Consider the following 55,900-nt stretch of genomic DNA (forward strand, 5'->3'; position numbering starts at 1 on the left):
GACGACGGTCAAGACGAAGAAGCCGGCCGCGGCGGCGAAGCCGACGAAGAAGTCCACCACCAAGTCGACCACGACCAAGTCCGGGACGAAGTCGACGACCACCACCACGTCGAGCTACCCCTCCGACATCCTTGTCAACGCCACCCGGGTGCTGAAGGCGGGTCAGTCCATCAACGCGAAGAAGGCGCGGCTGCGTATGCAGACCGACGGCAACTTCGTGCTGTACGACGAGAACAACAAGGCCCGTTGGGCCACGATGACCTTTGGTTCGAACTACCACGCGGTCTTTCAGGCGGACGGCAACCTCGTCGTCTACACGTCGAGCAACCAGCCCGTCTGGGCCAGCCAGACCCCCGGCCACAACGGCGCCTACCTCAGGCTCCAGGGCGACGGCAACATGGTGATCTACTCCGGTTCGACCCCGATCTGGGCAAGCAACACCCAGCACTGACGCACTCGCCCCGAACTCCCTTCGGCCCGCGCCCTCTTGGGGGTGGCGGGCCGAAGGCGTGGGCTCAGCTCTCCGTAAGGGTGATGTCCTGGTCCTGCCGCGCGTGGAAGCGGGGCAGCGGCAGGCCGCCGCCGGAGGACAGTTCCATCACCGTGGCCTCGACCCGGGCCGCGCCGGGGGTGGCCGGGTCGGACGAGGGCTTGCCCGAGTTCTGCCAGGGGTGCTCCATGCCGTCGCAGACCGCGCGGGTGCCGCCGATGCCGTGCCGGACCGAGGGGTCGCCCTGGGAGACGGAGGAACTGACAAACACGGCACCGGAGTTGCCGAGACAGCGGTAGGTGCCGGAGAGGGTGACGGTGCCGTCCGGGGCGATGCTGCCCGTGGGGTCGACCGTCACCGTCTCGTAGGGGGCCGCGGTCACGGCGGGAGCGGCGGCCAGCAGAAGCAGCGCGGCACCGGCCGCCGAACCGAGGGCGGAACGCAGGGACATGGGAATACCTCCTGAAGTAGAAGGCTCCACTGGTACCGGTCCGACGCCCCAACTCCCGTGACCCTCACTCCTTCGGTGGCGAGTCCGCACCGAGCGTCGTGGAACCGTCCGAGTGTTGTCCGCGTGTTGTCACGCTTCACAGCGGGCGGTTCCGATGAGTTCGCGGCGGGAGGATGGTCTGTATATGCGATACGGGCGGCGACGGAGCCGCCGGAACGGATCGCATCCGACGTGGAGGTACGCCATGTGTTCCCACCAGTCCTCGTGCCCCGTGACCGACACCGACACGACCACCCCGCACATCGTCTCCGCCCACCCCGAGCAGGGCTGGACGCTGCTGTGCGACGGCGCGATCGTCTTCGACGACCTGGGCGCCGTGCTGCCCGACGGCCGGATCGTCGCCCCGCACCGGGTGCCGGCGGACCAACTCGCCGTCGCCGCCTGACCGTTCCCGCGTGATCGTCTTCGGGACGCGTCACCCACGGTGACCGGACGAACCGTAGAGGTTCAGCTTGCGCACCCGAGGTGACCAGCAGTGATGCTGACGACCTAAGATGATCAACGTGTCCGACCAGCCTGCTCCACGGTCTCTCATCGTCACGCTCTACGGCGCGTACGGCCGCTTCGTGCCCGGCCCTGTTCCGGTCGCGGAACTGATCCGGCTGCTGGCCGCGGCCGGCGTCGACGCGCCCTCGGTGCGCTCGTCGGTGTCCCGCCTGAAACGGCGCGGGCTGCTACTGCCCGCCCGTACGGCACAGGACGCCGCCGGCTACGAACTCTCGCCCGAGGCGCGGCAGTTGCTCGACGACGGCGACCGGCGTATCTACGCGACCACACCCTCGGCCGACGAGGGCTGGGTGCTCGCGGTGTTCTCCGTCCCCGAGTCCGAGCGCCAGAAGCGGCACATCCTGCGCTCCCGGCTGTCCGCCCTCGGATTCGGCACCGCCGCCCCCGGCGTGTGGATCGCGCCCGCCCGGCTGTACGAGGAGGCGCGGCACATCCTCGGGCGGCTGCGGCTCGACCCGTACGTGGACTTCTTCCGCGGCGAGCACCTCGGTTTCGCGGCGACCGCCGAGGCCGTCGCCCGCTGGTGGGACCTGCCCGCGATCGCCGACCGGCACCAGGCGTTCCTCGACCGGCACGCGCACGTGCTGCACGCCTGGGAGCGGCGCGCGGACACCCCGCCCGAGGACGCGTACCGCGACTACCTCCTCGCCCTGGACTCCTGGCGCCATCTCCCCTACGCCGACCCCGGACTGCCCGCGAGCCTGCTCCCCCGGGACTGGCCGGGCGCCCGCTCGGCGGAGGTGTTCCGGGCGCTGCACGAGCGGCTGCGGGACGCCGGGGCGGTGTTCGCGGGGGTGCGCCCGCAGGCGCCGTAGAAGCTGATTGTGAACAGTTCATGGCAAAGGTGCGTGACCTCTTGCGCACCATCAGTCACTCAGCCAAACCTCAGCGTCCTTAGCAGGTCCTCTCAGAGTTCTTACCTAGCCTTCGACGACGTCGCTCGTCGGGTAAGGAAGAGGACTGTTGCGCATGACCACCACGGCAAGGGCTCAGGGAGCCACCGTCTGGCTCACCGGACTGCCGAGCGCGGGTAAGACGACGATCGCCAGACATCTCGGGGAACGGCTCAAGGCCGAGGGGCATCGCGTGGAGGTCCTCGACGGCGACGAGGTGCGCCGCTTCCTCTCGGCCGGCCTCGGCTTCTCCCGCGAGGACCGCAACACCAATGTGCAGCGCATCGGCCTGGTCTCCGAGGTGCTCGCGCGCAACGGCGTCCTCTCCGTCGTCCCGGTCATCGCGCCGTACGCCGACAGCCGCGAGGCCGTCCGCAAACGCCACGAGGCGAGCGGGACGCCGTACATCGAGGTCCATGTCGCGACGCCCGTGGAGGTGTGCAGCGAGCGCGACGTGAAGGGGCTCTACGCCCGTCAGGCCGCGGGCGCGCTGACCGGCCTGACCGGTGTCGACGACCCGTACGAGCCGCCCACCGACCCGGCGCTCACGCTGCCGACACAGACGCAGAGCCCGCAGGAGTCGGCCGACGCCGTGTACGCGGTGCTGTCCGAGCGGGGGCTGGTGTGACCTTCGCTCTTTCTCACCTGGACGCTCTGGAGTCCGAGGCGGTGCACGTCTTCCGTGAGGTTGCGGGTGAGTTCGAGCGGCCGGTGATTCTCTTCTCCGGCGGCAAGGACTCCATCGTCATGCTGCACCTCGCGTTGAAAGCCTTCGCGCCGGCGGCTGTTCCCTTCTCGCTGCTGCATGTGGACACCGGACACAACTTCCCCGAAGTCCTTGAGTACCGGGACCGTGTGGTGGCCGCACATGGGCTGCGCCTCCATGTGGCCTCCGTACAGGACTACATCGACCGCGGTGTGCTGCGCGAACGTCCCGACGGGACGCGCAACCCGCTCCAGACCGTGCCGTTGACGGAGACGATCCGGTCCGAGCGCTTCGACGCCGTGTTCGGTGGGGGCCGTAGGGACGAGGAGAAGGCCCGGGCCAAGGAGCGGGTCTTCTCGCTGCGGGACGAGTTCTCGCAGTGGGACCCGCGCAGGCAGCGGCCCGAGCTCTGGAACCTCTACAACGGGCGGCACGCGCCCGGCGAACATGTCCGCGTCTTCCCGCTCTCCAACTGGACCGAGCTGGACGTCTGGCAGTACATCGACCGCGAGGGCATCGACCTTCCGCAGATCTACTTCGCCCATTACCGCGAGGTGTTCGCGCGCGGCGGCATGTGGCTGACCGCCGGTGAGTGGGGCGGCCCGAAGGCGGACGAGACCGTCGAGAAGCGGCAGGTCCGGTACCGGACCGTCGGGGACATGTCCTGCACCGGGGCGGTCGACTCGGACGCGGTGACGCTGGAGCAGGTCATCACCGAGATCGCCGCCTCCCGGGTCACCGAGCGGGGCGCCACGCGTGCCGACGACAAGTTGTCCGAGGCCGCGATGGAAGACCGTAAGCGCGAGGGGTACTTCTAGCCATGAGCACGACCACCATCGACACGCTGCGGTTCGCGACGGCCGGGTCGGTAGACGACGGCAAGTCCACGCTCGTGGGGCGGCTGTTGCACGACTCCAAGTCGGTGCTGACCGATCAACTCGAAGCCGTACAGCGGGTGTCGGCCGACCGTGGCCAGGACGCGCCCGACCTCGCGCTCCTCACGGACGGGCTGCGCGCCGAGCGCGAGCAGGGCATCACCATCGATGTCGCCTACCGCTACTTCGCCACGCCCCGGCGGCGGTTCATCCTCGCCGACACCCCGGGGCATGTGCAGTACACCCGCAACATGGTCACCGGTGCCTCCACCGCCGAGTTGGCGATCGTGCTGATCGACGCGCGCAACGGTGTCGTGGAACAGACCCTGCGGCATGCCGCCGTGGCCGGGCTGCTGCGGGTGCCGCATGTGGTGCTGGCCGTCAACAAGATGGACCTCGTCGGGTACGAGCAGGGGGTGTTCGAGCGGATCGTCGAGGAATTCGCGGGCCACGCTGCCGAGTTGGGGCTGCCGTCCTTCACGCCGATCCCGGTCTCGGCGCTGGTCGGCGACAACGTCGTGGACCGTTCGGCGCGCATGGACTGGTACGAGGGTCCGGCTCTGCTGGAGTTCCTGGAGGACGTCCCGGTCGGCGCGGACCCGTCGGACGCACCGGCCCGATTCCCGGTGCAGTACGTCATCCGTGACGGTGAGGTCCGTTGGTACGCGGGGCAGTTGGTGTCCGGCTCGCTGCGGGTCGGTGACCTCGTGACGGTCCATCCGTCCGGTGTGACCTCCGAGATCACCGGGATCTCCGTGCTCGGCACCGAGACCGGGGCGGCGTACGCGCCGCAGTCGGTGAGCCTGCGCCTCGCCGACCAGCGGGACGTGTCACGCGGCGACATGATCACCGCCGGGGTCGACGCGCCCGCGCTCACCCAGGACGTCCGGGCCGCCGTGTGCCATCTCGCCGACCGCCCGCTGCGGGTCGGCGACCGGGTGCTGCTGCGCCACACGACCCGCACGGTCAAGGCGATCGTCAAAGATCTCGGCGGGGCGGCCGAGCTGGCCGCGAACGATCTGGGCCGGATCACCCTGCGCACCGCCGAGCCGCTCGCGCTCGACGACTACGCGGTGTCCCGGCGCACGGGCGCGTTCCTGGTGATCGACCCCGCGGACGGCGCGACGCTCACGGCGGGCATGGCCGACCTGACCTGATCCACACCTTCGAGATCTCCACGCCCTCGGGCCCCGTTTCGGACGGGGTCCGAGGGCGTTCCTGTGCCATGTCGAAATGACCTGTCGCGGTCGCATCCGTCACGAGACGTCAATAGCGCGGTAACAACGGGAGCAGCAGTGCGGAAGTGACCGTTGAACGGGGTATGCCGCTCGGTACCGGGACGAAGGTCCCGCGCGGTGCCCGCCGAGAGACCCTGACAAAGGGCGCCGTACCATTCATATAGTTGAAAGCAGGACAGCCTGCTCCATGAACGGACCCGCCTTGCAAGAACGCCCTTCCGCCTCCGCCTCCTGGCGCATCGCACTGCCGCACACGGCCGCGGCCGTGCCGGTGGCCCGCGCACTGGTCCGTACGGCTCTGTCCGATGTGAAGTACACGGCCGACAGCGACACCGCGGAGCTGCTGACGGCGGAGCTGGTCGCGAACGCTGTGGAGCACACCGCCGGTGACGCCCCCATAGAGCTCGTGGTCGAGCTGCTGCCCACCGGCTGCCAGGTCGAGGTGCACGATCCCGACCCGGAGCCGCCCGGAAGCCTCACGAAGCCCGTCCCCGAGGAGCCCGACCCCTGGCAGGAGCACGGGCGCGGCCTGCTGCTGATCCGCGCTCTCAGCTCGTCCTGCGGCCACCGCCCCACCGAGTCGGGCAAGGCGGTGTGGTTCCGGCTGCCCGTCGTACCGCGGCAGTGGCGTCCGGCGGGATAGCCGTCGGCCGATGAAAGGCCTGATCAGGCCAGGGTCGCGACCAGCACGGCCTTGATCGTGTGCAGTCGGTTCTCCGCCTGGTCGAAGACGACCGAGTGGGCGGACTCGAAGACCTCGTCCGTGACCTCCAGCGAGTCGAGGCCGTGGGTCTCGTATATCTCGCGGCCGACCTTGGTGCCGAGGTCGTGGAAGGCCGGCAGGCAGTGCAGGAACTTGACGTCCGGGTTGCCGGTGGCCCGCAGGACGTTCATGGTCACGGCGTACGGCGCGAGGGCCGTGATCCGCTCGTCCCAGACCTGTTTGGGCTCGCCCATGGAGACCCACACGTCGGTGACGACGAAGTCGGCGCCCGTCACCCCCTCCTCGATCCCCTCGGTGAGCGTGATGCGCGCGCCGCTGCGCTCGGCCAGCCCGCGGGCGACGGTGACGATCTCCTCGGCGGGCCAGTACGACTTCGGGGCGACGATCCGTACGTCCATGCCGAGCAGCGCGCCGGTGACCAGGTAGGAGTTGCCCATGTTGAAGCGGGCGTCGCCGAGGTAGGCGAAGGCGATCCGCTTCAGCGGCCTGTCGCTGTGCTCGGTCATCGTGAGCACGTCGGCGAGCATCTGGGTGGGGTGCCAGTCGTCGGTGAGCCCGTTGAAGACCGGCACGCCCGCGTAGGCGCCCAGCTCCTCCACGGCGGCCTGACTGTCCCCCCGGTACTCGATGCCGTCGTACATACGGCCGAGCACCCGCGCGGTGTCCTTCACGGACTCCTTGTGCCCGATCTGCGAGCCGGACGGGTCCAGGTAGGTCGTCGAGGCCCCCTGGTCGGCCGCGGCGACCTCGAACGCGCAGCGGGTGCGCGTCGAGGTCTTCTCGAAGATCAGCGCGATGTTCTTGCCCGACAGGTACCGCGTCTCGCCCCCGGCCTTCTTGGCGGCCTTCAGCTCGGCGGCCAGCTCGATCAGGCCGCGGAACTCCTCCTCGGAGAAGTCCAGCTCCTTGAGGAAGTGGCGGCCGGCGAGGGCGGTCGGGACTGTCGCCATGGGGGCGCTCCAGAGATGCGGGTACAGGGGAACGGGTGCGTGCTTCAGGGGATTACTTTGGAATTCTATACGATACGCAGAATTTCTATACGACAGCCCGTCCGCCGTCCGCTATACGGCGTCCCGCTCGACCGGGCAGCTCATGCAGCGCGGCCCGCCCCGGCCCCGGCCCAGTTCACTGCCCGGGATCTCGATCACCTCGATGCCCTGCTTGCGCAGATAGGTGTTGGTGGTGGCGTTCCGTTCGTAGGCGACGACGACGCCGGGCTCGACGGCGAGGACGTTGCAGCCGTCGTCCCACTGCTCGCGCGCGGCGGCGTGCACGTCCTGGGTGGCGGTCAGCACCCGGATCCCGTCCAGCCCGAGGGCGGCGGCGATCGCGTGGTGCATGTGCTCCGGCGGATGGTCGGTGACCTTCAACTCCTTGTCGCCGACGCCCGGTTCGATGGTGTACGACCGGAGCATGCCGAGCCCCGCGTACTGGGTGAAGGTGTCGCCGTCGACCATCGTCATCACCGTGTCGAGGTGCATGAAGGCGCGCTGCTTGGGGATGTCGAGCGCCACGATCGTCTGCGCGGAGCCCTCGGCGAACAGCTTGTGCGCGAGCATCTCGACGGCCTGCGGGGTGGTGCGCTCGCTCATGCCGATGAGCACCGCGCCGTTGCCGATGACGAGTACGTCCCCGCCCTCGATGGTGGACGGGTAGTCGGCCTGCCCCTCGGACCAGACGTGGAACTTCTCGGTGCGGAAGAGCGGGTGGTGGCGGTAGATCGCCTCGAAGTGGACGGTCTCGCGCTGCCGGGCCGGCCAGCGCATGGCGTTGACGGCGACGCCGTCGTAGATCCAGGCGGAGGTGTCGCGGGTGAAGAGGTGGTTGGGGAGGGGGGCGAGGAGGAAGTCGTCGAGGTCCATGACATGGAAGCGGACGGAGGTCGGCTCCGGGTGGGCCTCCAGGAACTCCCGCTTGGTCATGCCGCCGACGAGCGCCTCGGCCAGTTCGGGTGCGGGCAGGGCCTCGAAGGCGGCACGGAGGTGGTCGGTGGCGAGGGGGCCGTACTCCTTCTCGTCGAAGACGCGGTCCAGGACGAGCGCGCGGGCCGCCGGGATCGCCAGGGACTCGGCGAGCAGGTCGCCGAAGAGGTGGACGGCGACGCCCCGGTCGCGCAGTACGTCCGCGAAGCCGTCGTGCTCGGCGCGCGCCCGGCGCACCCAGAGCACGTCGTCGAAGAGGAGGGCGTCCTTGTTGCCGGGGGTGAGCCTTTTGAGCTCGAGATCCGGCCGGTGCAGGATGACGCGGCGGAGCCGCCCGGTCTCGGAGTCGACATGGAGTGCCATGTCTCCATCCTGACCATCCGGGGCCGGGTTCACCCCCTTACTTCACATACCGCCACCGCTTCAGGCACCGCCACTTGTTTTCGTCCTCTTGACGACAACCCGGTTCCGCGATTATCGTCTTACTGACGAGATCGATGCGGGATCCGAGGGGAACTGAGGGACTGATGGCCGACATCACCCGGCGCCTGGGCTGGCGCCATCTGCGCGGGGCTCCGACGGCGCACATCCGGCACCACCGCTCGGGCAAGCTGCTGCACGACGGGCCCGGACTCAGCTTCTGGTTCCGCGCGTTGACCGCCGCACTCTCCGAAGTGCCGGTCGACGACCGGGAGTTGGCCATGACCTTCCATGCCCGTACGTCCGACTTCCAGGACGTGGCGGTCCAGGCGACCGTCACCTACCGGATCAGCGACCCGGCCCTGGCCTCCGCACGGCTCGACTTCTCCGTGGACCCGGACACGGGCGTGTGGCGAGGGGCGCCTCTTGAGCAGTTGGGCACCCTGCTGACCGAGACGGCTCAACAGCACGCGCTGGCCGTGCTCGCCCGAACTCCCCTCGCGGCGGCGCTGGTCGACGGCGTGACGGCGGTACGGGAGCGGATCGCGGCCGGACTCGGCGCCGAACCCCGCCTCCCCGCCACCGGCATCGAGGTCGTCGCCGTCCGCGTGATGGCGATCCGGCCCGAGCCCGAGGTGGAACGGGCGCTGCGCACCCCGGCCCGCGAGCAGATCCAGCAGGAGGCGGACAAGGCCACCTACGAACGCCGGGCGGTGGCCGTCGAACGGGAGCGGGCGATCGCCGAGAACGAACTCGACAGCCAGATCGAACTCGCCCGCCGCGAGGAGCAGTTGGTCGACCAGCGCGGCACGAACACGCGCCGCGAGGCCGAGGAGCACGCGGCGGCGGACGGCGTACGGGCGGAGGCGGAGGCGACGCGTACGGTACGGCTCGCCGACGCCGAGGCGGCGCGGTCCGTACGGCTCGCCCGTGCCGAGGCCGAGGGCGCGCGCGAGGTGGGTGACGCGCGGGCGCATGCCCAGGCGGCGTGGCTGCGGGTGCACTCCGACGTCGATGTCGCGACCCTGCACGCGCTCACCGGGACGCGGCTCGCGGAGAACCTGCCGAACATCGACAGCGTGACGATCTCGCCGGACGTGCTGACCGGGCTGCTCGCCCGGCTCGGTGCCGGCGGCGGCGAGGCCGGCGCGTGAGTCTCGCCCCCCGGGCCGTCCTCGTCCATCGGACCACGGAGTACGAGGAGTTGGTCGCCCGGCACGGGACGCACGGCCAGGCAGCGTACTTCCTGCGTTCGCGGGGCCGGGACATCGAGGAGGTCGCCGAACGGCACCGCCGGACCCGGCGGGCGCTGGCCGAGGTGTCCTCGGCGATCCCCCTGACCTGGCGTCAGACCCAGGTCGAGCGGGCCGACTTGGACCGGTTCCTGTTCGCGCCGGAGGACGTGGTGGCCGTGGTCGGCCAGGACGGGCTGGTCGCGAACGTCGCCAAGTACCTCGCCGGGCAACCGGTGCTGGGCTTCGACACGGACCCCGGGCGCAATCCGGGCGTCCTGGTTCGGCACCGGCCGTCTGACGCCGGCGTGCTGCTGGGCTCCGCCCGTGCGGCCGGTACGGGTGTCGACGAACTGACCATGGTCGAGGCCGTCGCCGACGACACACAGCGGTTGGTCGCGCTGAACGAGATCTATCTGGGCGCCGTCGGTCATCAGACGGCCCGATACCGCCTGGGTCTGGAGGGCGACGGGGGTGTCGTCGAGGCCCAGGCGTCTTCCGGGGTGCTCGTGGGAACGGGCACCGGGGCCTCCGGCTGGCTCCGGTCGGTGTGGCAGGAACGGGGCAGTGCCCTGTCCCTGCCACACCCCTCGGAGGACCGGCTGGTGTGGTTCGTCCGGGAGGCCTGGCCTTCACCTGTCACCGGTACGTCGCTCGTCGCCGGCGAGCTTCGTGGTTCGGCGGGGTTGCAACTCACCGTTGAGTCCGAGGAGTTGGTTGTGTTCGGGGACGGGATGGAGGGGGATGCGGTGGAGTTGACCTGGGGGCAGGGGGTGCGGGTGGGGGTTTGTGGGGAGAGGCTGCGGTTGGTGGGCTGAAAAACCTTTCCCACCCACCCACCGGCACCTACCACCACACCCTCACAACCGTGGATCCACCGGCTCCGACTCCAGCGCCAGTACCCCGAACACCGCCTCGTGGACCCGCCACAGCGGCTCCCCTTCCGCCAACCGGTCAAGCGCCTCAAGACCCAGCGCGTACTCCCGGATCGCCAGCGAACGCTTGTGGTTCAGGAAGCGGCCACGCAGGCGGGCGAGGTTGTCGGGACGTGTGTACTCCGGACCGTAGATGATCCGCAGGTACTCACGGCCACGGCACTTGATACCCGGCTGGACCAACCTCCCCTGCTCGCTGCGCACGACCGCCCCGACCGGCTTGACGACCATGCCCTCGCCGCCCCGCCCGGTCATCTCCAGCCACCAGTCGACCCCGGCCCGCACCGACTCGGGGTCGCCCGTGTCGACGTACAGTCGCCGCGTGGTCTGCAGCAGGCCGGTGCTGTCGTGCTCCACCAGCCGGTCCAGCAGGGCGAGTTGTTCGTCGTGCGGGAGTCCGGCGAGGCTGCGTCCCTGGACCGCGAGGATCTGGAACGGGGCGAGACGGACCCCGTCGAGGCCGGACGTGGTCCAGCAGTAGCGACGGTAGGCGTCGGTGAACGCCGAGGCGTCCGCGGCCCGTTCACGCTGCCGGGACAGCAGGTCGGCCACGTCGACACCCCGCCCCACGGCCCCCTCCAGCGCGGCCAGCGCACCCGGGAACACCGCCCCCGCCGCCGCGCCGACCGCCGCGTACTGACCGCGCAGCAGCCCCGACGCCTTCAGCGACCACGGCATCAACTCCGCGTCCAGCAACAGCCAGTCGGTCTCCAGGTCAGCCCACAGTCCTGCCTCCTCCAACGCCGTCCGCAGTCGGCCGAGGATCTCCTCGGTCACCGCGGCGTCGTCGAAGAAGGGACGACCCGTGCGCGTGTACAGCGACCCCGTCGGACCTCCCTCCACGCCGAACCGCTTCGCCGCCGCCTCCGCGTCCCGGCACACCAGCGCCACCGCCCGCGAACCCATGTGCTTCTCCTCGCACACGACCCGCGCGACCCCGTCGTCTGCGTACTGCGCGAACGCCTCCGCCGGGTGCTCAAGGTAGTGTCCATCAGCGGCTCCGCCGCGGGCGTCCACATGCGACGTCGCCGTCGGGGCCATCGTCGGAGGCAGGTACGGCAGCAGCCGCGGGTCGACCGCGAAGCGGCTCATGACCTCCAGGGCCGCCGCCGCGTTCTCCTCGCGGACCGACACCCGGCCGGCGTGCCGGGTCTCCACCACGCGACGGCCGTGCACGTCGGCCAGGTCGAGCGGACGGCCGTCGTGTCCGCCGGGCGCCTCGGTGCGCAGCGGGCGGGTCGGCTCGTACCAGACCTGCTCGGCCGGTACGTCGACCAACTCCCGTTCCGGCCAGCGCAGGGCGGTCAGCTTGCCGCCGAAGACGGCGCCCGTGTCGAGGCAGATGGTGTTGTTGAGCCAGGTCGCCTCCGGGACCGGGGTGTGGCCGTAGACGACGGCCGCGCGGCCCCGGTAGTCCTCGGCCCACGGGTAGCGCACCGGCAGGCCGAACTCGTCGGTCTCGCCGGTCGTGTCGCCGTAGAGCGCGTGCGAGCGCACCCGGCCCGATGTGCGGCCGTGGTACCTCTCGGGCAGGCCGGCGTGGCAGACGACCAGCCGGCCGCCGTCGAGGACGTAGTGGCTGACGAGGCCGTCGATGAACTCCCGCACCTGGGCGCGGAATTCGTCGGACTCCCCCGCCATCTGCTCGATCGTCTCGGCCAGGCCGTGCGTGTGCTGGACCTGGCGGCCCTTGAGGTGACGGCCGTACTTGTTCTCGTGGTTGCCCGGTACGCACAGCGCGTTGCCCGACCCGACCATGGACATCACGCGGCGCAGCACTCCGGGCGAGTCGGGGCCGCGGTCGACGAGGTCGCCGACGAACACGGCCGTGCGGCCCGCCGGGTGGACGCCGTCGTCGTAGCCCAACTTGCCGAGCAGGGTCTCCAGTTCGGCGGCGCAGCCGTGGATGTCGCCGATGATGTCGAAGGGGCCGGTGAGATGGGTCAGGTCGTTGAAGCGCTTCTCGGTGACGACCGTGGCGCCCTCGATGTCCTCGACGCCCCGCAGGACGTGCACCTTGCGGAAGCCCTCGCGCTCCAACCCGCGCAGCGAGCGCCGGAGTTCGCGGGTGTGGCGGGTGATGACGCGGCGGGGCATGTCGGCGCGGTCGACGCGGGTGGCGTTGCGCTCGGCGCACACCTCCTCCGGTACGTCGAGCACGATGGCGATGGGCAGGACGTCGTACTGCCGTGCCAGGTCGACCAGTTGGCGTCGGCTGTCCTGCTGGACGCTGGTCGCGTCGACGACCGTGCGGCGGCCGGCGGCGAGCCGCTTGCCCGCGATGTAGTGCAGGACGTCGAAGGCGTCCCGGCTGGCGCTCTGGTCGTTCTCGTCGTCCGCGACCAGGCCCCGGCAGAAGTCGGAGGAGATGATCTCGGTCGGCTTGAAGTGGCGGTGCGCGAAGGTGGACTTGCCGGAGCCGGAGGCGCCGATCAGGACCACGAGGGAGAGGTCGGTGACGGGCAGGACCCGTCCCCGCTTCCCGTTCTCGAAAACCTGCGTCTCGGTCATGCCGCCTTCGCCTCCTTCACGGTACTTACGCTGAACACGGCCATCTGGGTGGGCGGTCCCACCTCGGGGTCGTCGGGCCCTACTGGCACGAACTCGACCTCGTATCCGTGCCGTTGGGCGACCTTCGCCGCCCACTCCGCGAACTCCGCGCGGGTCCACTCGAAGCGGTGGTCGCCGTGCCGGACGTGTCCGGCCGGGAGGGTCTCCCAGCGGACGTTGTACTCGACGTTGGGGGTCGTGACGACGACCGTCCTCGGGCGGGCCGAGCCGAACACCGCGTACTCCAGCGCGGGCAGCCGGGGCAGGTCGAGGTGTTCGACGACCTCGCTGAGCACGGCGGCGTCGTAGCCCTTGAGTCGCTTGTCGGTGTAGGCGAGCGAGCTCTGGAAGAGCTGGACGCGTGCGGCCTGCCGCTCCCCCATGCGGTCGAGCTTCAGGCGGCGGCCGGCGATGGTGAGCGCCCGCATCGACACATCGGTGCCGACGATCTCCGTGAACCGGGTGTCCTTGAGCAGCGTCTGCACCAACTGGCCCTGCCCGCACCCGAGATCGAGCACGCGGGCGGCACCGGACGCCCTGAGCGCCTCGACGATCGCGTCCCGGCGCTGCACGGCGAGCGGCGTCGGCTTCTCCTCGGCCTCCGTCTCCGCCGCGACGGCGTTGTCGATCTCCTCGACCTCGCTGTCGTCGGCCTCGGCGAGCCGTACCAGTTCCAGTCGCTCCATGGCCTCCCGGGTGAGGGACCAACGGCGGGACAGATAGCGGCTGGTGATCAGTTTCTGCTCGGGGTGCGTGGGCAGCCAGCCCTCACCGGCCCGCAGCAGTTTGTCGACCTCGTCGGAGGCCACCCAGTAGTGCTTGGCGTCGTCGAGGACCGGCAGCAGGACGTACAGGTGGCGCAGTGCCTCGGCGAGGGTCAGCGTCTCCGATTCCAGTACGAGGCCCACGTACCGCGAGTCGCCCCACTCGGGGAACTCGGCGTCCAGCGCGACCGGTTCGACGGTGACCGTCCAGCCGAGCGGCGCGAAGAGCTGTCGTACGAGATCGGGGCCGCCGCGTGCGGGCAGCGCGGGTACCTCGACACGCAGCGGCAGCGGCTGGGCGGCGCGCTCGGGGCGGGCGTTGCACACGCCCCGCATGGCGCTGGAGAAGACCGCGCTGAGCGCGACGGCGAGGAGTGAAGAGGCCGCGTACGGACGGTCGTTGACGTACTGCGCGAGCGCCGCGTCGGGCGCGCCGCCGCGCCCCTTGCCCTTGCCGCGCCGGACCAGCGCCACCGCGTCGACCTCCAGCAACAGCGCCGCCGTGCAGCGCCCGGGATCCGCCTCGGGGTAGAGGACGTACGCCTTGCCGTAGGAGGTGGAGAACGCCTGCGCCTTGTCGGGATGCTTGTGCAGCAGGAAACCGAGGTCGGTGGCGGGGCGTTCGGGAGTGCCGGTGGTACTGATCGTCAGGAACACGGTGGGTATGCCTCGAAACGTCTACAGGGCCTCTGAGCTGGGATGGCGCGCCACCGCGGAACCCGGGGCGCCCGCCCAACGTACAGCGAACATCCCTGCCGTACTCAGGCATTTTCCCCGCCCCGGCGGATCGGCGATTGTTGTGCCGTCGGGGGCATCGCTGGTAGGACTGTGGCGCGCCGTCACCGTCACATGTTCGATTCGCGGGGGTTCATGTGGTCGCCACGGCCTTGAGGCCCTCCTCGCGGCGGCGGCTGCCCGCGGTCGCCCGGCGGGCCACGCAGCACGGACTGGTGCTGGCCGCGGTGTCCGTGACCGTGCTGCTGTGTGCGACGGCGTTGGCCGCGCTCACGGCGCTGGCGGGGAGTTCGGTGCAGGCCGGGGCCGTGCGGCGGCTGGCCGGTGACATCGGGGCGCAGGTGAACGTCAACGCGGCCTATCGGGCCGGGGGGATGGCCGTCGCCGACCGGGATGTACGGGCCGCCGTGGAGCGGGTGTTCGCCGGGGTGCCGCAGCGGACCTATGTCGGGCTGCTGGGCACGTCGCCGGTGTCGGTCACGGGGATCGACGGGGTCGTGGGTCCGCCGCGTGGTCCCGGGGGCAGCGGGCTGCATCCGGTCGCGGTCCAACACGGGGGCGGGTTCGGGGAGTTGGTCGCCGGGCGGTGGCCCGCCGGTACGGCCGACGCACCGGCGGGCGCGTTCACCTCGCTGCCCGAGGTGCCCGTCGCCACCGGGTCCACCGCTCCGGTCAACACGGCGATACCCGACGCGCTCGCCAAACGCCTTGATATCGGGCCCGGTTCGCGGCTGCGGATACAGGACGCCTTCAGTCGCGTCATGACGCTGCGGGTCACCGGGGTCTTCCGGGCGTCCGGCGCGGTCGGGTTCTGGCCCGCGATGGCCGGTGACCTGACCCAGGGATCGACCGCGGACCAGGGCCTGTTGGTGGTCTCGGCGGCCTCGCTCAACGGCAGCGCCGTCCTGAACGGGCATCTCACGGCCCACTGGAGTGTGCAGCCGGACCTCTCCCGGATCGACGCGGACGGTCTCGCCGGGCTGCGTGACCGGCTGCGGGCCTTCTCCGGCAGCCAGAGCGGTGTGTCGGTGTTCGGCGGGCGGCAACCCTCCCTCGCCGACCTCACCGTGGCCTCCGGACTGCCGGGCGCCATCGACGACTTGACCGTTCCGACGGTCGCGGCCCGCTCCTCGCTGTATCTGCCGAGCATGCTGCTGGCGGTCCTCGCCCTGGCCACCCTGGTGCTGGCCGCCCGCCAGTTGACCGAGCGACGACAGGGTGAGCTGGCCCTCCAACAGGCCCGGGGCGCCGGGACGTTGAGGCTGCTGCGCGGCGCGGGAGCGGAGTGGGCGCTCACCGGCATCCCGGCCGCCCTCGTCGCGCCCTTCCTGGCCGGGCTGCTGCACCCCGGCAGCCTGGGCGCCGACGCGTGGGCGGCCGTGGGGCTGACGCTGCTGGTGCACGCCGCGGCGGTGTTGCTGCCCGTGCTGCCGTCGGCGGGGTCGCGGGCGGGACGGGGTGCGCGGGCCGCCGCCGCGCAGCGGTTGGGGGCGGATCTGGCACTGCTGGCCGTGGCGGCGCTGGGGTATCTGGAGCTGCGGCGGCACCACTCGCTGATCGCCGACGTGGGCACCGGCAGCGCGTCCGTGGACCCCGTGCTGGTCCTGGTGCCGACCCTGGTGGCCGGCGCCGGCGCACTGCTGTTGCTCCGGCTGCTGCCGCTGACCTCACTGTTGCTGGACGCGTTCGGGCGTCGTAGCCGAGGGTTCGTACTCGCCCTGGCGGGCTGGCAGTTGAGCCGACGGGCCGCGCGCAACGCGGGGCCGGTGGTGCTGATGTGCCTGGCCGTCTCGGTGAGCGCCTTCGCCACCACCGCGCTCGCCGGTCTGGGCGGGCTGGCGTCGGAGGAGGCCGCGTTCACCGTCGGCGCGGACGTACGGATCGACCCGTCCGCGGACGACGGCTACCCCTCGGCCGTCCTGGCCGCCGCCTATCGCGCACTGCCCGGGGTGACCCGTGTGGCGCCCGTGACGCAGGCGACGGTGAATCTGCCCGGCGGCACCACCGAGAACCTGGTCGGCACTGTCGGCGGACCCGCTCCCCGCACCCCGTCACCGGTCGTCCTCGGGGTACCGCTGCCCGGGCGGCCGACCGCGCTGCTGCTCGACGAGCGGCTGCGCAGCGACGGCAGCCGGGTGGCGCCGAGCCTGGAACTGACCGTGCAGGACGCGGCCGGTCTCGTCAGCGTCGTACCGGCACGGCTGCCCGCCGCCGACGGCGCCCGGCACACCGTCGTGGTCCCGCTCGACGTGGCGCTGAGCGACGGGCATCCGCGGGCGTATCCGCTGACGGTGACCGCCGTCGGCGTCCTGCCGCAGCCGAACCTGCCGCCCGCGCGACTGGACCTCGACCTGATCCGGATCGGCGCGCGGGACACCGCCAACACCCCCGATTCCGCGACCACTTGGGTCTCCCGGCTGCCCGGCGGGCAGGTCTGGTCCGACGGCACGGACCACGCCGCCGACTCCGCCGAGGGTGCGTGCAAAGGGAAGTTGACCGACACGTACACCCCCGGCTCGCCCGGGGTGTGCTCGATCGTTCCCGGCGGGTCCTCGGTGCTCCGGACCAACGTCAGCACCGGCATCCGTCCCTCCCAAGCCATTTCGGACTCCTTCGGCGGGCTGTCCGACAGCGACTACGCCACCCGGTCCGGCAGCCAAGTACGGCTCGTGGCGGGCCCGTCGGGCGGTCCGGCGCCGCTTCCGGTGCGCGCCGACGCCTCGACGCTGCGGGCCGCGCGCCTGCACGTGGGCAGCACCACCACACTCGACCTGGGCGGCGGCCGGATCACCGCGAGGATCGTGGGCAGCGTCGACCCACCGCCCGGACTGGGCCGTGGACAGGGGCACTTGATCGCCGACCAGCGCCAACTCGCCACCGCGCTCACCCTGGCCGGTGCCGACCGGCAGGACCCCGCGTTCTGGTGGCTGAGCAGCACCGACAGCGCGCGTACGGCCGCCGCCGTGGAGGCGCAGCCCGCGCTCGGCAGCGTCACCACCACGGCACGCACCGCCGCGTCCCTCCAGGCCGACCCGTTCCGCGCCGGGCTGCGCCGGGTGCTGGAACTGGTCCGCCGGCTGGCCCCCGGTTTCGCCGTCATCGCCTTCACCGTGCACGCGGTGGTCTCCACCCGGCAGCGCCGCAAGGAGTTCGCGCTGCTCCGGGCGATCGGCGTCCGCGCCTCCGGACTGTCCGCGCTGCTCGGCGCCGAACAGGTGGGTCTGGCGCTGTTCGCGGTGGTCCCGGGGGCACTGATGGGCATGGCCCTGGCCTCGGCGGTGCTGCCCCTGGTCACCGTGGACGACAGCGGACAGGCCCCGTATCCGCCGCTGCCCCGGATCACCCCCTGGGCGACCGTGACCCTGACCGCGCTGGCGACCGCCCTGGCCATCAGCGCGGTGGTACTGACCCTGGCCCGGCTGCTGGCCCGGGTGGATCTGGTGCGGGTGCTGCGAGCGGGGGAAGACCGGTGAGCCGTACGACAGGACAGGGGTCGCAGGCGGAAAAGGGGCCGCAGGCGGGACAGGGGTCGAAGGGACGAGCGGCGGTGACCCGGCGGCTGATCCGCGAGGAGTCCCGGGGCGACCTTCCGATGCTGGCCTGTCTGGCCGTGCTGGTCCTGGTGCTGACGGGGCTGTGCGCCTGGGCCCCCGTGCTCGCGGGCCGGCAGGAGGACCGGGCGCTGCGGCAGCGGGTCGACGCGGCGCAGGCCCAGGCGCCGCTGATCAGCCTGAGCACCACGCCGGAGGTCTTCAACACCTCACCGCCGTCCATGGACATGGCCACCCTGCTCACCGCAGGCCGCACCCTCACCCGGCACCTCGACGGCTCCGCCGCACGACACCTGTCCTTCACCGGCGGCGGCAGTTACGACTACGACCCGGCGGCCCTGCTCTCGCCCCGGCCACCGGGCCCGAAGAACACTAGCGTGAGCCTGACGGTCAGTCATCTGCCGTCGGCGCAGGCCCACTTGCGCTATGTCAGCGGTCACGCGCCCGCCGATCACACGCCGTTGACCACCGCGCCCCAGATCGGGCTGTCGCAGGCCACCGCACGGGCGCTGGGCGTCCGGGCCGGCAGCCGGCTGAACGTCGAGTTCGCGAAGACGCCCGGGGCGCAGAACGCCGCGCCCGACGCGGAGTTGGTGGTGAGCGGGGTCTACCGCACCACGGCCGCGAGCGACGGTTTCTGGACCGGCCGGGAGACGCTGGAGCAGCCTTCGCGCTACCCGGAGGAGCGTTCCACCGGCACGGTGCTCGCCGTCCGCGGTCTCGTCGGCCGCGACGCCGCCGACCTGTTGGCCGGTGCCGGGGTGGGCGGCCCGCGGGTGACCTGGCAGTTGCGCGCCGAGCTGTCCGGGGCGGCGCTCGACCGGGCCCGCGCGCTGACCGGGCCGCTGTCCCACTACGGCGCGGACCTGAGCGCCGCCCTGTGCCAGGGGAGCGACTGGGTCACCGGCGACATCAGCTGTCAGGTCGACGGCCAGTCCACCCAGTCCCTGCTGGTGACCGACTCCCTGACGCCGTTGCTCACCGCGTTCACCGCCCAGGACCAGCAGGCCAGAGCCCTGGCGACCTATGCCGTCGACGCGCTGGCGGCGGTCGCGCTGGCCACCGTGGCGGTCGCGGTACGGCTGCTGCTGCGCCGCAGGCAGCAGCATCTGCGGTTGCAGCGCGCGCGGGGCGCGTCCACCGCGCGGCTGGTGCTGTTGCGCTGCGCGGTGGCCTGGCCGGTGGTGCTGATCGCCGCCCTGCTCGGCTGGGCGGCCGGCCGGTCCCTCGCTCCCACCGGCACGTCCGGGTCACCGCAACCGCTGACCGCCGCCCTCACCACCGCGACGGTGCTGCTGACGGTGCCCCTGATGACCTGGCTCGCGGTCCGCGAACCCCGCCGCCCCGGCCGCCTGCGCCGCACCCGCCGGAAGACGGCCGTAGGCCGCCGCGCGGTCCTGGAACTGACGGTGCTGCTCACGACGGCGGCCGGCGTGGTCGCGCTCCGCGCCCAGGGCCCCGACGGGATTCTCGGCGCGGTCCCGGTCCTGGTGGCGCTCTCCGTCGTACTGGTCCTGCTGCGCGTCTATCCGCTCGTCCTTCGCCTGGTGCTACGGCAGACCCGGCGCGGCCGGGGTGTGGTGGGCTTCGTCGGGGCGGCCCGGGCCGCGCATGACGCCCCGGCGACCGGACTGGCCCTGTTCGTGCTGGTGTTGACCCTGGGCACGGCGGTGTTCGGCGGCCTGGTGCAGCGTACGGTCGACGACGGCCTGGCGACGGGGGCGGCCTGGACCACCGGCGCGGACGCGAGCGCGACGGTGGCGGGGACGGTGACACCCGCCGGGACAACTGCCGTGTCCCCCAACGAAATTCGGACCGCCCTCCAACGTCTGCGCACCCTCGACCTCGCGGGGCAGGACGACGGCGCGGTGGTCCCCCAGGTCGCCGTGATCACCGTCGACCCTCGCCAACTGGCCGCCGTGGCACCGCAGTCGCCGTTGGCCCGCGCCCTGTCGGCCGGGCTGGTGACCCCGCCGGGAACACGGATCGACGCGAGTGTCCCGCTGCCGTCCTTCCTCTCCCCCGACCTGCGGGCCCGCGAGCGCACCGGTGGCTTCACCACCACCGTGGTGGCCCAGGGGCAACCCCCGGTGAACCTGACCCTCAAACCGGTCGGCACCCTCACCACCGCCGAACTGCGCGACCCCCTCCTCGGCCCGGTCACGGCGCGACTCCCCCCGGGGACACCGATGTTGATCACCATCGCCGGCGCCGAACACCTGCTGAACCAACAGGCCTCGGGCAGTACCGTCCTGCTTCTCAAGGGCGACGGCCCTACGGCCCTGCGGTCGGCGGCGGCCAAGGCGCTCGGGCCGCTCGCTCAGATCCGCGTCCGCTCCGAGGTGCTGAGCACGCTGCGCGCGGACGGCCTGACGCAGGGCCTCGGCATGATCTACACGGCCGGTTCGATCCTGGCCGCGCTGTCCGGCCTGCTGGCGCTCGCCCTCGAACTGACCCTCACCTCCCACGAACGCAGCCGCACCACGTCGTTCCTGCGCACGCTCGGACTCGGCGGCAGGGAGGCGGGGGCGATCCACTTCCTGCAACTGCTGCCGCTGGCGGTGGCCTCGGCGGTGGGCGGCACCCTGCTCGGGCTCCTCGAACCACGGCTCATGGAACAGACCCTGGATCTACGGCAGTTCACCGGCGGCCCGGCCCAACCGGCCCTGCACACCGACTACTCGCTGACCCTCGCCCTCGTCGCCGGCGTGACCGCGCTGATCCTGGCCGCGGCGGCGACCGAGACGGTCCTCGCCCGCAGGCGCCGTCTGGGGGCCGTACTGCGCCTGACCTGAACTCCCGCCAGGGGCAGGCCGGTTACTCGGTGCCGTCCGCCTCGGACTTGGCCCGTCGCGCGGCCTCGTCGGGCCATACGCCGATGTGGTCGGTCTCCAGGGCCAGCCGGACCCGCTTGCGCAGATGCAGCCGCTCGGTGAACTCGCTGGGCAGTTGCAGGCGGCCGCTCGCGTCCAGCACCGCGTACTCCTCGGCGGTGAGCACCTCGACGCCGTCCTCGTCGGTGGCGACCCGGCGCAACACCTCGGTCGAGGTACGGCCGTTGCGGATCCGTACGGTGCGCTGGACCTGCTCGGACACCAACGCGTCGTGGGTGACCACGATCACGGTGACGCCCAGTTCCTCGTTGGCCCGGCGCAGCGCGGCGAAGACCTCGTCGCTGGTGGCGGTGTCGAGTTCGCCGGTGGGTTCGTCGGCGAACAGCACCCGGGGCTCGTTGGCGTTGGCCACGGCGACGGCGACCCGCTGCTGCTCACCGCCGGAGAGGGTGTCGGGGGTGCGGTCCCGGCAGTGGCCGACGGACAGCAGGTCGAGCAACTCCTCGGCGCGGGCCCGCCGTTGGGCACGCTTGATCCCGGTGTACGTCATCGGCAGCATCACGTTCTCGGCCGCCGAGAGATACGGCAGCAGATTGCGGGAGGTCTGCTGCCAGACGAACCCCACGGTGCTGCGGCGGTAGTCGAGCCGCTCGCGGCGTTTCATCGCCAGCAGGTCGTGTCCGGCGACCTCGGCGGCGCCCGCGGTGGGCACGTCCTGGCCCGAGAGGATGCCCAGCAGGGTGGACTTGCCGGAGCCGGAGGCCCCGATCACCGCGATCATCTCGCCCTGGGCCACGGCGAGATCGAGGCCCTGGAGGGCCTGCACCTCGACGCCCTCGGTCTGGTAGATCCGCACCAGGTTCTCGCAGACGACCAGTCCCTCCTCGCGCCGTGGCACCGCGGCCTCGGCGGCCCGCCGCCGCAGCTCGGCCAAGTCCGGTGCCCCGGTGGGCTGTTGGTGAACTGCCACACGGTCCCCCAGGGAGGTGAGGTCTGCGGAGACGAGGTCAATGGAGATGAGAGGTCGCGGATAACGATGTCGAACAGCGGCCAGGGTAGCCGTAGACATAGTTGCCCCGCCGGTGCCGTCAGCCGTCGGCGACGATGCGCCCGTCACGGAGTTCGAGCACCCGGTCGGCCAGCGCGAGGAGTTGGGTGTCATGGGTGGCGACGAGCGCGGTGACGGCCTCGCTGCGGACGACGGCGCGCAGCAGGTCCATCACGGTGAGACCGGTGTCGGCGTCGAGCTGGCCGGTGGGTTCGTCGGCGATGATCAGGGCCGGGTTGTTGGCGAGCGCGCGGGCGATGGCGACCCGCTGCTGCTGGCCGCCGGACAGCTCGCCCGGCCGCTGGTCGGCGTGGTCTGCGAGGCCGACCAGAGAGAGCAACAGGCCGACGCGGGCCTCGCGTTCACGGGCCGGGACCTTCCGCAGGCGCAACGGCACCCCGACGTTCTCGGCGGCGGTGAGGATCGGGATGAGGCCGAAGGACTGGAAGACGAAGCCGATCCGGTCGCGGCGCAGCGCCAGCAGTTCGTCGTCACCGAGACCTGCGAGGTCGGTGCCGTCGAGGGTGATCCGGCCGCCGTCCGGGGTGTCGAGGCCGCCGACCAGGTTGAGCACCGTGGTCTTGCCGGAGCCGGATCGCCCCCGGAGCGCGACGAGTTCACCGCGCGGCACGCTGAAGGAAACCCCGCGCAGGGCATGGACGGCGGTGTCCCCGCTGCCGTAGGTACGGCGCAGATCCTCGACCACGACCATCGCGCCGACCCGCGTCCCGACGTCCGCGACAGCACCGCGCCCACTGGCTCGCTCGCTCACCCGTAACTCCCCCCACCGGCCCAGCATCCGCACCGTACGGTACGCCCCGTCCCGGTCAACTCCCGTGCCGGGCAGGCGCATTACCCAGTCTGTCTACGTCCTCGGCCGGCACGCCGACCCGGCCGCCAGCCGCTCCACCGTCGTGACCGTCTGGTCGAGGATCGTGTCGTGGAGCCGGGCGTGCGCGGCGGGCAGGCCGGTGAGGAGGGGCCGCAGGGCCTCCGCCCTGGGGTCGTCGGCGGGGGTGTCGTCGAGCAGGGCCGTCATCTCCTCGTCGGGTCTGCGGTAGCCCTCGTAGACGGCGTGGCCGAGCATCGTGGACGAGATGAGCGCCACGGCGAGGGCGAGGTCCTCGTCGGAGAGGCCGGCCGGGGTGAGGATCTCGCGCAGCCGGGTCAGGCCGGGGATCCAGGCGGGGTGCCGGGTCGTCGTCATGTACGGCATGAGCTGGGGGTAGGGGCGGAAGTTGGCCTGTCCGGCGCGCATCCAGGCGCGGAGCCGGTCGGGCCAGGGGCCGTCGGGGATGGGGTCGCGCCGCATGGCCTCCAGGACGTGGTCGGCGGTCGCCTGGAGGAGGGCGTCGCGGTCCGGGAAGTAGCGGTAGAGGGCCATGGGGGCGGCGCCGACGACGTCGGCCACGCGCTTGATGGTGAGGGAGACGTTCGGTTCGGCGAGCAGCACCTCGACCGCGCCCTCGACGATCCGCTCCCGCGACAGCCGGGGCGGACGCCCCCTGCCCCGACGGCCGGGAACCGTCGCCACCCGCGTCACCACCTGTGTCATCCGCCGCACCTCCGCGTCCGCGACAGCCGTGCGCGGACACGGGGAAGGCTACCGCTCCGGCACTTCCCCACCCCGCCTCCACCTATTTTGCGTATGCCATACGAAAAACATGCCAGACTCGTTTCGTTCGGCCCGCTGTCGCCCTGTCGCCCGTATCGCCGGAGGCTTCGCCATGTCCGCGTCCGCCATCCCCTCCCCACCCGTCGAGGCGTCCGGGCCGTCCCGCTCCGGTGCCGTCGTCTGGGTCCTGGCGCTCGGCGGGATCACCGTCTCGCTGATGCAGACACTGATCATCCCGATCGTGCCCGAACTGCCGAAGCTGCTGAACTCCTCGCCGTCCGACGCCACTTGGGCGATCACCGCGACACTGCTCGCCGGTGCCGTCGCCAACCCCGTCGTGGGGCGGCTCGGGGACATGTACGGCAAGCGGCGGATGCTGCTGCTCAGCCTGGTCCTGCTGATCGTCGGGTCGGTGATCGGCGCGCTCAGCGACACACTCGTGCCGATGATCGTCGGGCGGACCTTCCAGGGCGTCTCGATGGCCGTCATTCCGCTCGGCATCAGCATCATGCGGGACGAACTGCCGCCCGAGCGGCTGGGATCGGCGACCGCGCTGATGAGCGCCTCGCTCGGCGTGGGCGGTGCGCTCGGGCTGCCGACGGCCGCGTTCATCGCCGAAAAGGCGGACTGGCACGTGCTGTTCTGGACGGCGGCGGTGCTCGGTGCCGTCGTGACCGCGCTCGTCGTGACGCTCGTACCGGAGTCGGCGGTGCGCAGCGGCGGCCGGTTCGACGTGGTGGGCGGCGTCGGGATGTCGATCGGTCTGGTGTGTCTGCTGCTGGCCATCTCCAAGGGGGCGGACTGGGGTTGGGGCAGCGGCACGACGACCGGGCTGCTCGCCGTGGCGGTCGTGGTGCTGCTGGTCTGGGGCTGGTGGGAGCTGCGTACCGTACGGCCGCTGGTCGATCTGCGCACCACCGTGCGGCGCCAGGTGCTGCTCACCAACCTCGCGTCCGTGATGTTCGGCTTCGCCATGTTCGCGATGTCGCTGGCCGTGCCCCAACTGCTCCAACTGCCCACGCTCACCGGCTACGGCCTCGGCCAGACCGTGCTCGCGGCGGGCCTCGCGCTCGGCCCCTCCGGCCTGGTGATGATGGCGACGGCGCCGCTCTCCGCCCGGATCTCGGCGGCGGCCGGACCCAAGGTCACCCTGATGCTGGGCGCGCTCATCGTGGCCGTCGGCTACGGCCTGGGGGTCGTCATGATGGCCGCGGTCTGGCAGGTCGTGGTGGTGTGCTGTGTGATCTCCGCCGGGGTCGGTTTCGCCTACGGCGCGATGCCCGCGCTCATCATGGGGGCGGTGCCGTTGACCGAGACGGCCGCCGCTAACAGCCTCAACAGCCTGATGCGGTCCATCGGTACGTCCGCCTCCAGCGCCGTCGCCGGTGTCGTACTGGCGCACATGACGACGTCCTTCGGCTCGCTCACCGTCCCCTCCCACAACGGCTTCCGCGTGATCATGGGCATCGGTTCGGCGGCGTCCCTGGCGGCCCTGCTACTGGCCGCGTTCCTGCCGGGACGCCGGGCGCCGGTGGACGCAGGAGTGCCGACGGCTGCCAACGCGGCGGCGGGGGCGCGGAGTTAGGGCCGTTCGTTCCCGGGAGCGCCGTGCGGGCGGGGTTCGAGACACCTCACCCGCACAGCGCTACGACGGCTACGACAACTGGGCCTGCACCTGGGCCGAGATCAGCTCCAGGTGGTCCAGGTCGGCGAGGTCGAGGACCTGGAGGTAGAGGCGCCGGGAGCCGATCTCGGCGTAGCGGCCGATCCTCTCGACGACCTCGGCCGGGGTGCCCGCCAGGCCGTTGGCCTTGAGTTCGTCGACCTCGCGGCCGATCACGGCGGCGCGGCGGGCGACTTCCTGGTCGTCCTTGCCGACGCAGACCACCAGGGCGTTGGAGTACGTCAGGTCGTCGGCCTTGCGGCCGGCCGCCTCGACGGCGGCGCGGACCCGGCCGAACTGCTGCTCGCTGTCCTCGATCGAGGCGAACGGCATGTTGAACTCGTCGGCGTACTGGGCGGTCAGCCTCGGGGTGCGGCTCGCGCCGTGGCCGCCGATCAGCACGGGGATCTTCGCCTGCGCGGGCTTGGGCAGCGCGGGCGAGTCGGTCAGGTCGTAGTGCGTGCCGTGGAAGTCGAAGGTGTCACCGGGCTTGGTCTCCCACAGCCCGGTGACGATCGCCAGTTGCTCCTCGAGGCGGGCGAACTTCTCCTTGGGGAACGGGATGCCGTACGCCTGGTGCTCCTGCTCGAACCAGCCCGCGCCCAGGCCGAGTTCGACCCGGCCGCCCGACATCTGGTCGACCTGGGCGACCTGGATGGCGAGGACGCCGGGGAGGCGGAAGGTGGCGGCCGTCATCAGGGTGCCCAGGCGGATGCGCTTGGTCTCGCGGGCGAGGCCGGCCAGGGTGATCCAGGCGTCGGTGGGGCCGGGCAGGCCGTCACCGGAGCCCATGCTCACGTAGTGGTCGGACCGGAAAAAGGCGTCGAAGCCGAGGTCTTCGGTGGCCTTGGCCACGGTGAGCAAGGTGTCGTAGGTGGCCCCCTGCTGGGGCTCGGTGAAGATACGCAGATCCATGCCTCCATCCTGCACGCCGGGGTTCAGGTCAACCCCACCGGTCCCTCCGGCCCCACTCGTCCCCGGTCGGGTGAAATTGCGTCAACCGTGCGCACGGCGGGCGCCCGCGCCAGTGACCGGCCCCGTTGATGATCGTTGGCTCGGGCGGAGCCGGACCGCCCGGATTCCCGCACCGGCGAGGCGACGTCGGGGCGTCACCCGCATCGGCCTCCTCCCAGGTGGGGAGGCCACGGGCCGAGGAGGCCGTCATGTCCGAAGAAGCCGTGCCGCAACAGGGCGGGCCTGCACAACCGAAGGGGTTGTTGCAGCAGATGGAGGAGCTGATGGCGTCCCTGAACGCGGACCTGTCCGCTCTGGACGCGGACCTGCAGTCGGCCGGAACGACAGGGTCGGTACCCGCCGAGGAGGCCGGCACGACCGGCTGACCTGGGCGCGGGGGGCTCGATACGCAGGCCGCATACAGCGCCCCGAAAGGGGCGCGGGGCTGTGTCGATATGCGGCTCCGCCGCGGGGCGCGACCAGCCACGACGGCGCCGCGCAGACCCCCGAACCGCGACCATCACGGCGCTCCCCGCACCGTCACCCCGCTTCCTTCTCCGGTACCACCTGCTCCCGGTCCGCCAGTCTTCGGAGCATCTCCAGGACCCGGTCCCGGGACTCGTCAGCCGCGTCGATCGCTTCCATGCACTGCCAGTACGTGCCCTCGTCGTCCGCCGCGCAGGCGATGCCGACGAGGGCGATGCCCACCTCGCCGAGCAGGCCGCCCAGGCAGAGAAGGGCGAGGCGGGCGTCGCCCAACTCCGTGAGCTGGGCCGCGCGTAAGTCCTCTATCGCGAGGACGGGGGTGTCCAGCACTCCGCAGCCCCGGCCCGCCAGTTCGGTCAACCCCAGTGCCTCGCCGCGCAGTTCGGGCGGGCCGAAGACCGCGAGGCGGCTGCCGATCGCCTGGGCGAGGGCCTGCGCCTGCCACACCTCCGTCATGGTCTCCGGCACGCCGCCGCTCGCGGCCAGGGCGCGCCTGCTCGTCACGATGAGCCGCATCGCGTCCATGCCCTGCCCCCGTCATATCCCGACGCGCTGTTCGCACGTCCGCCCGAACTCCCTTGTCCACTACCCAGAGTGAGAGTCGCTGAGACGAAAAGCCAGAGGAAGGCGGAAATCTGTGGACAACAAATCGGTTGCGGACAGATGAATGACTCCGGAGAGTGAAAATGGACGCGCTCGCTCCCCCAAGTTGTCCATCAGGACCGCGGAAACCTGCTCTCGTTGCGGTCGATCTTCGCGTCCAGCGCCGTGAGCGGGTCGATGCCGAGCACCTCGCACAGTTGCAGCAAGTACGCGAGGACGTCGGCGACTTCGTCCCGCACCCGGTGCGCGGTGTCCGGGTCGTCCATGACCCGCGCCGACTCCTCGGGGGTCAACCACTGGAAGATCTCGGCGAGTTCGGAGGCCTCCACACTGAGCGCGGAGACGAGGTTCTTGGGCGTGTGGTACGGCTGCCAGTTCCGCGCGGCCGCGAACTCGGCCAGTCTGCGCTGCAGTTTCGCCACGTCGAGATGTTCTGTCACGGGTCCAGGTGTACCACTGTGACCCCGTCGATCCGGGCGGCCCAGGAGGCGTCGCTCACCGCGCCGACCAGCCGGATGTGCCCCCGCTCGCACATCCGCGCGGCGAGCCGCAGCAGTTCGGCCCGTTGCCGTACGTCCACGCCCCGGTCGAGGCCGTCGGCGAGGACGGTCAGGGTCTGCATCGCGGCCGGGACCTCGCCGGGCGGGTCGACCTCCAGGACGCCGGGGCCGGTGAGCAGCACCAACGCCAGTGCCGCGTAGCGGAGTTCACCGTCGCCGAGCCGTTCGAAGCCGGTGCGCAGTCCGTCGCCCCGGTCGAGCACCGCGCGGAGCGTGCCGTCGCTCGACGGTTCAGCGAGGAGGTCCAGCACGGGTCCGGCGCACCCGGTGCGCACCGCCGTGACGAGTTGCCCGTGCCGGCGCCCGCACTCGGACCGGGTGCGCCACAGCACGTCGGCGAGGTTGCCGCAGTCCCGGAGCAGCCGTCCGTCGCCGATCGGCACCGCCGCGCGCATCCGCTCGGGCACCGGATCGCAGGCGAACACGGAACGCAGCGCGACCACCATCTGCTCGGCGGCGGCGAGGACTTGGCGCTGCCCGTCCGTCTTGCCGGCGACGCGCAGCGGCAGCAGCGCGGTGCCGAGCCGGTCGTCCGGCAGCGGTGCGCGGGTGACCGGCGACGAACCCGCCGTGTGCCAGGCGGCCTGCACCGAGCGGCGCGACGGGTCGCGCAGCGCGGTCTCCAGGAGGACCAGCCCGCCGGACGTCAACCGCTCGCCCACGATGCGCAGTTCGGGCTCGGCCTGCACCGCGACATCGAGCCGCACCGGCCCCTCGGGTCCGTCCGCCGTGCACCCGATCCGGAATCCGCGCCGGCGCTGGGCATCGGGCCGGGCCCGCTCCGGGACACAGGCGACCGGGTCCGGGAAGACCTCCCCGACCTCGCCCCCGGCTCCGAGCCGCGCGAGCGCCTCGTAGGCCCGCAGCGCACTCGTCTTGCCGGATCCGCTGGGGCCGGCGAGGAGGGTGAGCGGCCCGAGCGGGAGTCCGGTGCCCCGGTGCGTGGCGAACGCCGACAGCCGCAGCTCGGTGAGGTGTGGACGGTCGGGGGACGCCTCGATGTACCCGGGGTTCGTCCGGGGCGAGGCGGCCTCTGGCGATCCCCCCTGCGGCGGCACGGTCTCGGACGACCGGGAGGACGCGGACGGATGGTGCGGCTGGGGCGACTGTGCTGACACGGTCATATCCGGACCGTAGGCCTCCGCCAGCAGGCGAACCGTTCCGCCCCAAGGACCTTCCTACGATCGAGCGACGGGCGCACTCACCTCACACACCCGGAACCCCCGCCCCCTCCATCAGCCCCCGCACTTCCGTACCGGGCGGTGTGAGCAGGAACACGTTCCGGTCGACGCGGGTCATCCCGCTCGCCAGGCCGAAGACGACGCCCGTGCTGAAGTCCAGGACTCGCTTGGCGACCTCCGTCTCCGCGCCGGTGAGGTCGAGCAGCACCGGGATGCCCGCCATCAGGGTCTCCGCGACCTCGCGGGCGTCCCCGAACACGTTCACGCGCAGGACGACGAACCGGCGGCGCGGCTCTGCCTCGACCTCGGGTATCGCGCGGTGGCTCACGGCGGACGGCCAGGCGTCGCGCCCCCGCAGCGGCACTACCTGGGCGAGCCCTTCCCACTGTTCGTCGGTGACATCGTGGCTGTTCACCGGCATGCTCCGTCCTGGGTCGCGCTGGCAGTCTGCATCCGCCAATTGTTGCGCACTGTCACCCGTTCGGCCCAACAGCGACACACTCCGCGACAAGATCAGGCGCATCTCACACCGGCCCCCGGCCGGTTGTGCAGCGCGCGTAACCCCTCATGATCGAGCCGCGTGACATCGGCGTAACGGGCAATTCGTACGGTCGACGGCATGACGACGAGCCTCCAGACGCAGCGGGTCCGCACGGTCTGCTCGTACTGCGGCGTGGGCTGCGGCATGCTGCTCGACGTCGGCGCGGGCCCCGACGGCAGGCTTACGGTCCTCAAGGCGTCCGGCGACAAGGCGCACCCGGCGAACGCGGGCCGGCTCTGCACCAAGGGCGCCACCACGGCCGAGATGCTCACCGCGCCGGGCCGGCTGACCGGCGCGCTGGTACGGGACGAGCGGGGCGCGGAGCCGGTGCCCGCGCCGCTGGCCGACGCGATCGCCGAGACCGCGCGGCGACTGCGGGAGATCGTCGACGAGCACGGGCCGGACGCGGTCGCCTTCTACGTCTCCGGGCAGATGAGCCTGGAGGCACAGTACTTGGCGAACAAGCTGGCCAAGGGCTTCGTGCGGACGAACCAGATCGAGTCCAACTCCCGGCTGTGCATGGCGAGTGCGGGCGCCGGCTACAAGTCGTCGCTGGGCGCGGACGGGCCTCCTGGCTCGTACGAGGACTTCGAGCGGGCCGATGTCTTCCTCGTCATCGGCTCGAACATGGCCGACTGCCATCCGATCCTCTACCTGCGGATGATGGAACGGGTCAAGGCGGGCGCCAAGTTGATCGTCGTCGACCCGCGCCGGACGGCCACGGCGGCGAAGGCGGATCTGTACCTCCAGATCGCGCCCGGCACCGATCTCGCCCTGCTCAACGGCCTGTTGCGGCTGCTGCACGAGAACGGGCACACCGACCCGGAGTTCATCGCCGCGCACACCGAGGGCTGGGAGGCACTGCCCGAGTTCCTCGCCGACTACGCGCCGGACGCCGTCGCCGCCCTGACCGGTCTCGCCGAGGACGACATCCGTACGGCGGCCCGGCTGATCGGCGAGGCGGGCGAGTGGATGAGCTGCTGGACGATGGGGCTCAACCAGTCCACGCACGGCACGTGGAACACGAACGCCCTCATCAATCTCCATCTCGCGACGGGTGCCATCTGCCGCCCCGGCAGCGGGCCGTTCTCCCTCACCGGCCAGCCGAACGCGATGGGCGGCCGTGAAATGGGCTACATGGGACCGGGGTTGCCGGGCCAGCGGTCCGTACTGGTCGACGCGGAACGGGAGTTCACCGAGGAGGTGTGGGGCCTGCCGCCCGACACCCTCCGCGCGGACGGCGTCGGCCGGGGCACCGTCGAGATGTTCCAGAAGATGGCCGACGGCGACATCAAGGCCTGCTGGATCATCTGCACCAACCCGGTCGCCTCCGTCGCCAACCGACGCACCGTCATCGAGGGCCTCGAAGCAGCCGAGTTCGTCGTCACCCAGGACGTATTCACCGACACCGAGACCAACGCCTACGCCGATGTCGTCCTCCCCGGCGCACTGTGGACCGAGTCCGAGGGCGTCCTCGTGAACAGCGAGCGCACCCTCACCCTCGCCCGCCCCGTCGTCGCCCCGCCCGGCGAGGCCACGGCCGACTGGCGGATCATCGCCGCCGTCGCGTGCGCGATGGGCTACGAGAAGGGCTTCTCCTACGACAGCGCGGAGCAGGTCTTCGACGAGATACGGCGGTTCTGGAACCCGGTGACCGGCTGGGATCTGCGCGGGGTGACGTACGAGCGGCTGCGGTCCACGCCGGTGCAGTGGCCGGCGGCGGAGGTGGACGGGCCGGACCGCAATCCCATCAGGTATGTGGGCGGGGGCGAGTTGCGGTTCCCGACGGCCAGTGGGCGGGCCGTCTTTCACGCTCGCCCTCATATGCCGGCCGCCGAACTGCCCGACGACGACTACCCGTTCGTGCTGAACACGGGACGCCTTCAGCATCAGTGGCACACGCTCACGAAGACGGGCAAGGTCGCCAAGCTGAACAAGCTGAACCCCGGGCCCTTCGTGGAGCTGCATCCGCTGGACGCACGGGAGTTGGGGATCGCGGAGGGCGACTCGGTGGAGGTCGCGTCACGGCGGGGGCGGGCGGTGCTGCCGGCCGTGGTGACCGACCGGGTGCGACCGGGGGGTTGCTTCGCGCCGTTCCACTGGAACGACCTCTTCGGCGAGTATCGATGCGTCAACGCGGTGACGAACGACGCGGTGGATCCGGTGTCGTTCCAGCCGGAGTTCAAGGTGTGCGCGGTGTCGCTGGCGAAGGTGGCGAGTGCGGCACCGGCACAGACTCCAACACCGGTTCCGGTGAAGGCTCTTGTGCCGGCCTCGGTGCCCCCGGGCGGGAATCCCTTCGGGCTCGATCCCGCCCCGCCGCCCGTCCTCACCTCGCGGGAACGCCTCTACCTGACCGGTTTCCTCGCCGGTATCGAATCCGGCGCCCCGGGCGTGCCGACACTTCCGCCGGACGCGCCCTTCAGCACCGAGCACGCGATGTGGGTCAACGGTGTTCTCGCCGGGATGTACTCGCGGTCGGCGTCCGCTCCCCCACCCCAACAGCCCGTCCCAGGGCGGCAGATCCTCGTCCTGTGGGCCTCGCAGACCGGCAACGCGGAGGAGGTGGCGGCGGCCACCGCCGAACGGCTGGGCTCGGCCGGGCACCGGGCCTCGCTGGTCGGCATGGACCAGGCCGACCTCGGCACGCTCCCGTCCGACGCCGATCTCCTCTTCATCACCAGCACGTTCGGCGACGGCGACGCCCCCGACAACGGCTCCGGCCTCTGGGACACGCTCACCGGCGAACAGGCGCCGCGCCTGGACGGGGTGCGGTTCGCGGTGCTCGCCCTGGGCGACTCGTCGTACGACGACTTCTGCGGGCACGGGCGTCGACTGGACGCGCGGCTGGACGAGTTGGGCGGGGTGCGGCTCGCCCCGCGCACGGACTGCGAGCCGGACTTCGAGCCGTCGGCGGACGTCTGGCTGGGCCAGGTGATCACGGCGCTCGGCAGCGAGACCGCCATGGAAACGGCCCCCGGGCCGGTCACGGAAACGGCTGCCACGAAGCCCCCCGCCCGCGCCCCCAAGCCCGCCCCCGTCACCGCCCGGCTCGTCGGCAACCGGCTGCTCAGCCGGGCGGGCGCGGGCAAGGAGGTCCGGCGCTTCACCTTCGACACGAGCGGCACCGACCTGACGTACGAGACCGGTGACGCACTCGGTGTGCGACCGGTCAACTCGCCCGCCCTGGTGGAGGAGTGGCTCACCGCCACCGGTACCGACGCCGCAACGGTCGTAGAACTGGGGGGTGTTGGGGAGTCCGCCTTCGCCGAGGCGCTCCACCGGCAGTTGGACATCACCCGGATCACCCCGGATCTGCTGCGCTTCGTGGCCGAACGGGCGCGGGACGACCGGGAGTTGCGCAGGCTGCTGCGGCCCGACAACAAGGACCGGCTGGCGCAGTGGTGTTGGGGGCGGCAGGCGGTGGATGTGCTCGCCGAGTATCCGGTGCGGGCGGGGGCCGAGGAGTGGGCCGGGGTGCTGAAGAAGTTGCAGCCGCGCCTGTACTCGATCTCCTCCAGTCCGCTCGTCGACCCGCACAGCGTCTCGTTGACGGTGTCGGTGGTGCGGTACGAGAGTCTCAACGGGCGCCCGCGCGGCGGGGTTTGCTCACCGTTCCTGGCCGATGCCGATATCGATGCCGATGCCGATGCCGATGCGGGGACCCGGGTGCCGGTGTTCGTGCAGCGCTCGCCGCACTTTCGGCCGCCCGCCGATCCCGCGACGCCGATGGTGATGGTCGGGCCGGGTACCGGGGTCGCGCCGTTCGTCGGGTTTCTTCAGGAGCGTCGCGCGCTCGGGCATCAGGCGCCCAACTGGCTGTTCTTCGGGGAGCAGCACCGGGCGACGGACTTCTACTACGAGGAGGAGCTGACGGAGTTGCTGGCCGAGGGCACCCTCGCCCGGCTCGACACGGCGTTCTCCCGTGACCAGCGCGCCAAGGTGTACGTACAGGACCGGATGCGGGAGCACGGGCCGGAGTTGTGGCACTGGCTGCGGGAGGGCGCGCACTTCTATGTGTGCGGGGACGCCTCGCGGATGGCGAAGGACGTGGACCGGGCGCTGCGTGACATCGCGGTCGCGCACGGCGGACTGGACGAGGCCGAGGCGGGCGCGTATGTGAAGCAACTGGCGGCGGCGAAGCGGTATGTGCGCGATGTTTACTGAATGAACTGATGGCCACGGCCGGTTGAACAAAGCCGTTCGAGTTTGCCCCATTTAGACCATGACGGGGGCTTCTTACCGGTCTCACACCCGAATCACCAGGACTTCGGACACCCGGCTCACCAGGTGCGATTAGCGTCCCCTGCTGTGCACTTGGCAGAAACTCAACAGGTGACACCCGGTCGGCGGACACAGTCGGCGGTGTCCGCCCCGGAACCTCCCGCGCAGTGGCACCGCATCCTCACCCTGCTCGCCGACATCAGTCTGTTCATCGGCGTCCGCCCGGTGTGGACGGAGGCGGCCAGCCACCGGCTCGTCGTGGCGGCGGTCGTCTGCCTCTGCTACGCCTCGATCCTGGTGTGCGGGGTGCTGACCCTGGTGGTCCGGCAGGCGCGCTCGCTGGCCCGGATCGATCTCGTCGTCCTGGTGACCGCGGTCCTGCTGGCGCTGTCCGCGTGGTCCGTGTTCCACACCGGCGGCGACGAGGCGGTCCTCACCACGCAGGCCGCCAGGGAACTGGTCGCCGGACACCCGGTCTACGGCCAGCCCTGGCCCTGGCTCTTCCACCCCAGCCAGGGCGTCGCGCTGACCCCGACGGTGACCGGCGGCTACGACTACACGTACGGCTATCCCCCGCTGGAGACGCTGCTCACCGCGCCCCTGCTGTGGATCGGACACGGCGGCGCCCCCGCGACGGCCGTCGCGACCGGCGCGCTCATCGCGGCCGCGATCCTGATGTGGCGCCTGCTGCCCACCCAGTGGCGGTCGGCGGCCACCATGGCCTGCCTCGGCCTCGGCCTTCTTCCCACCTACGGCCGTCAGGGCTATCCCGCCGTGCTCGCCATGGCGTTGCTGGTGCCGGTGGTGATCCGCTGGCCCCGGATCGGCAGGGGCGGCCGGCTCGGCCGCGCCGGGATCGCCCAGGCCGCGTGTCTGGGGGCGGCCTGCGCGGCGCAGCAACTCCCCTGGTTTCTCACGCCGTTCCTGCTCGCCGGGATCTACGCCATGCGGCGCGGTGAACTCGGCGCCCGGCAGGCCGCGTTGGTGCTGTCGCGCATCGTCGGGGTCGCGGTCACCGTATGGCTGCTGATCAACACGTACTTCATCGTGCACGAGCCGGGCACCTGGCTGCGGGGCATCGCGCTGCCGCTGACACAGGGCGCGGTGGTGCACGGTCAGGGCCTGGTGGACATCTCCCTGTACTTCACGAACGGCAGCGACCGGCTCGACTGGTACTCCCACGCGAGCATGCTGCTGGCAGCGGGTCTGCTCGCCGTGTTCGTGCTGTTCGTACGGCGGTTGGGGCCGGCGGCGACCGTGCTGCCCTGGTGCGCGTTCTATCTGGCGACGCGTTCGCAGGACGGCTACTACCTGGTGATGACGCCGTTGTGGCTGGCCTCGGCGGTCACCGCGCCGATCGCCGAGTTCCGCAACGCGTGGCAGCCGCGCCCCCGGCTGCTGTCCGGTCCGCACCGCCGGCAGGCCAGGGTCGCGGCGGCCGTGCTCCTGGTCACGCCCGCGCTGGCGAGCGCCGCCGTGGCCGCGACGGGGGCACCGCCGATGACCATGAGACTCACCGGAGTCCGGCGCGCGGTGCCCACGGTCGTGACCCGGCTGACGATCCGGGTGACCAACGGGTCCGGCACCGCGCTCACCCCGCACTACACGCTCACCACGGGCCAGGGCATGAGCAGGTTCTGGTCCCAGGTGGGCGGTCCGGCGACGCTGCCCGCGCACAGCACGGAGACCATCGAACTCCGGCCGCCGGGCGGGACGTTCACCCTGCCGCACAAGCAGGTCCGGATCCGGGTGCGCGCCTTCACCGCCACGCCGCAGACACTGTCCAGCTCGGACATCCGGCTGCGGCTCCCGGATTGACGGTCCGTCAGGCCGCGGTGCGCAGGAAGCGGAGCGTGGTGGTGACCGTCGTACGGCCGCGCAGCATGCCCAGTTGGTTCCAGCCCAGGCCGAACTGGTCGCGGTCCACGGAGAATTCGGCGTCCAGCGTGAGCGCCTCGCCGGTCGCGTCCTTGAGGCGGGCCGTGAAGGTCTGCGGGCGGCTGATGCCGTGGACGGTCAGCTGACCGACGACGTGGACGGTGTCGCCGGTGAGCTCCGCGCTGCGCACCGCGAAGGTGATCTCCGGGAACTTCTCGACGTCGAACAGGTCGGCGGAACGCAGGTGCTTGTCGCGCTTGGCGTTCTTGGTGTCCAGGGAGGCGGCGTCCAGGGTCAGGGTGCCGACCGCGGAGCCGTCGCCCCGGACCTCGCCCTGACCGCTGAAGGTGCCGAAGGTGCCCTTCACGTTGACCAGGCCCCACATCGTCTTGTGGCTGATGCCCACGGTGGAGGCGGCCTGGTCGAGCTGCCACACCCCGGTCTCGACGGCGACGGTCATGATCTCTCCCACTGGTTCCGGTAGTCCAAATTTGAATGAGCCTTACGCTAGCCCATCATCCAAATATGGACAACCACTCCTCCAAAATTGGACAACAGGTAGACTCCATGCCATGGCCGACCCTGTTGAGCGCCCTGCCGACCAGCCCGAATGTCCGTCCCTGCGCGGCGACGGGCTGCTCCCGCCCGAGCTGCGCGCGTGGATGCTGCTGCTGGCGGCGACGGGCGCGGTGGAGCAGGAGCTGCGCTCGGTCGTGAAGGGGAACCTCGACGTGTCGCACGACGAGTTCCTCGTGCTGTGCCTGCTGGCCGAGCAGCCCAAGGAGGGGCTGCGGATGACCCGGATCGCGGAGCTGCTGGGCCGGCCCAAGACCCGGTTGACGTATCAGATCGCGTGTCTCCAGCACGCGGGCCTGGTCACCCGCCAGTCCGTCTGCGGCGACAAGCGCGGCATCGAGGTCGCCCTCACCGACAAGGCCCGCCGGCTCCTGCGCGAGGCCTCGGAGTCACTGGCCGAGACGGTCAGGCGGGGGCTGGCGCAGTTCGTGGGACGGGAGCAACGGGCCGCGTTGAACGCGCTGTTCCCCGATCTGGCGGCCAACTGACGGGGCGGGTGCCGCTGTCGGCACCCGCCGCGGTCGGCTACGCGGCGTACGAGGCGCCCTCGTCGGCCAGTTGGTCCATGAGCGTCGCGCGGGCCCGGGCCACCCGTGAACGGACCGTCCCCACCGGGCAGTCGGCGAACTCCGCCGCCTCCGCGTAGGGCAGGCCGAGGAGTTGGGTGAGGAGGAACGCCTCACGGCGTTCGTCCGGAAGCAGGGCCAGCAGGTCGAGCAGCGCCACACCGTCGTCGAAGCCCGGTAGGCCCTGGGGCTGGGCGAGTTCGACGGCGAGCTGCCAGTCCTGGACGTCGGACAGACGCGGGCGGACAGCGGCGTGGCGGTAGCTGTCGATCACCGCGCGGCGGGCGATGGACAACAGCCAGGTACGCGCCGAGGAGCGGCCCTCGAAGCGGTGCAGGCTGCCGAGCGCCCGCAGGAACGTGTCCTGCGCGAGATCGTCGACCGCCTGCGGGTCGGCGCAGAGGTGGGCGACATAGCGCAGGACGTCGCGGTGCAGGGCGCGCACGAGGTGGTCGACGGCGGCGGGGTCGCCGTGGCGGGCGGCGAGCGCCCAGTCGGTCAGCGACTCGTCGCTCGACTCCATGGAATCGGGCGGCGCGGGCAGGGCAGGAGTGATCACCTGGAGTCCTTCTCGGTCATCCGTGAAAGGGGGACCGGCCGTCCTGCGGCGCCGGGAGCGGCGCGGGGGCACGGCCGAGGCCCGAGGCGCGCAGGAGCGGCCCCGGGGTGCCGGCTGTCGTCAGACAGCTGTCCCCAGGGGCGGACCCCGAGAGGTGATCGCGTGGACGAGAAGGAGCAGCCGCGGCGCCCGGTCTGAACGGGGGCGGCACGGCCGGAAACGCGGACGGTGCGGCGGAGCCGGGAGCGCGAGCAGCAGTCGTAGCGGAGCCGTCAGTCGTCCTGCTGCGGCTCGCAGCAGGCGGAACGCGGCGCGCTCGCCGTGGGCCAGCCACAGGCCGCAGAGGAAGGCGGCGAGGAGGTGGGCGGTGAACATGCCGACCGAGGACGTGCCGTCGGCGATGGGGTTCGCCGACATATGCGCCATATCCATGGAGTCCGTGGCGCCCATGTGCATGGAGCCCATGTCCGCGGACCTCATGTCCATGGACATCCGCTGCCCGGTCGCGGGCTGCGCCAGGGAGAACGCCGAGTGGAGGGCGGCCTGGGTGGCGACCACGAGGGTCACGATCAGCGGGAGGCCGCGTTCACGGCCCGCCAGGGACCAGGCGGCCACACCGGTCGCGGCCAGTCCGGCGGCCAGTGCCCAGACGGGTACTTGGCGGCCGGACATGAGGACGTGTCCCAGGGCGGCGAGCACCACACAGACGGCCGCGAACATCGCGGACCGTACTGCGCGAGAACCCCACCCTGCCGTCATGGCGCCTCATCCTGGCATCCCGAACCCGGCTGTCAGCGAGGGGTACGGAAATTCCGGGCGCGGTACTCAGCGGTGGCGGTAGTCGCAGCCGGTCCTACTCCTCGATGACCAGGCCCTTCGCCGCGAGCACCGGGGCGAGGCCGCACATCTCGATCACCGTCCGGCCCGCGCGGTACGCGGCGATGAACCCGGCCTCGGCGTCGACCCGTTCCTGCGAGGCGGTGGCCGCCTCGGCCGCGTCCTCGCGGCGGACGACCACCACGCCGTCGGCGTCGGCGCGCACTATGTCGCCGGGGCACACGACTACGCCACCGATGGTGATTGGCTCGCACATGGGGCCGACGGTCTCCTTGACCGTGCCCTTGATGGAGACGCTGCGCGAGAAGACCGGGAAGCCCAGGGCGCGCAGGTCCTCGGTGTCGCGGACGCCCGTGTCGGTGACCAGGCCGGCGAGGCCCTTGGACCGGCAGGCGTTGGCGAGGACGTCGCCGAAGGAGCCCGCCTCCTCGTAGGCACCGGCGGACACGACCACGACGTCGCCGGGCCGGGCGTAGGCGATGGCGGTCTGGAGCATGAGGTTGTCGCGCGGGGCGCACTGGACGGTGAAGGCGGGGCCGCACAGGGACATCGTGTGGTCGACCGGCTTGATCGCCGAGTCCAGTGCGCCGAGGCGGCCCTGGGCCTCGTGGATGGTGGCCGAGGAGAAGGCGCTGAGCTGCTTGACGACGGACGGGTCCGGCCGGTCGAACTTCGTGCTGACGCGGATCATGACGGCCTTTCGGGCTGGCTTTCGGGCTGGCTTTCAGGCGGAGGGGGCGGCGGTCAGTTCCGCGCAGGCCTCGGCGATGCGCTCGCACGCCTCGGTGAGGACGTCCGTCGAGGTGGCGAAGGAGATACGGAAGTAGCCGGGGGCGCCGTACGCGGTTCCGTGGATCACCGCTACCTGTCGGCTGTCGAGGAGGTGGCGGGCGAAGTCCTCGTCGTTCTCGATCCGGGCGCCGGCCGGGGTGAACCGCCCTATGGCGCCTCGGCAGTTGACCAGGACGTAGAAGCCGCCGTCCGGGACGGTGCAGCCGAGCTGGGGCACGTCGTTGATGAGCTTCACGGTCTCGTCGCGGCGCGCGCGGTAGACGCGCACGGTGTCCTGGACGAAGTCCTGCGGTCCGGAGAGCGCGGCGGCAGCGGCGGCCTGGCTCACCGAGGACGGGCACGAAGAGGTCTGCGACTGGAGGGTGTTGATCGCGGTGACCAGGTCCGCCGGGCCGATGCCGTAGCCGATGCGCCAGCCCGTCATCGCGTACGTCTTGGAGACGCCGTTGGTGAGGAACACCCGGTCGGCCAGTGCCGGTTCGACGGCCGCGAGGGACGGGGCGTCCTGGTCGCCGTACCAGATCTCGTCGTAGATCTCGTCGGTGAGGACGCCGACGTGCGGGTGGGCCAGCAACACCTGGGCGAGGGCGCGGAGTTCGGTGGTGGTGTAGGCGGATCCGGTCGGGTTTCCCGGGGTGTTGAGGACGACCCAGCGGGTGCGTTCGGTGAGGGCGGCCGTGAGGCGTTCCGGTGTCAGCTTGAAGCCGTCCGCCTCGGGGCAGTCGACGATGACCGGGGTGCCGTCGTTGGCGCGGACCATGTCGGGGTACGACACCCAGTACGGGGCGGGGACGACGACCTCGCCCCCCTCGTCCAACGTGGCCATCAGGGCGAGGAAGATGACCTGCTTGGCGCCGCCGCCGACGGTGATGCGGGAGTCGGTGACGTCGATGCCGTGGCGCTCGCGGAGTTTGCCGGTGATCGCGGCGCGCAGGGCCGAAGTGCCGTTCACCGGCGTGTACTTGGTCTCGCCCGCCTCGATGGCCCGGATCGCGGCGGCCTTGACGTGGTCGGGGGTGTCGAAGTCGGGCTCGCCCACGGTGAGGTCGAGGATGGTGAGCCCCTGGCTCTTCAGCTCGCGTACGCGCTGGGCCGCCGCCGTGCTGGGCGAGGGCTTTATGCGGTGCAGCCGCTCTGCCGTCTTCATGTGATCAGCCCTCCCTGCGCTCGAAGTTGAGGCCGCCGGGCACCTGGAAGGTGGGCAGGATCTCGATGTGGCCGATGTTGACGTGCCGGGGCGCGTCGACGGCGAACTCGATGGCGTCGGCGATGTCCTCGGGCTTCAGGGACTCGTAGCCGTCGTAGTACTCGCGCTGGGCGGCCTCCATGTCGCCGAGGAGGCGGCCGAAGATCTCCGTCTCCACGCGGCCCGGGCAGATCTCGCTGACGCGGACGCGGCGGCCGTAGCCGTCGACGCGGAGCTGGCGGGAGAGGGTGTGCACGGCGGCCTTGGTGGCGTGGTAGATCGTGTTGCCGCCGAAGTTGTAGACACCGGCGATGGAGCTGATGTTGACGATGTGGCCGAGGTCGCGCTCGACCATGCCGGGCATGAGCAGACGGACCAGGTGCAGGACGGCCTGGATGTTGACGGCGACCTGCTCGTCCACGGCGAACTCGTCGGCGGTGAGGATGTTGCCGGTACGGGAGACGCCCGCGTTGTTGACGAGGACGTCTATCTCCAGGCCGTCGAGGACGGCGGTGAGGGCGTCGGTGTCGGTGATGTCGACGGCGTGCGGGATGCAACCGGTCTCGTCGGCAAGGGTGTTGAGCCGGTCGGCGTTGCGGGCCACGGCGTGTACTTCGAGGCCGCGCTTGGCGAGCCGTTCGACGACCACGGCTCCGATGCCGGTCGACGCTCCGGTGACGAGGGCCGTCCTGTAGTCGGAGATGGGCATGCTGAGGTGCTCCTTGCTGTGCGGGGTGGGGGGTGTAACGGACGTGCGGGTGCCGGGAGTTCGTGGGGGGGGTGTCAGGCGTCGCGCAGGGGGAGGTGGGCGCGGTCCTTCACCTTGGACACCGCGAGGAGGGTGCCCAGGGCCGTGATGACGGCGTAGAAGGCCGGCATGTTGACGTTGCCCGTGCGGTCGATGAGGTAGGTCATCAGGAGCGGGGCCGTGCCGCCGAAGAGGGCGGAGGAGACGTTGTAGCCGAGGCCGTAGGCGGAGTAGCGCACACGGGTCGGGAAGAGTTCGACGAGAAGGATGTGGATGACGCCTGTGTGGCCGGCGAACACCACCGCCATGACGCAGGCGCCGATCACGGCGAGGGCCACGTTGCCGGTGCCGATCAGCAGGTAACAGGGGATGCCGACGATCGCCATCGCGACGGCGGCCCCGGCGAGGACCTTCTTGCGGCCGACGCGGTCGGAGAGGCGGCCCATGTAGGGGATGGCGAAACAGATCGCGACCAGGCTGGAGGCGGTGACGAGGAGGCCCTGCACCTTGCTGAAGTTCAGCTCGCTGCTCATGAAGGTGGGCATGTAGCTGAACAGGACGTAGTAGCCGGAGCCGTTCATCAGGGGGATGAACAGGGCGAGCAGCATGGCGCGGCGGTGCTCGGCGGAGGCGAAGGCCTCTTTGAGCGGGTTCTTGGAGAGGCCGTCCTCTTCTTTGAGGCGGGTGAAGTTGGGGGTGTCGCTGATGCGCTTGCGGATGTAGATGCCGGCGATGCCGAGCGGCACGGCGAGCAGGAAGGGGATGCGCCAGCCCCAGGACTCCATACGCGCGGTGCCGAGTCCGCTGGTCATCGCGGCGGCGACGAGTGTGCCGGTGAGCAGGGCGAGGAACGAGGCGATCTGCGCGTAGCTGGTGTAGAGGCCGCGCTTGCCCTCGGGGGCGTGCTCGGCGAGGAAGCTCATCGCGCCGGAGGCCTCGCCGCCGACGGAGAAGCCCTGCGCCACGCGGAGCAGGATCAGCAGGGCGGGGGCGGCTACGCCGATGCTGGCGTAGCTGGGGAGTACGCCGATGGCCGCGGTGGCGGCGCTGATCAGGAGGATGACGAAGACCAGCATGCGCCGGCGGCCGATGCGGTCGCCGAGGTGGCCGCAGATGACGGCGCCGAGGGGGCGGAAGAAGAAGGAGACGGCGTAGCCGAGGAAGACGAGCTGGACGGCGTTGTCGGAGCCGGGGAAGAAGACGGCGGCGAGCGAGCCGGCCATGAAGCCGAAGATGCCGTTGTCGTAGAGCTCGGCGAAGATTCCGACGCAGCCCGCGAGGGTTACTTTGCGGGCGGTTCTGGGGTCGACCGTGTTGGGGACGGGTTGAGCGGCCACGGTACTCATGGCGTCTCCTGTCTGGGCGTTGGCAGCAGGCGTGGGATGAGGGGTTTTGCGGCTCCGTGCGGGTGCTTCCAGCGGGTGAGCGGGGGCTGGTGAGCGGGGGTGGGATTGGTGCGGGTGGGGTTTGTGGGCGTTGGTTGCGGATTGGTGTGGTGTGCGGGGCGGTGGGGGCTGGGCGCGCAGTTCCCCGCGCCCCTTCGGAAGTCGGCCTGAGTTGGAGAGGTGCGGGGGGGGCAGATCCCCGCGGCCCTTCGGAAGTCGGCCTGGGTTGGAGACGTGCGGGGGGTCAGGTCTTCGTAGGGGCTCGGATGCGCAAGGTGTCGAAGGTTGTGTGGACTCTGGTTCGTAGGGCTTCGATCGCTTGGCGTTGGGCTCGGTGGGCGGTGGTTGCCTGGGCGAGGGTGCGGTGGCGGAAGTGGATGGTCTGGCCGGGGCGGACCTGGGCCAGGGCGGACAGGCCGGTGGCGGTGACCACGGCGAGGACGGGGTAGCCGGCCGTGACACCGCGGCCTCGGTGGAGGACTAGGAGTTCGTCGCCGGCCGGTACCTCTACGGCGCCGATGGGGACGCCTCGGGAGAGGACCTCGCCCTTGGTCACCCGGCGGGGTACCTCGCCCTGGAGGCGTAGGCCTATGTGGTTGCTTCGCGGGGTGACCGTGAAGGGGGACTCGAAGAGGCGGCGGCGCGTGTCGCCGAACTCGGCCCGGTCCGGGCCGTCGGTGACGTCGATGGTCCAGTCGGTGGGGAAGGGCGGGACCGGCGCGTTCAGGCGGAACAAGGGGATGCGGGAGAAGGGGTGGTCGATGGGCGGGCAGGCGGTGCGCAGGGCGAGTTCGTCGCCTGCGCGGAGCGGTGGGCCGAAGCCGAGGATCGTGTCGGGGGCGCAACTGCCCTGGAGGTAGTCCGCGTCGAACGAGCCGAGTACGGCCAGGTAGACGCGCAGCCCTCGGTGGATGCCGGTGACGCGGACGGTCTCGCCGGCTCGGACCGGGACCGGTTCCCACTGCGGTCGTACGACTCCTTCGACGCTCACCTCGGCGGGGGCGCCCGTCACCGCGATGAGGATGTCGCCGGAGGGGACGCACGCGAAGTCGAGGGCGGTGATCTCCAGGAGTGGGGCGCGGTCGTCGTTGCCGCACAGGACGTTGGCCACGCGCGCCGAGTGCTGGTCGGCGGCTCCGTTGGCCGGCAGGCCGTAGCGGGAGCGGCCGACTCGGCCGAGGTCCTGCACGGTGACGATGCCGGCGGTGCGGATGGTGAGGGTGTCAGCCATGGCCCACCACCGAGTCCGCCGAGTCGGGCAGGGCTGTCGTGTCCGCCAGGTCCCCCAGGGCCAAGTCCGCGTAGTCGTCCCACTGTTGGGGCTCGATGGGGACGAAGCGGAACGTGTCGCCGGGGCGGTACGCGGTGATCGGGTCGCTGTGCAGGTCGAGGACGCGGACCGGGGTGCGGCCCAGGAGCGGCCAGCCGCCGGGTGAGGGCATCGGGCAGATGACCGCCTGGCGGCCCGCCACCGCGACCGAGCCGGGGGCGACCTTGGTGCGCGGCGAGGCGAGGCGCGGTACCGGTTTCGGGAAGGGCGGGCCGTCGGTCATTGGGGCTCCGGCGGGTGCGCCCAGGCAGCGCACGGTGAGGTCGGAACCGGAGTGCAGCGCGATGATCTCGCCCTCGGCCAGGCCGAGTCGGGCGGCGACCTCCGGCAGGTCGGGGCCGTACTCGCCGCCGTAGACGACGGGGACGACGAAGCGGCGCGGGGGCGCCGTCGGCGCGGGGTGCGGGCCGAGGCGGGCCGCCTCGTGGGCCAGGACGCGGCGGACGGTGGCGTGGTCGGTGACGGCGCAGTCGAACTCGACGAGCAGGGCGTCGTAGGTGGGCACCACGTCGTGTACGCCGGTGAGTTGTACGGCGTCGAGGGCGTCGGCGAGGGCGTGGACGAGTCGCCAGGCGGGTTCGGCGTCCAGGCCTACCGCCTTGGCGACCAGGGCGGAGTCGCCGCAGTCGGCGATGGTCACGTTGCCGGTCATCTCAACTGTCCCTGCCGATCAGGACTTTGCCGGTGAGGACCTTGTCGAGCGAGGTGATCTCGACGCCTGCGACGAGGAGTTGCTCGCGGATGCGGGCGGCCAGGGCGATCGCTCCGGGGCTGTCGCCGTGCAACAGGACGGTGTCGCAGGCGACCTGGACGTCCGTGCCGTCGACGCTGTGGATGACGCCCTCGGTGACCATGCGCAGGGTGCGCCGGGCGACCTCGTCCGGGTCGTGGATCACCGCGCCGGGCTCCGAGCGGGGCACGAGCGTGCCGTCGGCGCGGTACGCGCGGTCGGCGATGCCGACGATGCCCACGCGCAGGCCGCGGGCTCGGGCCGCGTCGGCCAGTTCGCCGTCCTGCGCGAGGACGATCAGCGACTCGTCCAGGGCGGCTACGGCGTCCACGACGGCGCGGGCGTAGTCGGCGCGGACGGCGACCAGGTTGCCGAGGCGGCCGTGCGGGGCGACGTGGTGCACCCGGGTGCCGTGGGCGACGGCGAAGGCCTGGAGGGCGCCGATCTGGTAGAGCACGTCCGTGCGGACCTCCTCCGGCGTGAGGTCCATCGCGCGGCGGCCGAACCCGGCCAGGTCGGGAAAGCTGGGGTGGGCGCCCACGGCGACCTGCTTCTCCACACAGGTCCGCACGGTCGCGTCCATGATGCGGGGATCACCGGCATGGAATCCGCAGGCGACATTGGCGGAGGTCAGCAATTCCAAAAGGGCAGCGTCGTCGCCCATTGTGTACGCGCCGAATCCCTCGCCGAGATCGGCGACGAGATCAACCATGGGAGTCATGACGTCCTCCGGGAGGAAATGCCGGAAAGGGGGAGATCCGGGGATGGAATTGCCATCACGTCTTCGTGACATCCGGAAAGCGATCCACACACCTCGGACACGAACCGAGAATTCATCGAGCCGTTCCGGTGTGGATGTTCCGCACAACTTATTCCGCCGGTCGCGTGATCGCCAATATGCGTTCGGTCTGGCGTTATCGCGAACCGCTATGACTCCCCTCACACCCTCCACTCGCCAGGGCTGTGTTTCGGGGTGATCCCTCCCTACGATGAGGCTTCGCTCCATCTGGAAGGCCCCGCGCATGGACACCAGACGTCTCTACTCGTTCATCAAGATCATCGATGCGGGGAGCATCACGCGCGCGGCCGACATCCTGCATATCGCGCAGCCGGCGCTGAGCCAGCAACTGTCCGCCCTGGAGGCGCAGTTCGGGCAGCAGCTGCTCATCCGCAGCAAGCGCGGGGTCGCCCCGACCGAGGCCGGCCGGGCGCTGTACCTGCACGCGCAGCTCATCCTCCGGCAGGTGGACCTCGCGCAGGCCGCCGTCGGCGTCTCCGGCCGGGCCCCCGCCGGCAGCGTCTCGGTGGGCCTCGCCCCGTACAGCCTGGGCGCGGCCCTCGCGTTGCCCCTGCTCAAGAGCGTGCGCGAGCGCTACCCGGACATCCTGCTGCACATCAACGAGAACTTCGGCGGCGTGATCAGCGAGGCGATCATGACGGGCCGCATGGACATGGCGTTCATCTACGGCGCCGGGCCGCTGCGGGGTGTCCAGTTCGAGCCCGTCCGCACCGAGGACCTGTATCTGATCGGCGCGCCCGGCGAGACGGCCCCGCAGGGAGAGGGCGAGGTGCGTCTGGCGGAGCTGGCGAGCGTGCCCCTGCTGCTGCCCAGCCGTATCCACACGATCCGGCAGGTCGTGGACGCCGCCTTCCAGCAGGCCTCGCTCCGGCTGAACGTGGTGGGCGAGGTCGAGTCGGCGTTGACACTCGTCAACGCCGTGGACGCGGGCATCGGCTCGACGGTCCTGCCCTGGTCGGCCGCGCGCGCCATTCTCGATGTCCGCACGCTGTCCGTACGGCGGATCGTGGAACCCGTCATCACCGTCAAACTGTCCGTGGTGACCTCGGACAACCAGCCACTCTCGGAGCCCGCGCTGGCCGTGCACGATCTGTTCCTGGAACTGATCGACACCGACAAGAACCGGCACCGGCACCGGCACCGGCAGGAATAAGGAAGCCCAATAGCGTCAGAGGAATCCGCTATTTGTTTCCGGTGACGGCCCCGGCTAGCGTCGATCGAATTGATCCACCTGGCCGGTAAAGCATGGCTCGTCACTGGAGAAGCAGATGGAAAAGCGTGTCCTCGTCACCCGTGGAACCCTGCCCGGCAACGGTCTGGGCCGACTGTCCGAAACGGCGGAGCCGGTGGCCTGGCCCGGCAGCGGAAAGCCCGGCCCCACCGATCTCGCCGCCCTCGCCCCCGGGGTGAGCGGTGTACTGGCCCTCGGCAACGACCCCGTGGACGCCGCCCTGATGGACGCGGCGGGCCCCTCGCTGCGGGTGATCGCGCTGGCCAGCATGGGCTTCGACAACGTCGACCGCGCTGCCGCCGCCGAGCGCGGCATCGTCGTCACCCACACGCCCCGCGTCCTCGCGGAGACCACCGCCGATCTCACCTTCGCGCTGATCCTCGCCTCCCGCCGCCGTATCGGCGCGGCCGGGGCCGGCCTCGCGGACGGCTCCTGGGGGTTGTTCCGGATGCACGACTATCTCGGCCTGGACGTCCACGGAGCCACCCTCGGCCTGGTCGGCTACGGCCAGATCGGCCGCGCGGTGGCCCGCCGGGCCCAGGGTTTCGGGATGCGCGTGATCCACCACGACCCGTACGCCCCGGACGACGACCTGTCGACCTCGGTGGGTCTGGCCGCGCTGCTGGCCGACTCCGACGTGGTGTCGCTGCACGTGCCGCTCACCGAGGAGACCCGCCATCTGATCTCGGTCCGCGAACTGGCGGCGATGAAGCCCACGGCCACCCTGGTCAGCACCTCGCGCGGCGGGGTCGTGGATGAAGAGGCCTTGTTGGACGCCGTTCGTGAAGGGCGACTGCACTCCGCCGGGCTCGATGTCTTCGAACGCGAGCCGATGGGAACGGAGTTGTCCCCGCTGGTCGCCGAGCCGAACGTGATCACCCTCCCCCACATCGGGTCGGCCACCGAGGCGACCCGGGCCGCGATGGTCGACCTGGCGGTGGACAACATACTCGACGTGCTGGCGGAACGGCCCGCTCGTACGCCGCTGCCCGGCAGTTCGGCGGTGGCGGGCGCGCCGGTCGGCCGGTGAACTGTTCGGGGCGGGGTGAGCGCGTTCCTCAACTCCCCTGCGTCTGAACCCCGGTGGGCCCGTCCGCCCACTGGAGCAGGAACCGCAGCGCCTCGGACGAGGCCGAGTCCGGTGCGGCCGTGTACGCGACGAGCAACTGCTCCGGGTGCGTGTCGACGGTGAACTGCTGGACGTCGAGGGTGAGTTCACCGGCGACCGGATGGACGTACGTCTTGGTGAGTTGCCGCGGTCCCCGCACCTGGTGCTCGGCCCACCAGGTGCGGAAGTCCGGGTCGCGGTCGGCGAGTTCACCAATCAGGGCGGTCAGCGCGAGGTCGTGCGGGGTGCGGCCCGCCTCCATGCGCAGGACGGCGACGCACTCGCGGGCGGCCCGGGGCCAGTCGGCGTACAGGGCCCGGAAGCCGGCGTCGAGGAAGGTGAGCCGGATCAGGTTGCGCTCGCCCGGGGGCAGCGCGCCGAAGTCGGTGAGGAGGGCGCCGGCCGCGCGGTTCCAGGCGAGGACGTCCATGCCCCGGTGCAGCACCATCGCGGGGACGTCGTACATGGTGTCCAGCAACTGCCGTAGCCGCGGGGCGACTTCGCGTCGTACGGGCGGCCGGGCGGAGGCTCCCGGCGCGACCTCGGCCAGCGTGAAGAGGTAGGCGCGCTCGTCCGGGGCGAGTTGGAGCGCGTCGGCCAGGGCGTCCAGGATGGCGCGGGAGCCCCTGCGGGTGCGGCCCTGTTCCAGGCGGACGATGTAGTCGACGCTCACATGCGCGAGGTGGGCCAGTTCCTCGCGGCGCAGTCCGGGGACGCGGCGCAGTCGGCCGTCGTCGGGGAAGCCCGCCCGGTGCGGGTCGCGGTCCGCGCGGCGGGCGCGCAGGAAGTCGCCCAGTTCGTTGCCGGAGGGGGGCGCGTCACGGTCTGCCATGGCCATGGCTCCAGTGTCGTCGGGGCGGCGCGCGCGTGCCTGGTACAGAACCGCATAGGCAGAGCCGTCCCTGGTGGGGCCGGGTGGGGCGGGGCGACGGTGGGGGCATGGCCGTAGACCCGGCTTTCCCTCCAGGGCACGGCCGTGGACCGGCCCCTCCCCTCACCTCCCACTGGAGTGCATCCTCATGCGTACCGACGTCACCTTTCTCAGCGCGGGCCTGAAGCTCGCCGGCCACCTCTACACCCCGGACGAGGAAACGTCAGGGGTACCGCGTCCCGCGATCGTGGTCGGGCATCCCGGCACCGGGGTGAAGGAACAGGCCTCCGGCCTGTATGCCCGTCGGCTGGCCGAGCGCGGGTTCGTCACGCTCGCCTTCGACGCCGCGTACCAGGGCGAGAGCGAGGGTGAGCCGCGCGGCCTGGAGGATCCGGGGCAGCGGGTGGAGGACCTCAAGGCCGCCGTCTCCTTCCTCGGCACCCTCGGTGAGGTCGATCCCGGCCGTATCGGGGCGCTGGGCATCTGCGCCTCCGGCGGGTACGCCCTGGCGGCGACCGCGACCGACCCGCGGATCCGGGCCGTGGGCACGGTCAGCGCCGTAGACATGTCACGGCAGTTCCGGCTCGGCGCGGACGGCGCCCAGGACCCGGCCGTCGTAGCGGGCATGCTGGCCGCCGCCTCCGCGGCCCGTACCGCGGAGGCCGGTGGTGCGGACGTCCAGCGCTTCCCGGTCTTCCCCGCCACCGAAGAGGAGGCGCGGGCGGGTGGTCCGCATGTCCACGAGGGCTGGGAGTACTACCGCACTCCGCGCGCGCGACACCCCCGCTCGGCGAAGGCGCTGACCTGGACCAGCGTGGATCGCATCGCCGCGTTCGACGCGTTCGCGTCCGTCGGTCTGATCGCGCCGCGCCCCCTGCTGCTGATCGTCGGGCGCGCCGCGGTGACGTCCTGGATGAGCGTGGAGGCGTTCCAGAAGGCTTACGGGTCAAAGGAGTTGGCGTGGATCGAGGGCGCTTCGCACGTCGATCTCTACGACAAGGACGAGTACGTCACGCCCGCCGTCGAGAAGCTGAGCGGCTTCTTCGGCGTCCACCTGGCGGTGTGATCCAGCAGACAACGGAAACTACACAAGTAACTTGGCAAAGTTGCTTGTGTAGTTTTACCGTGGATCCATGACCACGAACCCCTCACCGGAGCAGTCCGTCGCGACCGCTCAGCGGCTCAACGACGCGATCATCCGGCTGCGCGCCCGGCTGCGCACCGAGTCGGGGCAGCATGCGACCGGCCTCACTCCCACGCAGCTCAGCGTGCTGGGGGGTGTCGTACGGGAGGGACCGGTGACCGCGGCGCGGCTGGCCGCGCTGGAGCGCGTCAGCGCGCAGTCCATCGCGCAGAGCCTGGCCGTGCTCAAGGCCGCCGGGCTGGTGCACAGCGAGCCCGACGCGCGGGACGGCCGGAAGAAGCTGATGAGCGCCGACCCGTCCGCGGCCGAGCTGATCGACAAGCTGCTCAGGGGACGGGCCGCCTTCCTGGCGCGGGCCATCGACCAGTTGGTCGCGCCGGACGAGCGCGCGGACGTGGTGAGGGCCATCGAGCTGCTGGAGCGGCTCGCCGCCGCCGAGTTGAACGACGGCGGCATATGAGGACCGACACCGGCGAGGCCGCCGCCCCGGCGCGCGAGCTGGCGCGCGAGCCCTTCGCGTGGGCCTTCACGACCCCGGTCTATGTGGGCGTCGGCCTGAACCTGGTCAACAGCTCCTCGCCCTGGTCGGCGCGGGCCTCACGGTCCTGCTGCTGACCGTCCTGGACCGCCGGCTGATGGGCCGCGGCACCACGACCACCTGACCATCCCCTCAGCGACAACTCCCTCTAGGGGAAACGCACATGAGCACCCCCACGATCACCCCCGAGCGGACCGCCCTGCTGGTCATGGACTTCCAGAACGGGATCGTCCCCGCCGTCCCCGACTCCGACGCCCTCGTCGAGCGGGTCAAGGGCTCCATCGCCGACGTCCGTGCCGCCGGCGGCGCCATCGGCTACGTCCGCGTCGCCTTCACCGAGGACGACTGGGCGGCGGTCCCCGAGACCAACAAGTCCTTCAGCGCGGTCGCCGGGGCGAAGATGCTGCACCACGAGGACAGTTCCACTCAGATCGACGAGCGGCTCGCCCCCGAGGACGGCGACCTCGCCGTCCGCAAGATCCGCTACGGCTCCGGCTCGACGACCGATCTCCACGAACAGTTGGGCGAGCGCGGCATCGACACCCTGGTGCTCGCCGGGATCAGCACCAGCGGCGTGGTCCTGTCCACCGTCATGGACGCCGCCGACCGCGACTACCGGGTCTTCGTCCTGTCCGACGGTGTCGCCGACCCCGACGCCGAGACCCACCGGGTGCTGGTCGAGAAGGTGTTCCCGTCCCGGGCCCACGTCATCGACACGGCGGATCTACGAGAGCTGCTGCGCACCGTCTGACCTCGCTCCCGTCCCCGTCCCCGTCCCCGTTCCCGCTCCCGTTCCCGGGAAGGCCACCCGGAGCCTCTGCACCCGTCCGTCGCGCCGGAACATCAGCCAGGCGAGGGCGGGCGGGCAGGGGTTCGGGACGCCGGCCGGGGTGACGGCCTCCATCTCCCAGATGGCGACGTCCCGGCTGGCCACGACATGGCGCAGATGCTGGGTCACACCCTTGGTCCGGGTCTCCTGCATGGCCGGGAAGGGGTGGAGGCGTCCGCCCTCCTTGTTGAGGACGCCGACCAGTTCGGTCTCGGCCGGCCACAACTCCAGGATCTCCGGCGGCAGTTGGCCGCGCATGGCACCGTCAAGGGTGACCTCGGCCTCCTGCCGGCTGTCCTCGGTGAGCGCGGCGGCGTCGTCGTGACCGCCGGTCGCGGTCGACAGCAGCACCTTGGCCATCTTCGCCCGGGCCTGGTTGAGCCGGCTGCGCACGGTGCCGACCGGCACCTCACAGGCCTCGGCGATCTCCTGGTACGAGGTGATGCCGCTGAAGTGCCGCAGCATCAGCACCAGTTGCTGCTCCTGCGGCAGTTCCTCCACCGCGTCCCAGATCCAGTCCCGCAGCGCGTGCTGCTCGATCAGCCGCTCCGGCTGCGCGGGCTCGACGAGGTCGCCCAACTGCGCGGACTCCAGCCCGTCCAGGCCGGGGAACTCCCGGACGGCCCGCAGTCGCATCCGGGCGGCGTTCCGTACGATCGCCCGCAGCCAGGCCCCGACGGCCGCGGGTTCCCGTACGTCGCCGATCCGCCGCAGCGCGGTCAACGCGGCGTCCTGGACGGCGTCCTCGGCATCGGGACCGTAGCCGAGCAGGCTCAACGCGACCGCGCGCATGGGCGCCTGATGACGCGTCAGCAGCAGTCCCAGGGCGCCGGACTCACCGGCCTGGGCCCTGCGGGTGAGTTCCTCATCCGTGGGGCGGTCGAGGGGCACCATGAACCTCCGGGGCGTTCGATCCCGCGCTCTTCAGGTCCCACTTCTCCCACCCGACGGTGAACGCGGGACGGACCGCGCGTGTCGGGTCGAGGGGACCCTTGCCGAGGAAGGTACGCCGCCACGGCTCCTCGTGGGCCCCCTCGCCCGGATCGGTCAACCAGCCCTCGTGTCGGGCCAGTTCGGCCAGGTCGGTCAACCCACCCTCGCATCAGGCCTGTTCGGCGGGCTCGGGCAGCCAGCTCCCGTGGAAGCCGGACGGGACCGGGTACGGCAGCTCGACGACCGCCTGCACCGAGAGGTCCGAGGCGTCGAGGACGAGCAACTCCCCCGACGCGCCGTCGTCGTCCGAGACCAGCGACACGAGCCAGCCCGCGTCCTCGTCGGTACCGTCCTTCGCCGGTACGAAGACGGCCTCGCCGGAGTAGCGGCTACCGGGCGTCTTGTGGACGTCACCGGTCTGACGCGTGAGGTCGTGCTTGGCGATGCCGTCGCCGTTGACCGTGTAGAGGTAGCGGTTCTGGCGCCCGGTGAGGGTCTCGTTGTGGTTGGGGAACTCCGCCTCGCGGTCGTCCAGTTGGGTCCCGGTGACCCGGTCGGCCACCGGGTCCAGGGTCCACCGGTACAGGACGGAGGGGGCCTGGGTGTGCCCGGGCTCCCGCACCCCGACCGGACCGCTGGGCACACTCGGGACGCCCGGCACGCTCTGACCTGTGGGTCCGCCGATGTCGCCCCAGACCTTCCGGAAGCCGGCGTCGTCGTAGCGCACCGCGTCCAGCACCACACGCCCCTGCGCGTCCTCATGGGCGTTGCCCACATGGAAGACGTAGCAGGGATCGACGTCGAACCAGCGCACGTCGGTGGAACCGTGCTCGCGGGACATGATCCCGATCCGCGCGCCGTACGCCTCGGCCCACCGGTACGGCATCCCGCCGCGCCCGGCCAGCACGGGGTCGAAGACGACGGGCAGGTCCAGCCACACGATGTGGTGCTCGGTGATGGCGAAGTCGTGCATCATCGTCGGCCCCGGCACATCGATCGGCCGGCTGTCGAGCAGCACACCGTCCGGGGTGACCCGGTGGTAGGTGAGGTACGGCGGCGCGAACCCGGTCCCGAACAGGTGCAGTTCACCGGTGACCGGGTCTTCCTTGGGGTGCGCGGTCATCGCGGTGGTCAGCTTCCCGCCGAAGTCGTAGGGCCCTTCGGTCTCCAGCTCCGGCGTGACCCAGTAGGGAAGGCCCACTTCGCACAGGGCGAGCACGGTGTCGGCGTGCCGGATCACATGGGTGTTGGCGGGCGTGGCGGCCAGGTCGATGGTGCCGTCCTCGCGGACGAAGGGGTGGCCCTCCAACTCCCTTGTACGGACCCACCTGTTGCGGTACCACTCGGCACGGCCGCCGCGCAGCCGGATGCCGTGGAGCATGCCGGGGCCGGTGAACCAGTGCCCGCGGTCCTCGCCGGGCAGCGGGTTGGGGCCGTTGCGCAGATAGCGGCCGTCCAGGTCGGGCGGGAGGGTGCCCCGGACGGTGAGTTCGGCGGCGGTGTGCTCCTCGGGGACCGGCGCGAAGCGACCCTGGAGGTAGAGGGGGACAGTGGATTCGTTCTCGTACTGGTTCTCGTTCCGGTTCTCGTTCGTCATGCCGCTTTCCGGGTGAAGTGGGGTGAGGGGTACGGGAGTTGGCTGCGGTGGCGGACGCCTGTGCGAGGGGGGGTGCGCCGGGTCCGCCGCCGCGGTGGTGGCGGCCGTGCCGAGCGCCGCGGCCGTCACGACTGCCGGCGAAGAGGACTCAGAGGCTCACTGACTCAAAGGGCTCAAGTGAGGGGCCCCGAGGCCGCCTTCGCGATGAACGCGGCGACCTCGGCGGGCTTGGACACGTACACGGCGTGACTGCCGGCGACCTCGGTCACCGTCGACCCGGCCCGCCCGGCCATGACGCGCTGGGCGGGCGGCGGGATCATGTGGTCGTCGGTGGCGACGAGGTAGAAGCTCGGCCTGGTCTGCCAGGCGGCCTCGGTGACCGCGCCCGCCAACGCGTCCACGCCCCAAGGCACTTGGGAGTCGGCGAGGAACTGGGCGTCGGCGGCGGGCAGATCACCGGCGAAGGACGCGGCGAACTTCTCCCGGTCCAGGAAGAGGAACCCGTCGACGGGCGGCAGGATCGGCGGCACGGGTGCGCCGGGCGGCGGGTCGGCGATGAGGGTGTTCACGGACTCGCCCTTGTCGGGCGCGAACGCCGCGACGTACACGAGCGCCGACACCTTCTCGTGGGTGCCGACCTCGGAGATCACCGCGCCGCCGTAGGAGTGTCCGACGAGTACGGTCGGGCCGTCCTGGGCGTCGAGGACCCGTTCGGTCGTGGCGACGTCGCCCTCCAGGGACAGGGTGGGGTTCTGGACGACGCTCACGTGGTAGCCGTCGGCGCGGAGCGCGTCGTAGACGCCCCGCCAGCCCGATCCGTCGACGAATCCGCCGTGTACGAGAACGATGTTCTTCGCTGCGCCTGCTTCCGGTGTGGTGCTCACGATGCGCCAACTCCTTTGTGGGGTGCGTGATGTGGTGCCGGTTCGCGGGGTGCCGATGGGTGAGGTGTCGCCGTTACGGGACGGCCCGCACCGGCGGCTGGGCCTGCGCCAGGGCCATGAGCCGGGCCTGGACCCGGGCGGGGTAGATCTTCGTGAAGACCGCGGGGGCGACGAGCCCGACGACATGGGCGGTGATGCCCACCCACGCCGGGGCGTCCACCGCGCCCGCGACGGCCAGGCTGACGGCGATGAAGGTGAAGCCGGCTCCCCAGGCGCTGGTGATGTAGTTGTTGACCTGGAGGAACCCCGGGGTGTCCCAGTACTCGCGGGGGGCCTGCCGCTTGGCGATCCCCAGCGTGAAGGGGCTCCGGACCAGCAGACTCCCCCATGCGGTGGCGGCCAGCCAGACGAACGAGATGACGTCGGTGTGGTCGGCCAGCGAGGAGTCCGGCCGGGCGACGGAGACGGCGCCGAGCATGACGAAGTACACGAGGGTGCTGATCTCCAGGACCAGCGCGTCGAAGCCGACCCCGCGGCGACGGTCGTTCAGCATCATCAGCAGCCCCGTGACGAGACCGCCGATCGCGCCCCAGCGCCAGTCGAAGGACGAGAGGACGCCGGCGACGATCCAGGGGGCGAATCCGGGCAGATAAGCCAACATTGATTGTTCCTCGGTGCAGTGGAGTGGACGCCGACTAGATGCGCGGCGGCCCCCGAAGTTCGAACCTCGCGATGTGACGCCCGTCACTCCACCGTCGGCGGCTAACCGGATAGATCTATCCACTTAATGTAGGGTGGCGCGCATCGCCTGTCGAGAGAAGCCGTGAGGAGTGGTGATGGACGTTTCGGGGTCGCGCGAGAACCGGCTTCCGCTGGGAGCCGCCGCCCTGGTGCTGAACGCGGTGCAGTGGGTGGTGTCCGAGGCGGTCGCCGCGGGCGCCTGGACCAGCCCGCCGTACAGCTATGCCACGAACTACATCAGCGACCTGGGCGTGCCGGACTGCGGCACGACATTCCAGGACCGCGTCATCTGCTCGCCGGATCACGCGCTGACGAACACGTCGTTCATCGTCCAGGGCATCCTGTTCGCGGCCGGCGTGGTGCTGCTCGCGGTGCCCCTGCTCACGGGCCGCGCGCGCCGGATCGTCATCGCCCTCGCGGGTGCGCACGCGGTGGGCTTCCTGCTGGTCGGCCTGTTCCACGACTCCGGGAGCGGCCCGGGCTACAGCCTGGGGCTGCATGTCGGGGGCACGGCGGTCGCCATCCTGTGCGCGAACACGGTCGTGATCATGGCGGGCTCGCTGCGGAGTCACCAACTGCCGCGCGCGTACCGCGTGTTCAGCGTCGCGGTCGGTGTCCTGGGCCTGCTGAGCGAGGCATTCGTGGGGGCCTCGACGAGCACGGCCGGGATCTTCGAGCGGGGCGGTGTCTACTCATGGCTGCTGTGGAGCGTCGTGACGGGGGTGTCGCTCCTGGTCGGGCAGGCTCGCCGTACCGCCGGGGCGAGGATGCCGGAGAATGTCCCGGCGTGAGCCCGGACACCCAACACCAACGCCCGCTGCGAGCGGACGCGGAGCGGAACCGCCGCCTGATCATGACGACGGCCGACCGTCTGTT

At 71.3% G+C, this 55,900-nt stretch carries 52 protein-coding genes (2 of these 52 only partly in view); 24 read left to right on the top strand and 28 right to left on the bottom strand.

The annotated features are described in order from the left end of the window. Positions 1-451 carry the final stretch of a hypothetical protein gene (locus ACIRRY_RS31300; RefSeq protein ID WP_403979125.1) on the top strand. Its footprint begins 713 nt before the window's first position, so the window shows 451 of its 1,164 coding nt (coding positions 714-1,164); its start codon lies beyond the left edge, outside the window; it ends in the stop codon at positions 449-451. 64 nt (positions 452-515) lie between these two features. On the opposite strand, the gene ACIRRY_RS31305 is transcribed toward ACIRRY_RS31300, so the two are convergent. After that, positions 516-941, bottom strand: a complete 426-nt coding sequence (locus ACIRRY_RS31305) for a DUF6299 family protein (RefSeq protein ID WP_403979128.1) — start codon at positions 939-941, stop codon at positions 516-518. A 244-nt stretch (positions 942-1,185) separates the two neighbouring features. Here ACIRRY_RS31305 and ACIRRY_RS31310 point away from each other — a divergent pair, with 244 nt between their 5' ends. From ACIRRY_RS31310 to ACIRRY_RS31335, 6 genes are all read left to right on the top strand, one after another. Further along, positions 1,186-1,386 carry a DUF5999 family protein gene (locus tag ACIRRY_RS31310; RefSeq protein ID WP_329259399.1) on the top strand — a complete coding sequence of 67 codons (201 nt, stop codon included), beginning with the start codon at positions 1,186-1,188 and terminating at the stop codon, positions 1,384-1,386. Positions 1,387-1,495: 109 nt separating this feature from the next. Continuing rightward, positions 1,496-2,323: a PaaX family transcriptional regulator C-terminal domain-containing protein gene (locus ACIRRY_RS31315; RefSeq protein ID WP_403979131.1), complete on the top strand. Its 828-nt coding sequence runs from the start codon at positions 1,496-1,498 to the stop codon at positions 2,321-2,323. Between the two features lie 154 nt (positions 2,324-2,477). Further along, on the top strand, positions 2,478-3,029 hold the full coding sequence (cysC, locus tag ACIRRY_RS31320) for an adenylyl-sulfate kinase (protein ID WP_403979134.1): 552 nt from the start codon (positions 2,478-2,480) through the stop codon (positions 3,027-3,029). After that, positions 3,026-3,925, top strand: a complete 900-nt coding sequence (gene cysD / locus ACIRRY_RS31325) for a sulfate adenylyltransferase subunit CysD (protein WP_403979137.1) — start codon at positions 3,026-3,028, stop codon at positions 3,923-3,925. The genes cysC and cysD overlap by 4 nt, the downstream gene beginning before the upstream one ends. A 2-nt stretch (positions 3,926-3,927) precedes the next feature. Then, positions 3,928-5,139, top strand: a complete 1,212-nt coding sequence (locus ACIRRY_RS31330; protein ID WP_403979140.1) for a sulfate adenylyltransferase subunit 1 — start codon at positions 3,928-3,930, stop codon at positions 5,137-5,139. A 268-nt stretch (positions 5,140-5,407) separates the two neighbouring features. Continuing rightward, the gene (locus tag ACIRRY_RS31335) at positions 5,408-5,863 is read left to right on the top strand and encodes an ATP-binding protein (protein WP_403979143.1); all 456 of its coding nucleotides are present in this window, start codon (positions 5,408-5,410) and stop codon (positions 5,861-5,863) included. 23 nt (positions 5,864-5,886) lie between these two features. Here the strand turns inward: ACIRRY_RS31335 and argF are convergent, their stop codons facing one another. Beyond that, positions 5,887-6,894 carry an ornithine carbamoyltransferase gene (argF, locus tag ACIRRY_RS31340; protein ID WP_403979146.1) on the bottom strand — a complete coding sequence of 336 codons (1,008 nt, stop codon included), beginning with the start codon at positions 6,892-6,894 and terminating at the stop codon, positions 5,887-5,889. A 111-nt stretch (positions 6,895-7,005) separates the two neighbouring features. Continuing rightward, positions 7,006-8,229 carry an arginine deiminase gene (locus ACIRRY_RS31345; RefSeq protein WP_403979149.1) on the bottom strand — a complete coding sequence of 408 codons (1,224 nt, stop codon included), beginning with the start codon at positions 8,227-8,229 and terminating at the stop codon, positions 7,006-7,008. Between the two features lie 164 nt (positions 8,230-8,393). On the opposite strand from ACIRRY_RS31345, the gene ACIRRY_RS31350 reads away from it, so the two are divergent. Together ACIRRY_RS31350 and ACIRRY_RS31355 are read left to right on the top strand one after the other, a co-directional pair. Next, on the top strand, positions 8,394-9,440 hold the full coding sequence (locus tag ACIRRY_RS31350) for an SPFH domain-containing protein (RefSeq protein ID WP_403979151.1): 1,047 nt from the start codon (positions 8,394-8,396) through the stop codon (positions 9,438-9,440). Continuing rightward, positions 9,437-10,336, top strand: a complete 900-nt coding sequence (locus ACIRRY_RS31355; protein ID WP_403979153.1) for a hypothetical protein — start codon at positions 9,437-9,439, stop codon at positions 10,334-10,336. The genes ACIRRY_RS31350 and ACIRRY_RS31355 overlap by 4 nt, the downstream gene beginning before the upstream one ends. Before the next feature lie 42 nt (positions 10,337-10,378). On the opposite strand, the gene ACIRRY_RS31360 is transcribed toward ACIRRY_RS31355, so the two are convergent. Further along, a complete protein-coding gene (locus tag ACIRRY_RS31360) occupies positions 10,379-12,964 on the bottom strand; it encodes a polynucleotide kinase-phosphatase (RefSeq protein ID WP_403979156.1) in 2,586 nt (861 codons plus the stop codon). Continuing rightward, positions 12,961-14,424 carry a 3' terminal RNA ribose 2'-O-methyltransferase Hen1 gene (locus ACIRRY_RS31365; RefSeq protein WP_403979159.1) on the bottom strand — a complete coding sequence of 488 codons (1,464 nt, stop codon included), beginning with the start codon at positions 14,422-14,424 and terminating at the stop codon, positions 12,961-12,963. Before ACIRRY_RS31365 ends, ACIRRY_RS31360 begins: the two co-directional genes overlap by 4 nt. 215 nt (positions 14,425-14,639) lie before the next feature. Here ACIRRY_RS31365 and ACIRRY_RS31370 point away from each other — a divergent pair, with 215 nt between their 5' ends. Together ACIRRY_RS31370 and ACIRRY_RS31375 are read left to right on the top strand one after the other, a co-directional pair. Beyond that, complete coding sequence (locus ACIRRY_RS31370; RefSeq protein ID WP_403979162.1) at positions 14,640-17,975, top strand: FtsX-like permease family protein; 3,336 nt, start codon at positions 14,640-14,642, stop codon at positions 17,973-17,975. Continuing rightward, on the top strand, positions 17,972-20,848 hold the full coding sequence (locus ACIRRY_RS31375; RefSeq protein WP_403979165.1) for a hypothetical protein: 2,877 nt from the start codon (positions 17,972-17,974) through the stop codon (positions 20,846-20,848). The genes ACIRRY_RS31370 and ACIRRY_RS31375 overlap by 4 nt, the downstream gene beginning before the upstream one ends. Before the next feature lie 22 nt (positions 20,849-20,870). Here ACIRRY_RS31375 and ACIRRY_RS31380 read toward each other — a convergent pair whose 3' ends face one another. The 3 genes from ACIRRY_RS31380 to ACIRRY_RS31390 form a co-directional block, all read right to left on the bottom strand. Further along, on the bottom strand, positions 20,871-21,821 hold the full coding sequence (locus tag ACIRRY_RS31380; protein ID WP_403979636.1) for an ABC transporter ATP-binding protein: 951 nt from the start codon (positions 21,819-21,821) through the stop codon (positions 20,871-20,873). Between the two features lie 154 nt (positions 21,822-21,975). Beyond that, the gene (locus tag ACIRRY_RS31385; RefSeq protein ID WP_403979168.1) at positions 21,976-22,707 is read right to left on the bottom strand and encodes an ABC transporter ATP-binding protein; all 732 of its coding nucleotides are present in this window, start codon (positions 22,705-22,707) and stop codon (positions 21,976-21,978) included. 93 nt (positions 22,708-22,800) lie between these two features. After that, the gene (locus ACIRRY_RS31390) at positions 22,801-23,490 is read right to left on the bottom strand and encodes a TetR/AcrR family transcriptional regulator (RefSeq protein WP_403979171.1); all 690 of its coding nucleotides are present in this window, start codon (positions 23,488-23,490) and stop codon (positions 22,801-22,803) included. A 172-nt stretch (positions 23,491-23,662) separates the two neighbouring features. Here ACIRRY_RS31390 and ACIRRY_RS31395 point away from each other — a divergent pair, with 172 nt between their 5' ends. Then, entirely contained in the window at positions 23,663-25,135 is a 1,473-nt protein-coding gene (locus tag ACIRRY_RS31395) for an MFS transporter (protein WP_403979174.1), read from the top strand. 69 nt (positions 25,136-25,204) lie between these two features. On the opposite strand, the gene ACIRRY_RS31400 is transcribed toward ACIRRY_RS31395, so the two are convergent. Further along, positions 25,205-26,128, bottom strand: coding sequence for an LLM class F420-dependent oxidoreductase (locus tag ACIRRY_RS31400; protein WP_403979177.1), 924 nt, complete (start codon positions 26,126-26,128; stop codon positions 25,205-25,207). A 248-nt stretch (positions 26,129-26,376) separates the two neighbouring features. Here ACIRRY_RS31400 and ACIRRY_RS31405 point away from each other — a divergent pair, with 248 nt between their 5' ends. After that, positions 26,377-26,553, top strand: coding sequence for a hypothetical protein (locus ACIRRY_RS31405; RefSeq protein WP_403979180.1), 177 nt, complete (start codon positions 26,377-26,379; stop codon positions 26,551-26,553). Positions 26,554-26,707: 154 nt separating this feature from the next. On the opposite strand, the gene ACIRRY_RS31410 is transcribed toward ACIRRY_RS31405, so the two are convergent. From ACIRRY_RS31410 to ACIRRY_RS31425, 4 genes are all read right to left on the bottom strand, one after another. After that, positions 26,708-27,178 (bottom strand): DUF6099 family protein, encoded by a 471-nt coding sequence (locus tag ACIRRY_RS31410; RefSeq protein WP_403979183.1) that lies wholly within the window; start codon positions 27,176-27,178, stop codon positions 26,708-26,710. A gap of 191 nt (positions 27,179-27,369) precedes the next feature. Then, positions 27,370-27,696, bottom strand: a complete 327-nt coding sequence (locus ACIRRY_RS31415; RefSeq protein WP_403979186.1) for a nucleotide pyrophosphohydrolase — start codon at positions 27,694-27,696, stop codon at positions 27,370-27,372. Continuing rightward, a complete protein-coding gene (locus ACIRRY_RS31420) occupies positions 27,693-28,940 on the bottom strand; it encodes an ATP-binding protein (RefSeq protein ID WP_403979188.1) in 1,248 nt (415 codons plus the stop codon). Before ACIRRY_RS31420 ends, ACIRRY_RS31415 begins: the two co-directional genes overlap by 4 nt. 82 nt (positions 28,941-29,022) lie before the next feature. After that, positions 29,023-29,418, bottom strand: coding sequence for a cell division protein SepF (locus tag ACIRRY_RS31425; RefSeq protein ID WP_403979191.1), 396 nt, complete (start codon positions 29,416-29,418; stop codon positions 29,023-29,025). 198 nt (positions 29,419-29,616) lie between these two features. Between ACIRRY_RS31425 and ACIRRY_RS31430 the strand changes: the two genes are divergently transcribed. Then, positions 29,617-33,705 (top strand): molybdopterin-dependent oxidoreductase, encoded by a 4,089-nt coding sequence (locus tag ACIRRY_RS31430; protein WP_403979193.1) that lies wholly within the window; start codon positions 29,617-29,619, stop codon positions 33,703-33,705. Positions 33,706-33,903: 198 nt separating this feature from the next. Continuing rightward, positions 33,904-35,580: a hypothetical protein gene (locus ACIRRY_RS31435; RefSeq protein ID WP_403979195.1), complete on the top strand. Its 1,677-nt coding sequence runs from the start codon at positions 33,904-33,906 to the stop codon at positions 35,578-35,580. 7 nt (positions 35,581-35,587) lie between these two features. Here the strand turns inward: ACIRRY_RS31435 and ACIRRY_RS31440 are convergent, their stop codons facing one another. Beyond that, positions 35,588-36,100 (bottom strand): YceI family protein, encoded by a 513-nt coding sequence (locus ACIRRY_RS31440; RefSeq protein ID WP_403979198.1) that lies wholly within the window; start codon positions 36,098-36,100, stop codon positions 35,588-35,590. 112 nt (positions 36,101-36,212) lie between these two features. Between ACIRRY_RS31440 and ACIRRY_RS31445 the strand changes: the two genes are divergently transcribed. After that, positions 36,213-36,704, top strand: coding sequence for a MarR family winged helix-turn-helix transcriptional regulator (locus tag ACIRRY_RS31445; protein WP_403979201.1), 492 nt, complete (start codon positions 36,213-36,215; stop codon positions 36,702-36,704). 37 nt (positions 36,705-36,741) lie between these two features. On the opposite strand, the gene ACIRRY_RS31450 is transcribed toward ACIRRY_RS31445, so the two are convergent. The 9 genes from ACIRRY_RS31450 to ACIRRY_RS31490 all read right to left on the bottom strand — a co-directional run bounded on the left by ACIRRY_RS31450 (position 36,742) and on the right by ACIRRY_RS31490 (position 45,070). Next, positions 36,742-37,341, bottom strand: a complete 600-nt coding sequence (locus tag ACIRRY_RS31450) for a sigma-70 family RNA polymerase sigma factor (protein ID WP_403979204.1) — start codon at positions 37,339-37,341, stop codon at positions 36,742-36,744. Between the two features lie 120 nt (positions 37,342-37,461). Further along, entirely contained in the window at positions 37,462-38,061 is a 600-nt protein-coding gene (locus tag ACIRRY_RS31455; RefSeq protein WP_403979207.1) for a hypothetical protein, read from the bottom strand. 133 nt (positions 38,062-38,194) lie between these two features. Then, complete coding sequence (locus ACIRRY_RS31460; protein ID WP_403979210.1) at positions 38,195-38,869, bottom strand: 4-carboxy-4-hydroxy-2-oxoadipate aldolase/oxaloacetate decarboxylase; 675 nt, start codon at positions 38,867-38,869, stop codon at positions 38,195-38,197. Between the two features lie 33 nt (positions 38,870-38,902). After that, a complete protein-coding gene (locus ACIRRY_RS31465) occupies positions 38,903-40,117 on the bottom strand; it encodes an aspartate transaminase (protein ID WP_403979212.1) in 1,215 nt (404 codons plus the stop codon). Positions 40,118-40,121: 4 nt separating this feature from the next. Next, positions 40,122-40,865, bottom strand: coding sequence for an SDR family oxidoreductase (locus tag ACIRRY_RS31470; RefSeq protein WP_403979215.1), 744 nt, complete (start codon positions 40,863-40,865; stop codon positions 40,122-40,124). A gap of 74 nt (positions 40,866-40,939) precedes the next feature. Continuing rightward, a complete protein-coding gene (locus ACIRRY_RS31475; protein WP_403979218.1) occupies positions 40,940-42,250 on the bottom strand; it encodes an MFS transporter in 1,311 nt (436 codons plus the stop codon). 283 nt (positions 42,251-42,533) lie between these two features. Further along, positions 42,534-43,520 (bottom strand): biotin-dependent carboxyltransferase family protein, encoded by a 987-nt coding sequence (locus ACIRRY_RS31480; protein WP_403979221.1) that lies wholly within the window; start codon positions 43,518-43,520, stop codon positions 42,534-42,536. Beyond that, positions 43,513-44,271, bottom strand: coding sequence for an allophanate hydrolase subunit 1 (locus ACIRRY_RS31485; protein WP_403979224.1), 759 nt, complete (start codon positions 44,269-44,271; stop codon positions 43,513-43,515). The genes ACIRRY_RS31480 and ACIRRY_RS31485 overlap by 8 nt, the downstream gene beginning before the upstream one ends. A 1-nt stretch (position 44,272) precedes the next feature. After that, complete coding sequence (locus ACIRRY_RS31490) at positions 44,273-45,070, bottom strand: LamB/YcsF family protein (RefSeq protein WP_403979227.1); 798 nt, start codon at positions 45,068-45,070, stop codon at positions 44,273-44,275. A 301-nt stretch (positions 45,071-45,371) separates the two neighbouring features. Between ACIRRY_RS31490 and nac the strand changes: the two genes are divergently transcribed. Further along, entirely contained in the window at positions 45,372-46,301 is a 930-nt protein-coding gene (gene nac, locus ACIRRY_RS31495; protein ID WP_403979229.1) for a nitrogen assimilation transcriptional regulator NAC, read from the top strand. A 115-nt stretch (positions 46,302-46,416) separates the two neighbouring features. Next, positions 46,417-47,409: a 2-hydroxyacid dehydrogenase gene (locus ACIRRY_RS31500; protein ID WP_403979232.1), complete on the top strand. Its 993-nt coding sequence runs from the start codon at positions 46,417-46,419 to the stop codon at positions 47,407-47,409. A 28-nt stretch (positions 47,410-47,437) separates the two neighbouring features. On the opposite strand, the gene ACIRRY_RS31505 is transcribed toward ACIRRY_RS31500, so the two are convergent. Then, entirely contained in the window at positions 47,438-48,319 is an 882-nt protein-coding gene (locus ACIRRY_RS31505) for a helix-turn-helix transcriptional regulator (RefSeq protein ID WP_403979639.1), read from the bottom strand. A gap of 187 nt (positions 48,320-48,506) precedes the next feature. On the opposite strand from ACIRRY_RS31505, the gene ACIRRY_RS31510 reads away from it, so the two are divergent. The 4 genes from ACIRRY_RS31510 to ACIRRY_RS31525 all read left to right on the top strand — a co-directional run bounded on the left by ACIRRY_RS31510 (position 48,507) and on the right by ACIRRY_RS31525 (position 50,791). Further along, positions 48,507-49,424 carry an alpha/beta hydrolase gene (locus ACIRRY_RS31510; protein ID WP_403979234.1) on the top strand — a complete coding sequence of 306 codons (918 nt, stop codon included), beginning with the start codon at positions 48,507-48,509 and terminating at the stop codon, positions 49,422-49,424. Positions 49,425-49,491: 67 nt separating this feature from the next. Next, positions 49,492-49,962 (top strand): MarR family winged helix-turn-helix transcriptional regulator, encoded by a 471-nt coding sequence (locus ACIRRY_RS31515; protein ID WP_403979237.1) that lies wholly within the window; start codon positions 49,492-49,494, stop codon positions 49,960-49,962. Then, on the top strand, positions 49,959-50,117 hold the full coding sequence (locus ACIRRY_RS31520; protein ID WP_403979240.1) for a hypothetical protein: 159 nt from the start codon (positions 49,959-49,961) through the stop codon (positions 50,115-50,117). Before ACIRRY_RS31515 ends, ACIRRY_RS31520 begins: the two co-directional genes overlap by 4 nt. A gap of 86 nt (positions 50,118-50,203) precedes the next feature. Then, positions 50,204-50,791, top strand: a complete 588-nt coding sequence (locus ACIRRY_RS31525) for a cysteine hydrolase family protein (protein ID WP_403979243.1) — start codon at positions 50,204-50,206, stop codon at positions 50,789-50,791. On the opposite strand, the gene ACIRRY_RS31530 is transcribed toward ACIRRY_RS31525, so the two are convergent. The 4 genes from ACIRRY_RS31530 to ACIRRY_RS31545 form a co-directional block, all read right to left on the bottom strand. Further along, positions 50,765-51,763 carry an RNA polymerase sigma factor gene (locus ACIRRY_RS31530; protein WP_403979246.1) on the bottom strand — a complete coding sequence of 333 codons (999 nt, stop codon included), beginning with the start codon at positions 51,761-51,763 and terminating at the stop codon, positions 50,765-50,767. The genes ACIRRY_RS31525 and ACIRRY_RS31530 overlap by 27 nt on opposite strands. 208 nt (positions 51,764-51,971) lie before the next feature. Beyond that, on the bottom strand, positions 51,972-53,399 hold the full coding sequence (locus tag ACIRRY_RS31535) for a carotenoid oxygenase family protein (protein ID WP_403979248.1): 1,428 nt from the start codon (positions 53,397-53,399) through the stop codon (positions 51,972-51,974). Between the two features lie 173 nt (positions 53,400-53,572). Beyond that, on the bottom strand, positions 53,573-54,283 hold the full coding sequence (locus ACIRRY_RS31540) for an alpha/beta fold hydrolase (protein WP_403979250.1): 711 nt from the start codon (positions 54,281-54,283) through the stop codon (positions 53,573-53,575). A gap of 73 nt (positions 54,284-54,356) precedes the next feature. Next, positions 54,357-54,944, bottom strand: a complete 588-nt coding sequence (locus tag ACIRRY_RS31545) for a hypothetical protein (protein ID WP_403979252.1) — start codon at positions 54,942-54,944, stop codon at positions 54,357-54,359. Between the two features lie 175 nt (positions 54,945-55,119). Between ACIRRY_RS31545 and ACIRRY_RS31550 the strand changes: the two genes are divergently transcribed. Both ACIRRY_RS31550 and ACIRRY_RS31555 read left to right on the top strand, forming a co-directional pair. After that, positions 55,120-55,815 (top strand): DUF998 domain-containing protein, encoded by a 696-nt coding sequence (locus ACIRRY_RS31550; RefSeq protein WP_403979255.1) that lies wholly within the window; start codon positions 55,120-55,122, stop codon positions 55,813-55,815. Then, a protein-coding gene (locus ACIRRY_RS31555; protein ID WP_403979257.1) for a TetR/AcrR family transcriptional regulator crosses the window boundary here: on the top strand, positions 55,802-55,900 show its beginning. 621 nt of this gene lie beyond the right edge of the window; only the first 99 of its 720 coding nucleotides appear in the window; the start codon lies at positions 55,802-55,804; its stop codon lies off the right edge, out of view. The genes ACIRRY_RS31550 and ACIRRY_RS31555 overlap by 14 nt, the downstream gene beginning before the upstream one ends.

It is taken from the genome of Streptomyces sp. NPDC101776, from assembly GCF_044766845.1.
Lineage (GTDB): Bacteria > Actinomycetota > Actinomycetes > Streptomycetales > Streptomycetaceae > Streptomyces.

Coding starts and splice junctions, on each gene's coding strand:
- ACIRRY_RS31305 (WP_403979128.1), bottom strand. CDS start 941: ATGTCCCTGCGTTCCGCCCTCGGTTCGGCGGCCGGTGCCGCGCTGCTT.
- ACIRRY_RS31310 (WP_329259399.1), top strand. CDS start 1,186: ATGTGTTCCCACCAGTCCTCGTGCCCCGTGACCGACACCGACACGACC.
- ACIRRY_RS31315 (WP_403979131.1), top strand. CDS start 1,496: ATGATCAACGTGTCCGACCAGCCTGCTCCACGGTCTCTCATCGTCACG.
- cysC (WP_403979134.1), top strand. CDS start 2,478: ATGACCACCACGGCAAGGGCTCAGGGAGCCACCGTCTGGCTCACCGGA.
- ACIRRY_RS31330 (WP_403979140.1), top strand. CDS start 3,928: ATGAGCACGACCACCATCGACACGCTGCGGTTCGCGACGGCCGGGTCG.
- ACIRRY_RS31335 (WP_403979143.1), top strand. CDS start 5,408: ATGAACGGACCCGCCTTGCAAGAACGCCCTTCCGCCTCCGCCTCCTGG.
- argF (WP_403979146.1), bottom strand. CDS start 6,894: ATGGCGACAGTCCCGACCGCCCTCGCCGGCCGCCACTTCCTCAAGGAG.
- ACIRRY_RS31345 (WP_403979149.1), bottom strand. CDS start 8,229: ATGGCACTCCATGTCGACTCCGAGACCGGGCGGCTCCGCCGCGTCATC.
- ACIRRY_RS31350 (WP_403979151.1), top strand. CDS start 8,394: ATGGCCGACATCACCCGGCGCCTGGGCTGGCGCCATCTGCGCGGGGCT.
- ACIRRY_RS31360 (WP_403979156.1), bottom strand. CDS start 12,964: ATGACCGAGACGCAGGTTTTCGAGAACGGGAAGCGGGGACGGGTCCTG.
- ACIRRY_RS31390 (WP_403979171.1), bottom strand. CDS start 23,490: ATGACACAGGTGGTGACGCGGGTGGCGACGGTTCCCGGCCGTCGGGGC.
- ACIRRY_RS31395 (WP_403979174.1), top strand. CDS start 23,663: ATGTCCGCGTCCGCCATCCCCTCCCCACCCGTCGAGGCGTCCGGGCCG.
- ACIRRY_RS31400 (WP_403979177.1), bottom strand. CDS start 26,128: ATGGATCTGCGTATCTTCACCGAGCCCCAGCAGGGGGCCACCTACGAC.
- ACIRRY_RS31405 (WP_403979180.1), top strand. CDS start 26,377: ATGTCCGAAGAAGCCGTGCCGCAACAGGGCGGGCCTGCACAACCGAAG.
- ACIRRY_RS31410 (WP_403979183.1), bottom strand. CDS start 27,178: ATGGACGCGATGCGGCTCATCGTGACGAGCAGGCGCGCCCTGGCCGCG.
- ACIRRY_RS31420 (WP_403979188.1), bottom strand. CDS start 28,940: ATGACCGTGTCAGCACAGTCGCCCCAGCCGCACCATCCGTCCGCGTCC.
- ACIRRY_RS31425 (WP_403979191.1), bottom strand. CDS start 29,418: ATGCCGGTGAACAGCCACGATGTCACCGACGAACAGTGGGAAGGGCTC.
- ACIRRY_RS31430 (WP_403979193.1), top strand. CDS start 29,617: ATGACGACGAGCCTCCAGACGCAGCGGGTCCGCACGGTCTGCTCGTAC.
- ACIRRY_RS31440 (WP_403979198.1), bottom strand. CDS start 36,100: ATGACCGTCGCCGTCGAGACCGGGGTGTGGCAGCTCGACCAGGCCGCC.
- ACIRRY_RS31445 (WP_403979201.1), top strand. CDS start 36,213: ATGGCCGACCCTGTTGAGCGCCCTGCCGACCAGCCCGAATGTCCGTCC.
- ACIRRY_RS31455 (WP_403979207.1), bottom strand. CDS start 38,061: ATGTTCGCGGCCGTCTGTGTGGTGCTCGCCGCCCTGGGACACGTCCTC.
- ACIRRY_RS31460 (WP_403979210.1), bottom strand. CDS start 38,869: ATGATCCGCGTCAGCACGAAGTTCGACCGGCCGGACCCGTCCGTCGTC.
- ACIRRY_RS31465 (WP_403979212.1), bottom strand. CDS start 40,117: ATGAAGACGGCAGAGCGGCTGCACCGCATAAAGCCCTCGCCCAGCACG.
- ACIRRY_RS31470 (WP_403979215.1), bottom strand. CDS start 40,865: ATGCCCATCTCCGACTACAGGACGGCCCTCGTCACCGGAGCGTCGACC.
- ACIRRY_RS31475 (WP_403979218.1), bottom strand. CDS start 42,250: ATGAGTACCGTGGCCGCTCAACCCGTCCCCAACACGGTCGACCCCAGA.
- ACIRRY_RS31480 (WP_403979221.1), bottom strand. CDS start 43,520: ATGGCTGACACCCTCACCATCCGCACCGCCGGCATCGTCACCGTGCAG.
- ACIRRY_RS31485 (WP_403979224.1), bottom strand. CDS start 44,271: ATGACCGGCAACGTGACCATCGCCGACTGCGGCGACTCCGCCCTGGTC.
- ACIRRY_RS31490 (WP_403979227.1), bottom strand. CDS start 45,070: ATGACTCCCATGGTTGATCTCGTCGCCGATCTCGGCGAGGGATTCGGC.
- nac (WP_403979229.1), top strand. CDS start 45,372: ATGGACACCAGACGTCTCTACTCGTTCATCAAGATCATCGATGCGGGG.
- ACIRRY_RS31500 (WP_403979232.1), top strand. CDS start 46,417: ATGGAAAAGCGTGTCCTCGTCACCCGTGGAACCCTGCCCGGCAACGGT.
- ACIRRY_RS31505 (WP_403979639.1), bottom strand. CDS start 48,319: ATGGCAGACCGTGACGCGCCCCCCTCCGGCAACGAACTGGGCGACTTC.
- ACIRRY_RS31510 (WP_403979234.1), top strand. CDS start 48,507: ATGCGTACCGACGTCACCTTTCTCAGCGCGGGCCTGAAGCTCGCCGGC.
- ACIRRY_RS31515 (WP_403979237.1), top strand. CDS start 49,492: ATGACCACGAACCCCTCACCGGAGCAGTCCGTCGCGACCGCTCAGCGG.
- ACIRRY_RS31520 (WP_403979240.1), top strand. CDS start 49,959: ATGAGGACCGACACCGGCGAGGCCGCCGCCCCGGCGCGCGAGCTGGCG.
- ACIRRY_RS31525 (WP_403979243.1), top strand. CDS start 50,204: ATGAGCACCCCCACGATCACCCCCGAGCGGACCGCCCTGCTGGTCATG.
- ACIRRY_RS31530 (WP_403979246.1), bottom strand. CDS start 51,763: ATGGTGCCCCTCGACCGCCCCACGGATGAGGAACTCACCCGCAGGGCC.
- ACIRRY_RS31535 (WP_403979248.1), bottom strand. CDS start 53,399: ATGACGAACGAGAACCGGAACGAGAACCAGTACGAGAACGAATCCACT.
- ACIRRY_RS31545 (WP_403979252.1), bottom strand. CDS start 54,944: ATGTTGGCTTATCTGCCCGGATTCGCCCCCTGGATCGTCGCCGGCGTC.
- ACIRRY_RS31550 (WP_403979255.1), top strand. CDS start 55,120: ATGGACGTTTCGGGGTCGCGCGAGAACCGGCTTCCGCTGGGAGCCGCC.